This is a genomic window from Lentzea sp. NPDC051208 (assembly GCF_040682435.1).
GTDB classification, from domain to species: Bacteria; Actinomycetota; Actinomycetes; order Mycobacteriales; family Pseudonocardiaceae; genus Lentzea; species Lentzea kristufekii.
Genome location: NZ_JBFBAW010000001.1, coordinates 753,135 through 808,034 on the forward strand (window position 1 = coordinate 753,135; position 54,900 = coordinate 808,034).

The window sequence follows — 54,900 nt, forward strand, 5'->3', positions numbered from 1 at the left end:
GCCATCGCGTACCGCGCCATCTCGAGCATGACGACGGCCTGCAGCGTCACGCCGATGAGGAAGAGCCACCTGATGTCCGGTCCGAAGACCAGCACCAGGCGTGGCCACATGTAGGACTCGCCCATGCCGACGCCGAGGGCCACCAGGAACACCGTGGGACCGAGCAGGTGGATCGACGGTGGTGCGTCGGGGAGTTTCCTGATGGGCATCGCTTCCAGCTTGCCCGCGGCCCAGACACGTTCCTCCGCCGGAGGTGTGCTGGTTTCGGTGCGAGCGGCCAGATTTGGATCATCCACGGTTAACAACCTCCAGAGGACCGGCTGTCTTCGTTGACCTCCCTGGCGGGTTCGCGACCGTGGGCGTGTTCACGGTCGCGGACGGGCCATCTCTCCTTGGTACTGCCGCAAAATGGTCGTGGCCTCTCCCAAGGCCACGACCATTCGCGGCTGACTACAGCAAGCCGGCGGCACGGGCCCACCGGTACTTGGCACCCAGTACTGCGACAGGCTTCTCCGTCGTGTACGGATAAGCAACCACTCCGTGCCGGTACAGGTACTCGCTGGCTTCCTCGACCTCGACGTCACCCGCGAGGGAGGCGACGACGGGCTTGTGGATGCCGTTCGCCCGGTACTCCTCCACGACGTCGACCACGAGCTTCGCGAACACCATCGGCGGCGTGACGATGGTGTGCCAGTAGCCGAGGATCAACGAGTGGATGCGGTCGTCGGCGAGACCGAGCGCGATCGTGTTCCGGTACGTCGAGGGCGGTTCCCCGCCGGTGATGTCGACGGGGTTGCCCGCCGCGCCGAAGGGCGGGATGAACTTCCGGAACGCCGCGTCCAGGTCGTCCGGGATGCTCATGAGGCTGAGTCCGTTGTCCACACAGGCGTCCGAGAGCAGCACGCCCGAGCCGCCCGCGCCGGTGATGATGACGACGTTCTCGCCCTTAGGCGTGGCCAGCAGCGGGATTCCGCGCGCGTACTCCAGCAGGTCGTTCAGGCCGGGTGCGCGGATCACGCCGCTCTGCCTGAGGATGTCGTCGTAGACCCGGTCGTTGCCGGCCAGCGCGCCGGTGTGCGAGCTCGCGGCCTTGGCACCCTGGTCGGTCCGTCCCGCCTTGAGCACCACGACCGGTTTCTTCGCCGAGACGCGTTTCGCGGTCTCGGCGAAGGACCGGCCGTCCTTCAGGTCTTCCAGGTGCATCGCGACGAGCTGGGTGTTCGGGTCGGACTCGAAGAACGTCAGCAGGTCGTCCTCGTCGATGTCGGCCTTGTTGCCCACACCCACGATCGACGAGACGCCCATGCCCGCGGAACGGCTGAATCCGAGGATCGCCATGCCGATTCCGCCGCTTTGCGACGTGAGGGCGACACCGCCCTTGACGTCGTACGGCGTGCAGAACGTCGCCGAGAGGTTCTCCGGCGTGTAGTAGTAGCCGTAGATGTTCGGACCGAGGATGCGTACGCCGTGCTTGCGCGCGATCGCCACGATCTCGTTCTGCAGCTCGATGTTGCCCGTCTCGCCGAAGCCGGACGGGATCATGATCGCGCCGCCGACGCCCTTCTTGCCAGCCTCCTCGAGGGCGGCGGGCACGAACTTCGCCGGGATGGCGAACACCGCGACGTCGATGTCTCCCGGGACGTCGGCGATGCTGGCGAACGCCTTGCGGTCGAGAATCTCGTCCGCCTTGGGGTTGATCGGGTGGATCTCGCCCCGGTAGCCGCCGTTGACGAGGTTCTTCATCACCGAGTTGCCGATCTTGCCCTCTTCGTTCGAGGCGCCGATCACGGCCACGGCGGACGGCTTCATGATCCGGTTCATCGAGGCGAGGATCTCGTCCTGCGTGAACCTGTGCGGCTGTTTGGCCGCGTCGGAGTCCACCAGGATGCGGACGTCGACCGCGGTGGCCCCGGAAGGCGTTGCCAGCACGGGGTTGAGGTCGACCTCCGCGAGCTGCGGGAAGTCCGTGACCAGGTCCGACACCCGGTGGATCAGGTCGGCCAGCTTGCCCGCGTCGACGCCCTGCGCGCCGCGGACACCGCGCAGGATCTCCGCCGCCGCGATTCCGTCGACCATCGACAGGGCCTCGTCGGGGCTGGTCGGCGCCAGCCGGAACGTGACGTCCTTGAGCACTTCGACCAGGATGCCGCCGAGGCCGAACGCGACGATCTTGCCGAACGTCTCGTCGGTGGTGGCGCCCACGATGACCTCGTGGACCTCTTTTCCGGTCGGCAGCTGCTGCTGGACCTGGACGCCGGTGACGTCCGCGTCCGCCTTGTGGTTCCGGGCGTTGTGGATGATCGTGCGGTAGCCCTCGGCGACCTCACCGGCGTTGCGCAGGCCCACCAGCACGCCGCCGGCCTCGGTCTTGTGCAGGATGTCCGGCGAGACGATCTTGAGCACGACCGGGTAGCCGATCTCCTCGGCGAACGCGACGGCGCCCTCCGACGACTTCGCCAGCGCCTCGGCCGGGGTCGCGATCCCGTAGGCGTCGCAGACCCGCTTGCCCTCCGGCGCGGTGAGCGACGACCGTCCCTCCGCCCGCACCTTCGCGAGTACGTTCTCGACCGCGGCGCGGTCGTAGCCGTTGTCCGGCATGGGATCTCGTCTCCTAGAGGTTAGATGACGCCGGCCGCGCGCAGGCCGGCCAGCCGGTCCGCGCTGTAGCCGAGCGCGCCGAGGACCTCGTCGTTGTGCTCACCGAGCAACGGCGGGCGCTGGATCTCGACGACCGAGTCGGAGAGCTTGAGCGGGTTGCCGACCGTCTTGAACGCGCCGCGCTCGGGGTGCTCGACCTCGACCACGGTGCCCAGCTCGGCCAGCGTCTCGTCCTCGATGATCTCCTTCGTGGACAAGATCGGTCCGCACGGGATGTTGTGGGCGTTGAGCTTGTCCATCACCTCCCACTTCGTGTGCTTCTCCGTCCACTCCTCGATCAGCGCGAACGCCTTGTCCAGCTTGGAGAGCCTGACCTCGGGCGTGGCCCACGCCGGGTCCTCGGCGAGCTCGGGCCTGCCGATCAGCTCGGTCAGCGGGGCCCAGCCGACGGGCTGGATGATCACGTAGATGTAGTCGTTCGGGCCGCCGGGGGCACAGCGCACCGCCCAGCCGGGCTGGCCACCACCGGATGCGTTGCCGGAGCGGGGCACCTCGTCGGAGAACTGCTCGTTCGGGTACTCCCCCAGCGGCCCGTGGGCGAGCCGCTGCTGGTCGCGCAGCTTCACCCGGCACAGGTTCAGGACGGCGTCCTGCATCGCGACCTGGACGCGCTGCCCGCGCCCGGTGTTGGTCCGCTGGTACAGCGCGGCCAGGATCGCGGCCACCAGGTGGATGCCGGTACCCGAGTCGCCGATCTGCGCGCCGGTGGCGAGCGGCGGACCGTCCTCGAACCCGGTGGTGCTCATCGAGCCGCCCATCGCCTGCGCGATCACCTCGTACGCCTTGAAGTCGGCGTAGCGGCCGGGCCCGAAGCCCTTGATCGACGCGTAGACGAGCTTCTCGTTGAGCGCGTGCAGCTTCTCCCACGGGTAGCCGAACCGCTCGACGACACCGGGACCGAAGTTCTCGACGAGAACGTCGACGTCGCCGATGAGCCTCTCGAAGACCTCCTTGCCCTCGGGGGCCTTCATGTTGAGGGTGATGCTCCGCTTGTTGCAGTTGAGCATCGTGAAGTAGAGACTGTCCACTTCGGGCAGGTCGCGCAGCTGGCCGCGGGTGATGTCGCCCCGTCCCGGCGTTTCCAGCTTGATGACGTCGGCGCCGAGCCAGGCGAGGAGCTGGGTCGACGACGGTCCGGACTGCACGTGCGTCATGTCGAGGACTTTGACGCCCTCCAAGGCCTTGGCCTGAGTTTTACCCATTTTGGTCAGCTCACCTACTTGTACATCGTCTGGTTCATGGTTCCGGGCGCGTACACGTCGGGGTCGATCCACACGTTGATCAGCGAGGGCTTGCCGGACTCGCGGGCGCGCCGCAACGCCGGCCCGATGTCCTTGGGGTCGCGCACTTCCTCGCCGTAGCCGCCGAGCATCTTGGCGAACTGGTCGTAGCGGACGTCGCCGAGCGTGTTGCCGACGCGCTCGCGCTCCAGCCCGTACTTGGCCGCCTGGCCGTAGCGGATCTGGTTCATCGACGAGTTGTTGCCGACGATGCCGACGAACGGCAGGTCGTAGCGGACCAGCGTCTCGAAGTCCCAGCCGGTGAGGCTGAACGCGCCGTCACCGAACAGGGCCACGACCTCCTTGTCCGGCCTGGCCAGTTTCGCGGCCAGCACGAACGGAATGCCGACGCCGAGCGTCCCGAGTGGACCTGGGTCCATCCAGTGGCCGGGTGACTTCGGCTGCACGACCTGGCCGGAGAACGTCACGACGTCGCCGCCGTCACCGATGTAGATCGAGTCCTCGGTGAGGAAGTCGTTGATCTCGCTCACCAGCCGGTACGGGTGGATCGGCATGTCCTCGGAGAGCAGGTGCTCGGCCCGCTTCCGCCGCGCCTTCTCCTCGACCGCCTGCAGTTCCTCCAGCCACACCTTGCGGCCCATCGCCCCGTTGTCCTCGCGGCCCGACGCGGCCTGCGCGACGCTCGACAGGACCAGGTCGGCGTCGCCGACGATGCCGAGGTCGATGTCGCGGTTCTTGCCGACGGTGCGGTAGTCGAGGTCGATCTGGACGACCGTCGCGTTCGCGGAAAGCCTGCGGCCGTAGCCCATCCGGAAGTCGAACGGGGTTCCGACGATCACGATGACGTCGGCGTTGTCGAAGGCGTAGCGGCGCGACAGCTGGAAGTGGTGCGGGTCGCCGGGCGGCAGGGTGCCGCGGCCCGCGCCGTTCATGTAGGCGGGGATGTTGAGGGTGCGGACGAGGTCGACGGCGGAGTCCGTGGCCCGCGTCGTCCACACCTGGCTGCCCAGCAGGATCGCCGGTTTCTTGGCGTGCACCAGCAGGTCCGCGAGCTTCTCGATGTCCGCCGGGTCACCGACGCTGCGCGTGGAGGCCCGGTAGTGGCCCGCTTCGGGTACTCGGGCGGTGCTCAGCGGCACCTTGGCGTCCAGCACGTCGCGCGGGATCTCCAGGAACGACGGGCCCGGCGCGCCGGCGTTGGCCTCGCGGAACGCCATCGACACCATGTCCGCGATGCGGGCGGTGTGCGGGACGTTCGCCGCGAACTTCGTGATCGGCGTCATCATGTCGACGTGCGGGAGGTCCTGCAGCGAGCCCATCTTGTGCTGGCTCAACGCACCCTGGCCGCCGATCAGCAGCATCGGGCTCTCCGCGCGGAACGCGTTCGCGACGCCCGTGACGGCGTCGGTGGTGCCCGGCCCCGCGGTCACGACGGCGCAACCGGGCTTGCCGGTGATCCGCGCGTACCCGTCGGCCGCGTGCGCCGCGACCTGCTCGTGCCGGACGTCGATGACGGCGATGCCCTCGTCCACGCAGCCGTCGTAGATGTCGATGATGTGCCCGCCGCACAGCGTGAAGATGGTGTCGACGCCCTCGGCTTTGAGGGCCTTCGCCACCAGGTGGCCACCAGAGATGGACTCAGGAATCGACTCCGGCTCCGCGGAACTCGTCATCGGCGATCAGCTCCCCTTGGCGCTTCGACTGTAGATTGCATACCGTATGAGGTAGGCATATCGTTACTCCGCTGCCAACCGGATGTCCATAGATGGCCGCAAGTTTTCGGCGAGAGGACGTAGACGGTGGATCTTTTCGAACACGAGGCGCGGGACCTCTTCGAGCGGTACGGGGTGCCCGTTCCGCGTGGTTTCGTGGCGGACACTCCTGAATCCGCGCGCGAGGCCGCCTTGGAGCTCGGCGGCACCGTCGTCGTGAAGGCTCAGGTGAAGACCGGCGGGCGCGGCAAGGCCGGCGGCATCAGAATCGCTTCGACACCAGACGAAGCAGCGGCGGCGGCCAGTGCCGTCCTGGGGATGGACCTCAAAGGCCACACCGTGCACAAGGTCCTGATCACCGAGGCGAGCGAGATCGCCGAGGAGTACTACCTGTCGTTCCTGCTCGACCGTGCCAACAGGACGTTCATCGGCATGGCGTCGGCCACCGGCGGCATGGAGATCGAGGAGATGGCGGACTCCATCACTCGAATGCCAGCTTCGGCTTTCGACGCATCGGCGGTGTTCTCACCGGAGATCGCCGCGGAGGTGAACGTCGTCGCTTCCGCACTGTGGAAGGTCTTCGTCTCCGAGGACGCCACCTTGGTCGAGGTGAACCCGTTGGCGCGCACCGAAGATGGCCGGATCGTCGCCTTGGACGGGAAAGTGACGCTGGACGACAACGCGTCGTTCCGGCACTCTCGACCTTCGGACAGCGCTGTCGGCGACCCGCTGGAGGTGCGCGCGGCCGAGAAGGGCCTCAACTACGTCAAGCTCGACGGCACCGTCGGTGTCATCGGCAACGGCGCGGGACTCGTCATGTCCACTTTGGACGTCGTGGCGCTGGCCGGTGCCGCGCCGGCGAACTTCCTCGACATCGGCGGCGGCGCCTCGGCCCAGGTGATGGCCGACGGCCTCGACGTCATCCTCTCGGACCCGTCGGTCCGCAGCGTGTTCGTGAACGTGTTCGGCGGCATCACCGCGTGCGACGCGGTGGCCAACGGGATCGTGCAGGCCCTCGGCATGCTCGGCGACCGCGCCGACAAGCCCCTGGTCGTCCGCCTCGACGGCAACAACGCCGAAGCGGGCCACCGCATCCTCGACGAGGCACGACACCCGCTGATCACCGTGGCGCACACGATGGACGATGCGGCGGGCCGTGCCGCCGCTCTCGCTGGCAAGGAGTCCTGATGGCGATCTACCTCGACGAGAACAGCCGTGTGGTCGTGCAGGGCATGACGGGATCGGAGGGCGCCAAGCACACCCGGCGCATGCTCGCGGCCGGCACGAAGGTCGTCGGCGGCGTCAACGCCCGCAAGGCCGGCACGTCCGTGGACTTCGACGACGTGACCCTGCCCGTGTACGGCACGGTCGCGCAGGCGATGGCGGAGACCAGCGCGACCGTGTCGGTGCTCTTCGTCCCGCCCGCCAACACCTGCGATGCGGTGATCGAGGCGATCGACGCCGGCATCGGCCTGGCCGTCGTGATCACCGAGGGCGTCCCGGTCCACGACACGGCACGGTTCTGGGCGCACGCCCAAGGCAGGTCCACGCGGATCATCGGCCCGAACTGCCCCGGCATCATCAGTCCCGGCAAGTCCAACGCGGGCATCATCCCCGCCGACATCACCAAGCCCGGCTCGATCGGCCTGGTGTCGAAGTCGGGAACGCTGACCTACCAGCTGATGCACGAGCTGAAGGACTTCGGCTTCACCACGTGCGTCGGCATCGGCGGCGACCCGATCGTCGGCACCACGCACATCGACGCCATCCGGGCGTTCGAGGCGGACCCGGAGACCGAGCTGATCGTGATGATCGGCGAGATCGGCGGCGACGCGGAGGAACGGGCGGCGGAGTTCGTGCGCGACAACGTGTCCAAGCCCGTGGTCGGCTACGTCGCCGGCTTCACCGCGCCCGAGGGCAAGACGATGGGCCACGCGGGCGCCATCGTCTCGGGATCCTCGGGCACGGCGGAGGCGAAGAAACTGGCCATGGAGGCGGCCGGGATCAAGGTCGGCAGGACGCCGTCCGAGACCGCGGCCCTGGCCAGGGCGATCCTCACCGGCTAACCGGCGCAGATCGCCCTGTCCGCCACGTCGACGGCCGAGGGCTTGCCGGAGCCCTGCCAGTTCGTGTTGGTCACGACCGACGCGAACCGGCCGTCGTCAGTGGTCAGCGTGAACGAGTAGTGCCCGGTGGTCAGGGCACCGTTGTGACCCCAGGCGACCACACCGCACGAAAGCGGCATCTTCACCAGGGCCAGGCCGTAGGCGTCGGCGGGGCCGAACGTGCGCTTCATCTCGGCCAGTGCCGCGGGTGAGACGAGCCTGCCGCCGACCAAGGCGCGGTAGAACTTCCGCAGGTCGTCCAAAGTGGACTCCATGGCACCGGCGGTGCTCCAGGACGACAGCTCGACGGTGGTGGTCGCCTCGGTCCAGAAGAAGAGCTGGCCGAGGCGGCCGCCCAGATAGCCGTTCAGGAACGGCGTCTTCAGCGCACGGTCACCGGGTGCCGGGAAGCGCGTCTCGGTCAAGCCGAGAGGCTGGATGATCCGCTCGGTGATCGCGTCGCCGGCCTGCCTGCCGGTGAGGCGTTCGATCAGCAGGCCCAGCACCAGGAAGCCGACGTTCGAGTAGTTCTGGGCGGCACCGGGGGCGTTCTGGGCGGGCTCGTCCATCGCCGAGCGGACGAGCTCGGCCAGCGCGTAGGTACCGCCCGCGCCCGCCTTCGCGTCGCGGACGTCGCGCACGAGTCCACTGGTGTGCTGCAGCAACTGGCGGACGGTGATCACATCACCGTTGTAGTTTCCGGTGACCACGCCGGGCAGGTACCGGGAGATCGGGGCGTCCAGTTCGGCGCGGCCCTCGTCGACGAGCTGCAGCACCACCACGGCGGTGAACGTCTTGGTCTGACTGCCGATCCGGAAGTGGTCGGCCGCGGTGATCGGGCGCTGCTCGTGGAGCTTCCCGGTGCCGGTCGACCGCGTACCGGACCCGGTGTGCACGGCGGCGCCCGGTCCCGCCTGCATCAGGTACCGGTCGAGCACCGTCTGCACGGCGTCGTCGGCCTTCGCCGGTGCGGCGCCGAGGAGCAGCAGCGCGCAGACGAGCACGGAAAGGCGCTTCACGCGGTCACCTCCTTGGCGGTCGGGAGCTCGGCCGAGCCCGACGCCTTGTCCCCGATCACCGACATCGCCTGCTTCACGATCTTCAGCACCGCCTGCGCGCCCTCGACCAGCTTGATCAGGTTCTCCCCGCTGGTCAGCAGCTCACCGAGCCTGGCCGCGATCTGCCCGCCGCACTCGACGGCGATCTGCACGCACTGCGGGATCGCCACGGCGATGCTCTGCCCGAACGTCACCGCCGCCGCGGCGATCGCCTGGGTCATGATCGGCACGATCTTGCCGACCGCCTCGGTGATCAGCCGCGTCACCTCGGCGACCACCTGGGCGACCACCTCGCCCGCCTTGATCAGCGCGGTGGCGTTGGTCAGCGCCGTCTCGGCCACGGAGAGCACGCCGTCGACGAGTTCCTTGCCCGTCTTGGCGTACTCGGCCGCGCTGTCCCCTGTCCAGCCGTCGGTCTCGCTGCTCGCCTTGCCGCCGTACTCGTCCGCGAGCGTGGTCGCGGCCTTGCTCGCGTTCTGGAACTCGCCCGCGCCCTGCTGCACGCCGTCCGGGTCGCCGCGCAGCTCGTTCAGCGGCTCCTCCAGGAACGAGATCATCGGCGTGAGGAAGCCGACGCCCGCGCTGTCCAGGGCCTGCAGCGGTTTCCCGTCCGACCCCAGTTCGCTCATCGGGGCCTTCGGCGTCTGGGCGAGGCCGGACGACAGCCACTCGTCGCCGGTGATGGCGTTCGTGGTGGTGCGGAGCTCGTTCAGCAGCGCGGCGATCGTGCCCGCGTCCGTCGTGGTGGCGGTCATCGGCCCGCTCCCGTGATGTCGGCGGCGTTGCGCTCGTCGGTGCGCTGGTAGTCCTCGGCGGTCCGCCGGATGCCCTCGCCGACCTTGTCCATCGTGGACGCGATGTGCGCGAACGCTCCCGTCGTCTCCCCCATCGGGCCGCTCAGGCCGGAGCTGAGGAACTGGGCGAACGACCCGAGCGAGGACTGACCGACCCGGCCCGGCAGCCGGGTGCCGGTGTCGGACAGCCGGTCGGCGTACCCGGTCAGGGTCCTGGCGTGGCGGCGCAACTGCTCGTGGTCCGCGGTGAAGCTCATCGCACGGCCTCCGGCAGGTTCTTCGTGATCTGGTGCAGCGCGTCGCTTTCGCCGAGGTAGTCCGCCATGACCTCGGTCATCCGCGCGCTCGCCAGCCGTTGCGCCTCCCGCGCGGTGCTGACGATCAGCATCGCGAGCGTGTCGACGTCGAGCTTGCGCGCCGCCGGCGTCAGCGCGACGTCGCCGAGCACGCCGCCCGCGTTCACCGTCACGGTGACCTCACCGCGCGGCGAGGTCGCCTTCGCCCCCACCTCGGCCAGGCTCGCACTCGCCGACCGCGCGCTGTACGCGACGCGTTCCAGGCGTTCCTGGTAGTCCGCCAGCCACTGTGCTGGATCCACTTCTCCCCCTCTGTCAGGCTCGCGCGACCGCGGCGAGCTCACCGATCGCGCGGACCAGGTCGTGGTGCCGCAGCGGGTTGACGCTCACCCAGCCGTCATCACCCGCGTCGACCCTGACCCGTCCGCTCGCACTGTCCAACCAGGACACTTCTTGCCGTTGCCCGCCCCTGACCACGCCCGCCTGCCCCTGTCCGGTGACCTCCAGGTCGAGTCCGGCACCGGGCGGCAACGTGATCGGCATGAGTTGCGCGGGACGGGCGTGCGGTACCAACGCCACGAGTTCGTCGCCGAGCGTCTCCGCCTCGACCTGCGCCACTCGGACCGTGCTCTCGGACTGCGCACACACGACGGCCTGGTCGCCGTAGACCATCGCGACCGCTCCCGTGCCGGGCACGACGAGATCGACCACGGCGGTGTGCTCGTGCAGCGCCGTGACGAGTGTCGCGGCCATGCCGACAGGTCCGTGCGCCGCGGCGAGCCCCCGCGCCTGCAACCCGTGGCCAGCCTCGGCGAGCAGGCGCGCGCGTTCGTCCGCGAGCTTGCCGAACGACGGCACCCGCAGCGGGAACGGCCAGCGCACCCCCGCGTGCGTGGCGAGCAGGTCCATCTCCACCAGGTCGAAGGCGATCACCGGACCGCCTTCCGCGCCTGTTGCGCGTCCGTCTCGGTGTAGGTGGACCTGATCTCGGCGAGCATCTGCCGGAACTCGCGCACCTCGCGTTCGGCGGCCCCCACCTCGCCCGCGAGCCCCGACCCGGCGTCCTGGAGCCGGCGCGACAGGTCCTGGGCGGGTGGCGCGGTCCCGAGCAGCGGCTGCCGCTCGGCGAGCCTGCTCGCCGTCGCCACCAGGTCGGCGGTCAGCTCGGCGAGCCTGCTCAGGGTCCTCACCCGGTCCTGCAGCTGGTCGGGCGCGACCTCGTAGCCGGTCACTGGTCCTCCCCGATCACGGCCGGAGACACCCGCTCGGTCACCGCGAACAGGTCGTGGTCGAGCGTCGGCATCTGGTTCTCGTGCTCCTCGTCCTCGTCCTTGCGCGCCGCTCCCGGCGGAGGTGCGCCCATCGCGTTGTTCTGGGCGGACGGGCGCGCGTCGGCGGTGAGAGTGCCGGTCGCGGCGATCCCGCCGTGCTGACCGAACATCACCCCGGCCCGCATGCCCGGTGTGAGCTGCTGGCTCACCGGGGTGGCGCCACCGGCCACCGGGGCGGTGCCACCGGCCACCGGGGCGGTGCCGCCGATCACCGGGCCGCCCCGCGTGGCCGCCGCCCCCGAACCGCCCACCAGCCGTTGCCACGGCACGCCACCCGAGCTGGGCGTCTGCACCTGGGCCACGGCCGCGGCACGGGGTGTCGAGGCGGCCTGCGGGACGTTGCCCCTGGCGTCGTCGATGAGGCGGCCGCTGCCGTTGAGGCTCGACTCGTAGGTCTGCATCGCCCGGACCGCCTGGGCCTTCTGCTGGTCGGCCGAGGCGGCGCCGAAGTAGAAGTAGAAGCCCGAGGTCGCTCCGGCGGGCATCGTGGGCGCGCTCGGCAGGGCCATCGGCGCGGGCGCGGTCGGCAGCGCGAAAGCCCCCGGCGCGCCGGGCAGCGCGAACGGTGCAGGCGCCGTGGGCAACGCGAACGGTGCCGGTGCACTCGGCAACGCGAACGGTGCCGGTGCGCCGGGCAACGCGAACGACCCCGGCGCGCTGGGCAGCCCGGCGAACGCCGGCATCGTCGTCCCCGGACCCGGTGGCGGCGGCATCGCGGCCCGGGCCGCGGCCAGCGCGTCCGCCGAGTCCTGCGCGGCCTTCTGCCCCGCCGCGGCCAGTTCGCTGATCTTCCCGATCCGCTCGGCGAGCGCACCGAGCCGCGCGGCGGCCTCCTCCGCCGCGGCCCCGGTCCACCCGTCGAGCAACGCCGCCCGCTGCTCCCGAAGCACCTCGGCGTGCGCGACCAACGCGGCGCGGTGACGCGTCCACTCGTCGGCGACCGTGCTCACGTCCGCGACATCAGCGTCCTGCCACAGCATCCGGTGCAACTCTTCGTGGCTGTACGCCTCCCAGTTGATCTCACCAGGCGACACCCCTCGACCCCCTTCGTCCGTCCCGCCGAAACGATCACAGCGGGACCGGACGAGAGACAGGCCAGACGACCGGCCACTTGTGGCCGGTCCACCTGATCAGCGCAAACGCGCGAAATGATCCTGCAGGCGCGCGTGCCGGAACTGGTAGACCGCACCCGCCCGGCGCAGCACTCCACGCCGGTAGGCGTCGTCGAGGAACGCCGGCAACCCCCACGGCAGCTTCCCGGTCAGCGGCAGCCAGACGCGCGCGAACACCACCCACTGCCCCCACGCGGTCAGGCTCAGCACGTACGCCAGCCCGCCGCCGATCCCGCCGACGAGCCCGAGGGACAGGGCCGTCGTCGGGCTCCACACCACCTCGAACCGCAACACCGTCAGCCCGCTCGCGACGACCCCGGTGGCCCCGGCGACGAACACCGCGAACACCGGCACCATCATCGCGACGAGCCCGAGCACCGCACGGCGGTTCGCCGCCAGCAAGCCGTCGGGACTGCCCGCCGACCGCACGTCGAGCGGCGCCTCCAACGCGGCGGCGACGGCGAACACCATCGCCGCGCCGATCCCGAACACCAGCCCGAACACGCCGATGTCGACCAGCACCCCGGTTGTCATCTCGAAGCCAGGGGTGACCAGCCAGTACGCCATCGCGCGCACCAGCCCGTACGCGGCGCCGACCGCGCCGCCGAACGCCAGCCCGAGCAGTCCGCGCGCCCACACCCGCTTCCCGGCGCGGCCACGCAGCCGCAGCCGCGTCCGCACGGGTTCGATGGGCGTCCTGCTGACCACGTACCGGTGCGCCGCCCCGAACAGCACCCCGGTGACCAGCCCGATCATCACCGCGAACGCCACGCCCCTGGCGATCAGCGCACCTACCAGCACGGCTTCCAGCACCAGGTCCGCGAACCCGACCGCCACCCCGACGGTCAGCCCGGTGACCGCGGACGACGTGCCGAACCGCCACCACGCCAGGTCGTGCGTGCCGAGCCTGGTCAGGTGGTCGGCCAGGTGACCGAGCCAGGGCTGCACACGTTCGGCATCCACGCCGTAGACAGCCGGTATGAAGCTGCTGAGCAGGTGGCGTTCGATCTCGCCGGGCTCGTGGAAGGCCAGCAGCGCGACCGGGTCGTGGTCCGGGGTGTCGCTGTAGATCCTCCGCGCCAGCGCCACCATCAACGGCGTCGTCAACACCTCCGCCAGCGGCCCGCCGTTGCGCACCTCGTCCAGCACGGGCTTCCAGGCGTTGCCGCCCGGCCCGGTCTTGCGGGTGGTGCGCGGCAGGTAGTCCGCCAGGTCGTCGCACGTCAGGTCGGCCAGCACGACCGTGGCGGCCGACGTCAGCACGTCCGTGCCCTCGACCGCGTCGCGGTACTCGTCCACCCGGCTGGTCAGCAGCAACGGCAGAGTGGTGGTGTTCAGCGCGTTGAGCGCCGGCCGGTGCAGTCCGGCGGCGATCTCGTCGAAGCCGTCCAGCACGGGCAGCACCCGCTGCGCGTCGACCAGCGCCGCCGCCAGCGTGCCGCCGCCGGGTCCCGGCGCCGCGAGGAACGGGTGGTCGCGCGTCAGCTGGTCGGCGAGCCAGTCGCGGAGCCCCGAGCGTCCGGGATGCCACGCCCCGAGGTGGAAGATCACCGGCACGGGGTCCGCGGGGTTGCGCGCACCGAGCAGGTCCAGCACGAACCGCGTGGTCAGCACCGTCTTGCCGGACCCGGCCCGTCCCAGCACGACCAGCCGCCGCGACCCGACCCCGCGGTAGACCTCGACGACCTGGTCCAGCCGTCCGCCCAGCGCCGCGTCACCGCCGATGTTGAGCCGGCTGTCCATCCAGGTCGCGGGCGCCTCGTCCCACCGCACCGGCAACGGCACCGGGTCGTGGACCTGCCGCTGCTCCTCCTCACGCCGCCACCGGGCCTCGATCGCGACCTTCAGCGTCTCGGCGGCCTCGTGCAGGGGGTCGAACCGGACCGGCTCCACGACCAGCGGTTCGTCACGCCCGGCAGCGGAGAACAGCTCGGCCCGTTCAGCGCCGGTGAGCTCCAGAGCGTCCGCCAACGCGCGCACGGTCCCCATGCGGGGATCGGTCCGTTCGCCGGTCTCCAGCCCACGCACCGTGCGAATGCCCACGGCAGCGCGCTGGGCGAGCGCTTCCTGGCTCAATCCCGCCCGCTGCCGCCATTGACGCAGCAGTAAGCCGAACTGGCTCGCCACAACCGCCCCCTCGTCCAGATGATCAGCAGAGTACCGAGACGGCCGTGTCTCGTGGCCGATCCCATCCGGTTGGAGGAAGATCACGGACGTGCTGACCGAGTGGCTCCACGTCGTTCCACCGCTGCTGGTCTACGTCGTCGTGGGCGTGGTGGTCGGGGTCGAGAGCATGGGCATCCCGTTGCCGGGCGAGGTCGTGCTCGTCGCGGCGGCGCTCATGGCCTCGCACCACGACGGCGTCTCACCGCTCTGGGTCGGCGTCGCCGCGTCCGCCGGCGCGATCCTCGGCGACAGCGCCGGGTACGCGCTGGGCAAGCGGTTCGGGCCGCGGATCTTCGGCTGGGCGGGCGAGAAGTTCCCCCGCCACTTCAGCCAGGACAGGATCGGCCGCGCCCAGGCGCTGTTCGAACGGTACGGCGCCTGGGCGGTCTTCTTCGGCCGGTTCGTGGCGTTGCTGCGGATCCTGTCCGGGCCGCTCGCCGCCACGATGGGCATGCACTACGGGAAGTTCCTGCTGGCCAACGCCGCCGGCGGCATCCTGTGGGCCGGCGGCACGACAGCCGCGGTCTACCTCGTGGGTGAGGCCGCCGAGCACTACCTCGCAGAGTTCTCCTGGATCGCGCTCGTGGTCGTGCTGCTCGCGGTCATCGCGTTCAGCGTCCGAGCCCGGCTCCGCCGTTCACCCCGATGACCTGGGCGGTGACGTGCCCGGCCTCCGGCGAGGTCAGGAACGCGATCACCGCGGCGACGTCCGCCGGGGTGCCCGCGCGGCCGTTCGCGGGGTTGCCGACGAGCTTCTTGCGCCGCTCCTCGCTCAGGGTGCCGCCGAAGAACTCGGTGTCCTCGACGACCCCCGGCGACACCACGTTGACCGTGATCCCACGCGCCCCCAGGGCGAACGCGAGGTCCGCCGTCCACGCCTCGACCGCGGACTTGGCCGCGCCGTAGGCACCCGACCCCCGCCTGCCCGCGATCGAGCCGAGGGTCACCACCCGTGCGTTGTCCGCGAGCCGCGGTTCCAGCGCGGTCGTCACCAGGACGGCGCTGATCACGTTGGACTCGTAGTTGGCGAGCCACAGGTTCCGCACGTCGGTCAGGTTCCGCGGCGCGGGCAGGCGGCGGGTCATGTTGCCGCCCGCGTTGTTGACGAGAACGTCCACAGAGGACGGCAGGTCGCTCAGCGCCGCCTCCACCGACTCCGGGTCGGCCGCGTCGAACACCACCGCCCGTGCGCCGATCTCCTCGGCCGCCGCCTTGAGCACGTCCTCCCTGCGTCCCGTGATCACTACGTCCAGGCCCTGCTCGACGAGGCGGGCCGCCACTGCCCTGCCGATGCCCGTGCCGCCGCCGGTCACCACTGCTGTTCGCGTCATGCGGACCTTGATAGCAGCGGAATACATGCAGGTCGATCGGCCTGTTAGCCCATCGGGGTTCACGTCTGTGACTAGGCCCTGTCCTGCGGGTCCGTTCGATGAGAGTCACGGTCGAGAGTCCCGGAGGCGGTTCCGCCGCAATGCCCTCATACCGGGCGTATTCGGGCGTTGCGGCGGTGCCGTGTCCGGGGCCCTCGGCCGCGACTATCGCGGACGGGCCCGCAGGACAGGGCCTAGGCTGATCAGACCCGACTCCACTGGGGAGAACAGCATGGAAACTCACGTTCTGGAAACCGACAGAGCCGCCATCACCTACGACGTGAGCGGCTCCGGCGGCCGTCCGTTGATGATGATCGGCCAGCCGATGGACGCCAGCGGGTTCGTCGCGTTGCGCGCGCAGTTCCCCGACCGCACGGTGATCACCTACGACCCGCGCGGCATCGGCCGCAGCACCCGGTCGGACGGTCGGACCGACAACACCCCCGAGATCCAGGCCGCGGACGTCCACGCGGTGATCGAGGCCGTCGGCGGCCCGGTCGACCTGTTCGCGTCGAGCGGGGGCGCGGTCACGGCTCTCGAGCTCGTCGCCGCGTACCCGGACGACGTCGTCACGCTCGTCGCGCACGAGCCGCCGATCATCGACGTGCTGCCCGACGCGGTCGCCGCTCGCCGGGCGCGCGACGGGTTCATGAACGCCTACCAGGCCAAGGGCCAGGGTGCCGGCATGGCGGCGTTCATCCAGATGAGCTCGTGGCAGGGCGAGTACACCGACGAGTACTTCGCGCTGCCCCTGCCGGATCCCGCGCAGTTCGGGATGCCGGCCGAGGACGACGGCAAGCGCGACGACCCGTTGCTGGGGACCTCCTCGCTCGCCATCACCGACTACTTCCCGCGGGTGGAGGCGCTGGCCGCCGCGTCCACGCGCGTCGTGATCGCCGTCGGCGAGGAGACCGGTGACGCGTTCACCGCGCGCACAGCCGTCCACACGGCACGCCTGCTCGGCCAGGAGGCCGTGGTGTTCCCCAGCCACCACGGCGGTTTCATCGGCGGCGAGTTCGGCTACGCGGGCAAGCCCGAGGAGTTCGCCGTCAAGCTCCGTGAAGTGCTCGGCTGAGGATGACGTCGGCCGCTCGCTGAGCGCCACCGGCGTCGGCGATGGCGGCACGCATCCGGTCGAGGTTGCGCCGGATCGTGCCGTCCGCCGCGACCCGGTCGACGGCCGCGCGCAGGTCCGCGTGGTCGTCGACCCGTTCACCCAGCCCGAGTTCTGCGACGCGGCCGGCGTTCCCGGCCTGTTCCGGGGTCTGCGGCACGACCACCAGGGGCACGCCCGCGTGCAGCGCCTCCATGACGGAGTTCATGCCGCCGTGGCTGATGAACGCGGCCGCGTGCCTGAGCACCGCGGGCTGCGGGAACCACGGCCGCACCTCGACGGTGTCCGTTCCGTTCACGTCGCGGGCCGTCATCGCCACCTGCCACCGGCCATCCGCGAACTGGTCGAGACACGCCTGGTAGAAGGCCTTGTCGCTCATGACCGAGCCGAGCGAGACGTAGAGCAGCGGCAGGTCCGCACGGCGGGGCGCCCACTCCTCGTCGAGCCTGCGGCCCAGCACGGGGCCGACGAAGTGGAACGACGCGTCGAAGGTCTCCCCGAACGGCTGGTACTCCCGCGGCAGGAACACCACGCTGCAGGCTTCCGGTGCCTCGACGGTGCTCCACGGGTCGAGCTCGACACCGTGTTCGGCGGCGAACCGCGCGGTGTCGTCGGCGAGGTACCGGTCCAGGTCGACGTCCATGACCTCGTGGTGCTCGTTGGACGCGACGTGCGGCAAGGTGCGCACCGCGGGAACACCGAGCCGGCGCGCGACGAGACGTGCGGGCCAGTTGGTCGCGTCGTAGCAGATCAGGTCGGGCGTGGTGGTCCGGCAGTGGTCGAGCAGGACCGGGTAGGTCGCGGCCATCGCCCTGAAGTAGTGCGGAAACCACTCGTCGATCGGGTTGCCGGTGACGGGCCGGAAGGCGGGCAGCGCGGGGAGTTCCACCCACCGCGCGCCCGCTCCGATCACCGCCCCGGCGTGCTCGGCACCGGTCGCGTACTCGACCTCGGCGCCGCGTCCGGCCAGTTCCTCGACGACCGCGAGGGTCGGCGTGACGTGGCCATGTCCTGCGAGCGTGACGAACAGGATCCCCATTGCTCCGATCCTGCCGGACGCGCGCAAGCGGATTACCGCAGGAAGGCCTCGACCACCTCGGCCACCCGCTGCCCGCTGGCGAAGTCCGCCAGGTCACGCGGGTGCTCGCCCCGCACAGCCTGGACGAACAGCGTGAGCCGCGAGCAGTCGGAGCCGGTCTGCTCCAGCGGCACCGGTTCCCACGCACCACCGTCCGAAGTGGACAGCAGCGCCCACTGGTCGAGGCGCAGCGATCGTTCGGTGCCCCAGGCGGTCCACTCGTAGACCTCGGGCCCGGCCAGGCCGGAGAACGCCGACACGTGCACCGGCACGCCACTGCCCCGCAGCACACCGCGGGCGGCCACCTCGGCCGCGCCGGGCTCGGGGAAGTCCGACGACACCGACTCGACCGCGAGCGGCCCGAGCATCCGGTCGGTCAGGTAGACGAAGTGCGACAACACCTCGCGGACGAACCCGCCCTGCTCGGAACGCGACAGCCAGGCCGCCTCCGCCTGGAACGCCCTGGGCCAGCGCGGGAACTGCAGCCGGATCTCGACGCCCCGCAGCGCGCCCAGCTCGGGCAGCCGCCGTTCGATCTCGACCGTCGCGACCATGTCCGACAGCGCGAAGTTGACCGCGTTCGGGCGGCCCTCCGCGGCTTCGGCCATCGCGCGGGCCTCGTCCAGGTCGACGGCCAGCGGCTTCTCGCAGAACACCGCCTTGCCCGCCTCGAAGGCCTTCAGCACGAGCTCGGCGTGCGAGGCGGGTGGCGTCGAGACGTACACGGCGTCCACATCGGACAGCACGTCGTCAAGCCGCGTGACGACCGGGATGTCGAGCGCGCGGGGTACGACGTCGACGCCGGCGACCACGGTGAAGCCGGGATGCTGCCGCGCCGCCGTCAGCATCCGGGTGCCCATGGCTCCCAGGCCGACGACGGCGAGGCGAATCGGATCAGCGATCATCGCCCTATTCTGCAGGTGCCCAGGCCTTGGACAGCTTCACCCGTGCTCCGGTCTGCAGCAGCGAGTTGGTGTAGAGCCTGGACGCGACCAGCAGGATCACCGTCACGGTCGCCGCGAGGATGCCGAGTGACAGGATCGCCTCCCACGGCTTCGCCTGTTCGGCGAACAACCGCACCGGCATCGCGACGCCGGCCGTGAAGGGCACGAACGACATCCACTTCAGCACCACGGGGTTCTCGAAGAAGAACTGCACGCCGAAGTACGGCCCCATCACCGCGATCATGACCAGGCCCATGGTCGAGCCGAGGTCCTCCTGGCGGCTGACCAGCGCGCCCGCGACCGCCCACATGGACGAGATCAGCACGAACCCGAGCATCAGGAACGGGATGAACCAGCCCAGCGCGGGTGCCACCACCCCCAGCAGTTCGCCGAGTCCCGCGACCCGCAGTGCTATCGGTGCCGTGAGCGCCAGCACCACGACCTGACCCAGGGTGAGGATCGTGTGCCCGAGGATCTTGCCCGCGAGCAGCGCCCGCACCGGCACCGTCGACACGAGGATCTCGACGATCCGCGTCTGCTTCTCGGTCACGGTGCTCTGCGCGATCGCCGCGCCGCCCATGCCGAACATCAGGAACACCAGCCCGAACACGAGAACCGTGACGAACCGCTGGCCGGAGTTCACCGCCGAGGCGTCCAGCAGCTCCACCGGGGGCGACTGGACGAGCTGGCTGACCACGTCGCTCGGCGCGTCGTTGAGCGCGAGGACCTTGATCCCGGCGCCGTCCGGCACGATCGCGGCCTCGACGTCGTCGGCCCTGACCAGGTCGGCTGCCTCCTGGACGCTGCCGACCTCCCGCACGTCGAGTTCCTTGCCCTGCACCACCTGCACGGCCGAGCCGACCGCGGCGACCTTGGGGTCGTCGCCCCCGAACACCGTCGGCAGCACGGTGAGCGCGAACAACCCGACGATCGTGAAGGCGAAACCGATCCAGAAGCCCTTGGTGGTGACCAAGGTCTTCATCTCACGTTCGGCGACGAGCCACGTCGCCTGGCTGAAGGAGGCCCGAGCCATGTCAGATCACTTCCTTGAAGATCTCGTCCAGCGTGGGCACGACGGGCGTGAACGAGCGGACCTCGCCGCGGTCGAGCGCCGCCCTGAGCACCTGCTGGGGTTCCGCCTCGAACACCGCACGCGGCCCGTCGAGCTCCAGGATCGTCACGCCGGGCACGTCGCGGACCCAGCCCGCGTCCTGCTCGACGACGATCTCGTAGCGGCTGCCCGCGTGCCGGGCGCGCAGCTCCTCGCGTGACCCGTTGGCCACGACCCGTCCCTTGGAGATGATCACGACGTCGTCGCAGAGCCGTTCCACGATCGCCAGCTGGTGGCTCGAGAACAACACCGGGACGCCGGCGGCGGCCCGCTTGCGCAGCACGTCCAGCACGGTCTCGACGGCGATCGGGTCGAGCCCGGAGAACGGCTCGTCCAGGATCAGCACGGCCGGCTCGTGCACCAGCGCGGCCGCGATCTGCACGCGCTGCTGGTTGCCGAGCGACAACTCCTCGAGCCGGTCCCCGGCCCGTTTGGTCAGCTCCAGGTCCTCGAGCAGCGCGTCGGTGTTGCGCTGCGCGGTCTCCCGGTCGACGCCGTGCAACCGCGCCAGCCACGTGATCTGGTCGCGCACCTTCATCTTGGGGTAGAGCCCGCGTTCCTCCGGCATGTAACCGAAGTCCGGCCGCGTCTGCGGCGTGACCTCCTGCCCCTGCCAGCTCACCGTTCCCCCGTGCGCGGCGAGCACCCCCAGCACGATCCGCATCGTGGTCGTCTTGCCCGACCCGTTGGCGCCCAGGAAGCCCGTCATCCGGCCGGGCCGGACGTCGAAGCTCACCTCGTCGAGCACCTTGTGATCGCCGAAGCTCCGGCTGATCCCCCTGACAGTCAACATGGGAGGAACGATAGGTCGCCGCGTCGAAGATCGAGTCCGCCGTGCGGCATCATCCTCGCGGAGGACTCCTTACGGGCTAACGTGCCCGCATGACGACCTTCCGGCTGGCCGCCTACGCCGTGAGCATCGAGAACCACCGCGTGCTGCTCGTTCGTTGTGCGTCAGCGTTCGACGAGGGCCACTGGTCGCTGCCCGGTGGTGCGGTGGAGCACGGCGAGGATCCGTTCGACGCCGTGGTCCGGGAGGTCGCCGAGGAGACCGGGTGCGACGGCGAGGTCGAACGCCTGCTCGGCGTGGACTCCCGGTTCATCCCCGCGGCCGAACGCCACCTGCCGGAGAAGGGGCCGCACCAGAACGTCGGCGTCTTCTACCGCGTCCGGATCACCGGCGAACCGCGGCCGGAGCCCAACGGGGCGACCTTCGATCCTGTGTGGACACCGCTGGCCGACGTCGCCGGTCTGCGCCGGTCGTCGCTGGTCGACGTCGGTCTTGCCCTCGCCCTGGAAATGCCGCCGACCGGGCACGTCGCCGCGGTCCCGGTCGGCGGCCTGGTCCTGCACTAACGAGCGCCGGCGGTGACCCCGAGCCGGTGTCCGCCGGTGTAGACGTTCATCGACGTCCCGCGAAGGAACCCGACCAGCGTCACACCCATCTCCTCCGCCAGGTCGGCGGCGAGCGACGACGGTGCGGACACGGCGGTGAGCACGGGAATCCCGGCCATGACCGCCTTCTGCACCAGTTCGAACGACGCCCGCCCGCTCACCATCAGCACGGTGCTCGTCAGCGGCAGTCTGCCGGTGCGCGTCGCCCAGCCGACGACCTTGTCGACCGCGTTGTGCCGGCCGACGTCCTCGCGCAGGCACAGGAGGGTGCCCCGGGCGTCGAACAGCCCGGCCGCGTGCAGGCCGCCGGTGCGGTCGAAGACCCGTTGCGCGGCACGGAGTTTCGTCGGGAACTCGGTGATCGTCCTCGGGTCGAGGCGGATCGGGTCGTACGCCACCTGCCAGGTCGCCACGGTGCGCACGGCGTCGAGGCTGGCCTTGCCGCACAGGCCGCAGGACGAGGTGGTGTAGAAGTTGCGTTCGATCGAGGGGTCGGGTGGCGCGACGCCCTCCGCCAGGCCGACGTCGAGCACGTTGTAGGTGTTGCCTCCGTCGGCCGTGGCGCCCGCGCAGTAGCGGATCGACACGATGTCGGACGGTGCGCGCACCACGCCCTCGCTGACCAGGAAGCCCGCGGCCAGGTCGAAGTCGTCACCCGGCGTGCGCATGGTCACGGCGAGGGACCTGCCCCGCACGCGGATCTCCAGCGGTTCCTCGACCGCCAGCGTGTCCGGTCGCACGGTGGCCGCGTCGTCCACCAACCGCACCACGCGCCGCCTGCTCGTCACTCGTCCCACGCGTTGCCTCCCTGCAGATCGCGACGCACTCGTCGAGCAGCCGCCGCAACACCTCGTCCCCGGACATCGCCCTGACGGCCCTGCTCACGACCCAGTCGCGCGGCCACCACTTCGGCGCGACGATCCCTGCCCTGCGAGCGCAGTGCGCGATCAGGCGTTCGGCGGGCGCCTTCTCCGTGCCGATCACCCTGACCGCGAACGGCAGCAGCCTTCTCCGCCCGTCCTCTGTGGACTGGTCGTTGACGCACCGCGCCACGCACGCCAGCACCGGGTGCACGCAGGCGGGCCGGTCCGACCACACCTCGCCCGCGAGCACGGACGTCAGCTCCATCAGGCAACAGCCGTCCGCCGGCGTCCGGTGCCAGCCTTTCGTGAGCCGCGGCACGCGGCTCACAGGCGCGGCCTTCCCGGTTGCGACAGGTGCGCGGTGAGCACCGCGCCCGCCAGCCCGAGCACACCCGCCGCGACGAACGCGAACGCGGGCCCCTGCGAGGCGAGGACAACGGCGGCCAGCAACGCGCCCGCGGCCTTGGCGGTGTAGAGGACGCCGAAGTTCCGCGCGCCGTTCGTCTCGCCGAAGTACTCCCTCGTCACGCCGACCAGCAGCGAGTAGCAGCACCCGGTGCCGAGGCCCGCGAGCGTGGCGCCGATGAGCAGCCCCGCGACGTTCTGGGAGTACAGCAACACGAACTGCGCCAGCCCGCCCGTCGCCAGCGTCCAGACCAGCGCCTTCCTGCGCCCGGCCCGGTCCGAGATCCAGCCGACCAGCACGCGCCCGGTGCCCGTCGCCGCCGCCAGCGTGGCCAGCGCGACACCACCGAGCACCTTGTCGCCGACGAACAACGGCAGGTACACCAGGTCGTAGAGGGACACCGCCGCCGCGAACGCGACACCGCCGTACAGCCACCAGAACGTGCCGCACCGCATGGCCTCGTGCGTCCGGAACTCCTTGAGCGCGGACCGGTTCGGCACGCGCGCCCGATCGAGCGCCCACTCGCGGGGCGGGATGTGCGGCGGCCACCAGTGCTCGGGCGGGTCCTTCATCACCGCGCCCGCCGCGGCCACGACGACGGCGATCACGATCCCGGCCTGCGGGAGGAACCCGTCGCCGAAGAACAGCCCGGCGGCCAGCACGAATGGCACCGACCCGTACGCGAAAGCCCCGCTGACGAACGCGACCTTCCGCGTGACGCGCTCCGGGTACCACCGCACGACCACACCGAGGCACGTCGCGTAGACCAGCCCCGCGCCGATGCCGCCGAGGATCGCGTAGCCGACCAGCTGGCCCTGCCCCAGCGTCAGCAGCCCGGCACCGCACAGGACCGCCCCGATCCACATGGCACCGGTGGACGAGAGTCTCTTCCGCTCTCTCAACCAGGCCGCCGGAAACGCCGTGCCCGCCTGGCACACGGTCCACAACGCCAGTGCCCAGAACAACTCCGGCACACTCCACCGGTCCTGCAACTGAGGGATCAGCGCCCCGAACCCGTACTGCCCGATGCCGGCCGCGAGCATCGCCGCCCAAGCGGCCCACAGCACCGTGCGACGCGAACGCCCCGACGCCTCGACGTCGGTCTCCCCCACCCGGTAGAGCCTGCCGGCGTGATCACGGACGTAAGTCGCGACTGGCATGCCCTTCACCCCGTCCCGAGGATTGCATACAGTATTCGGTAGGCTATACCACGGGAGCGACGATGAACATGCCCTGGACGCTCGCCCGCCAGACGGCACGCGACGCCGCGAAGCGCTGGACGCGACCGAACTCGCCCTACCCGACGCCCAAGGCCTGGCGCTCGCCGCGGGCGTGCGGGCCCTCACCGGCCAGCCGGCCTGCGACACCTCCGCCATGGACGGCTACGCGGTGACGGGCCCCGGCCCGTGGCGGATCGCCGGCCGGGTGGCGGCCGGAGACCCGGTGCCCGAGCTGGTGCTGCGGTCAGGCGAGGCGTTCGGGGTGGCCACGGGTGCGCCGGTGCCGGACGGCTCGGACTTCGTGGTTCCGGTGGAGCTCTGCTCTGCCGACGGCACAGTGCTCCGGGAGGCGTTCCTCGCCGAACACCGCCCTGCCACGCCGGGCAGACACATCCGCCGCCGAGGTGAGGACTGGCCGGCCGGTGCGGAACTCATGCCCGCCGGCTCCCTCGTCACCCCTGCCGTTCTGGGCCTCGCGGCCGGAGCGGGCCACGACACCCTTCTGGCGCACCGCCGTCCGAGGGTCGCCGTGATCGTCACCGGCGACGAGCTCCTCCACACCGGCCTCCCCCGCCCAGGACGGGTCCGCGATGCCATCGGCCCGATGCTCCCCGGACTGCTCACCAGGGCCGATCTCCTCGGCACCACCCACCTGCGCGACGACCCGTCCGCGCTGACCGACGCCCTCGCGCCCGGCCGGGCCGACGTCCTCGTCACGTGCGGCGCCAGCTCGGTCGGCCCCGCCGACCACCTGCGCGGGGTCCTGCGCAGCCTCGACGCCGAGGTCCTGGTCAGCGGCGTCTCCTGCCGTCCGGGCCACCCGATGCTGCTCGCCGTCCTGCCCGACGGCCGCTGCGTCGTGGGCCTGCCGGGCAACCCCTTCGCCGCCCTGGCCGCGGTCCTGACCCTGCTCCGCCCGCTGCTCGACGCCCTCGGCGGCCACGCCGCCCGCCCGCCGGTCACGGCCTGGCTTCCCGACGTCGGCGCTCACCGCACGGACACCCGCCTGGTCCCGGTCACCCGGTCCGGCGGTCTGCTCGTGCCCGCCGGCCACGACCGTCCCGGCTCGTTGTGGGGCGCCGCGCTCGCCGACGCGCTCGCGGTCGTCCCGCCCGGTCACCGGGGTGGCGAGGTGGAGGTGCTCACTTGCGGGAGCGCCAGCTGACCTTCGACGAACCCGTCTCCGGCGCGTCCTTCACGACCGTCCGCACCGGCAGCCCGAGGAAGTCGCCGAACCGCGCGACGTGCTCGGCGAGCCGGTCGACGTCGAAGCCCGGCAGCGGACGCAGCTCCACGTCCACCGAGGTCTTCTTCATGACCCGCCGCCACAGTCCCGCGATCTGGCCGTCCTCGATGATCGTCGCGTGGAACATGCCGTTGTAGGTGGAGATCGGGATCTCGTCGTACCGGGTGAAGAACGCGCTCCGGTCCTTGTAGCCGATCAGCAGCTCGTCGTAGGCGGGCAGCACGAACGCGCCCGAGCCCGGCGTGAGGTCCGGCGGCAGCCAGTACTCCTTGCCGTCGAACTCCTCGCGCACCAACGAGTGCTTCACCGCCTCCAGGCCGCGGGAGGCCTCGCGCACGCCGATGCCGCACCAGTTCGCGAAGTCCGCGAGGGTCGCCGGGCCGTGGCTGCCGAAGAACCGCGACGCCAGCACGGCCATCGCCTCGTCACCTTCCAGCGCGCGCTGCTTCGGCGCCCATTCGTCCAGCAGCACGAACGTCTGCTCCTTGCCGCGCGGCGGGCCGGGCACCACCAGGCCCTCCTGGGCGAGGTGGATGAACGTGAAGTAGCTCTGCTGCCGGTCGTCCGGGATGCCGACGCCCGCCATGAGGTCGATCATCTCGCGCCGGGTGAGGCAACCACCGCCGGTGAGGGCCTCCACGAACGTCTTGCGCGCCAGCGACATCAGCTCGGGCGTCATGTGGTGGTACTGCCACGCCTTGGGCGTCAGCCGGGCGAGGTCGCGGGCGCCGAACAGCCCGAGCATCCACCGGACGTCCTCGGCCGGGACGTAGTGGATCGTGCCGCGCATCAGCCACGTGCGCACGACGCGTCCGGTCCGCAGCGCCTCCTCGACGTCGGCGATGCGGGCCGCGGCGGTGCGCAGCCCGATCGCCCACAGCGACTGGCCGTAGTCCTGGCCCTGCATCGCTCCGAGCGAGCGGACGACGTCCTCCGCCGACCGGAGCCTCCCGATGTTGCCGAGGCGCAGTGCCGCGATGTCCATCGGGACAGTCTCGGCGACCGCGCTCCAGCCCCGCTCAAGCGGGCCAGCAGCCCGTGTACCCCTCGGCCAGGTACCTCGACCCGGCCTCCGAGCCGACGACCGAGGCCAGCTCACCGAGTTGCCTGCGCACATCGAAGTCCGTCGCGGCGGGCAGGGCGTGCAGCATCGTGGTCATCCAGTAGGAGAAGTGCTGCGCCTTCCACACCCGCTCCAGTGCGCGCGGGCCGTACTCGTCCAGCGCGTCCGGGTCGTTCTTGAGCAGCGCGCGTTCGATCACCTCGCTGAGCACGCTCACGTCGGCCAGCGCCAGGTTCAGGCCCTTGGCGCCGGTCGGCGGCACGGTGTGGGCGGCGTCGCCCGCGAGCAGCAGGTTCCCGTGGCGCATGGGTTCCGCGACGAACGACCGGAAGCGCAACACCGTCTTCTCGGTGATCGGTCCTTCGTTGAGCGTGAACCCGTCCGGGCCGGCGACGCGCGCCTGCAGCTCCTCCCAGATGCGGTCGTCGGACCACGCCGCGGCGTCGGTCTCCGGGTCGCACTGGAAGTACATGCGCTGGTGGGTCTCGGTGCGCTGGCTGATCAGCGCGAACCCGCGCGGCGAGTGCGCGTAGACCAGTTCGGGGGCGCTGCGCGGTGCCTCGGTGATGATGCCGAACCAGGCGAACGGGTACTCGCGGGAACTGTGCCTGCGCAACGCTTCCGGCACCTCGGCGCGGCAGATCGAGCGGGAGCCGTCCGCGCCGACGAGCAGGTCGCAGCGCACCTCCTGCGGTACGCCATCGCTGTCGGTGAACCGGATCGCGGGCCCGGTGATGTCGACCGCCGTGTCGCTGACGCCGAACCGCACGTCGCCGCCGTCGCGTTCGCGCGCGTTCGCGAGGTCCACGAACACGTCGGTCTGCGGGTAGAGCCAGACCGATTCTCCCACCAGGGCGCGGAAGTCGACGCGGTGGCTCTCGCCGCCGAACCGCAGGTCGATGCCCTCGTGCGGATGTCCTTCGCGCAGCACCCGGTCCGACACCCCGGTGCCGGCCAGCAGGCGCGCGCTGTCGGCTTCCAGGATGCCGGCGCGAACCGTGTTCTCGATCTCGGAGCGCGTCCTGTTGTCGATCACGACGCTGTCGATGCCGTTGAGGGACAACAGGTGCGAGAGCATCAGCCCCGCCGGTCCCGCACCGACGATGCCGACCTGGGTGCGCGTCATCAAGACTCCTTCGTGAGCGGGACGGGAGGTGGAGAGATCCATCGGGAGGGCGTTCACCCGCCCTGCTTCAAAACCTGACGTGCCACCGAGAACGCGTGGTTCGCCGCGGGCACCCCGCAGTAGATCGCGCTCTGCAGGATCACCTCGCCGATCTCCGCCTCGCTCAGCCCGTTCCGCACGGCGGCGGCGACGTGCAGCTTCAGCTCGTCCCAGTGCCCGTGCGCGATCAAGGCCGTGAGCGTGATCGCGCTGCGCATCCGGCGGTCGAGCCCGGGCCGCGTCCAGATCTCGCCCCACGCGTACTTGGTGATGAACTCCTGGAAGTCGCGGGTGAACTCGTCCGGCGTGGCTCTGTCCACATGCGCGTCCCCGAGCACCTCACGCCGAACCTTCATGCCGTCGTCGTAGTACACCGCATCTCCCTGAGCACCTCGATCAACGTCCGTGCCACCGCCGCCGGATCCTCCGCGGGCGGCAGATGCCCACATCCCGCGAGCACCACGTCCGCGCCGTCCGGCGACACCACGACGTCGTGCTCCCCCACCAGCACCCGCAGGGGCCTGACGGCCTCACCGGCCTCGAACAACGCCAGCGCCTCACATGCCAGCGCGTACGACTCCCTGTCGGTCTCCGCCAGCGCCGTGAGCAATCCCCCGGCTACCCGTGGCGCCCGCTCGACGAACCCCGGCGCGAACCAGCGCCGCGCGGAGCCGTCCACCATGACCGGTGTCCCGGCCCGCCGCACCAGCGCGGCCCGCTCCCGCCACATCTCCGGCTCGCCGATCCGCGGCGCCGCCCCGATGCACACGACGGCCTCGAACGGCCCTTCACCCCGAGCGGCCAGCTCGAACCCGACGGCCCCGCCGAACGACACCCCGGCGTAGGCACACGGCCGTCCGCCGGCCAAGGCGTCGACGCGTTCCGTCAGCTCGTCCGCGATGCACGGCACGGTGAAGGCCCCCTTCGCCGGCGCACCGTTGCCGTGTCCGGGCAGGTCCCACCCGATCACCTCGAAGCCGTCACCGAGCGCCGCCGCGCAGTCCCGCCACAGCAGGCTCACCGACGTGCCCAGCGAAGGCCCGACCACCAGCAACTGCCCGGCGCCCTCGGCCCCCGCCAGCCGCGTCAGGCTCAGCTCAGTCGTCATTTCCTGTCAGACCCCTCTGAGACGATGGGAGTGGGGGCTTCCGCGCTCCCCCGGAGGGGGTCCAGTCGGGATCGATTCCGACGCAGCGCCTCGTCCACGAACGCCTCCGCCGCCCCGAGGTACGAGGCTGGATCGGTACCGCCGCCCCGCTCGGCCAGCAGGTCCGGGGCGGCCTCGGTGGCCCGGCGCGCCATCACGTCCGCGCGCACCTCGAGCCCCTCCACCAGTTCCGCGGCCTGGGACGCCGCCACCACCGCCAGCTCCAGCAACGCCCGCAACGTCGGCCATTCCGCGTGCCAGGCGCCGTCCGGCCGCTCGTCCACCGCCCGTGCCGCGCACAGGTGCAGCTGCGCACCCAGGCCGGGAGCCCGCAGGGCCGCGCTGTTCACGAGCACTGACAGCACCGGGTTCCGCTTGTGCGGCATGGTCGACGAGCCGCCCCGCCCGGCCACGAACCCCTCGCGGACCTCACCGATCTCCGGCCGTCCCAGCGTCAGCAGATCCGCCGCTATCACCCCGAGCGCGTCACAGCACCGCACCACCGCGTCGCCGAGCCGCGTGATCGGAGCGCGGTAGGTGTGCCAGGGCATCCCCGGCCACACCAGCCCCAGGTGGCCCGCGAACGCCGATGCCGCCGCGCCCGGATCCGGCACCCGCGACAACGTCCCCGCCGCACCCCCGCACTGCACGGGCAGGGTGCGCGCCACGACGTCCAGCTCGTCCACGGCGTCGAGCACGCCCACGAGCCACCGCGCGGCCTTGAGCCCGAACGTGATCGGCACGGCGTGCTGTGTCAGCGTCCGGCCCGCCATCACGCTGGACCGGTGCTCGTCGGCCAGCCCGGCCAGCGCACCGGCGACCCGGTCCAGGTCCGCCGACATCCGCTCCAAAGCCCCGCGCGCCAGCAGCATCAGCGCGGAGTCGAGCACGTCCTGACTGGTGAGTCCGGTGTGGACGGTGCCCGAGACGCGCGCCCGCAAGGCGTTGACCAGTGGCAGCACCGGGTTGCCGGCGGCTTCCACCTCGACCGGGTCCAGCGACGGGACCCAGTCGCCGAGCGAGAGCGACGTCCCGAGCACGCGCGCCCAGGCGACCTCCACCTCCAGCATCGCCCGCACCAGCGCGGCGTCGTCGACGAGGCCGGCGGCGCGATGAGAACCGGGCAGCACGATCACGTCCGCGGGAACTGGAAGAACACCGTCTCGGACGGCCCCTGCAGGTGGATGTCGAACCGGAGCCGCCCGTCCGCCTCCCGCGAGGCGACCAGTCCGTCGACCGCGTCCGCCGCACCGGGCAGGTAGATGCGGGTGAACAGCCGGTCGAGCAGTCCGCGCGCGAACACCGTCACCGCGAAGAACGGCAGTCCGGGCTCGACGGTGCTGAACCAGTAGTGCCCGGCGCCGTCGGTGCAGGACCGGCCCCAGCCCGTGAAGCCGGCACCTCGCCGCCGCAACGACCCGCCGGCCCGCGGCACGACACCCGAGGCGTCGGACTGGCGGATCTCGATCATCGCGTCCGGCACGGGATCACCCGCGCCGTCGTACACGTAGCCGTGCAGCACCACGGATCCGGCCGCGCCGAACGGCACGAGCTCGGAGTCGCCGGGGAACGCGAGCGCGTGGTGGAAGAACGGGCCGACGGTCTGGCCGGGAGTCGCTTCAGTCATCGGACGGCTCCAGGTAGGTCGCGTGACTGCCGGTCAGCACTATGTCCCAGCGGTAGCCGAGCAGCCACTCGTGCTCGGACCGCGAGTGGTCGTACGACGCGATCAGCCGCGCCAGGGCGGCGGGGTCGGTGATCGACTGCGCGATCGGGTCCAGCGCCAGCAGCTGGTCGCCGGGGAAGTACATCTGCGTGATCAGCCGCTGCGTGAAGTCGGTGCCGAACAACGAGAAGTGGATGTGCGCGGGCCGCCAGGCGTTGTGGTGGTTGCGCCACGGGTAGGGGCCCGGCTTGATCGAGGTGAACGAGTACCAGCCGTCGTCGTCGGTCAGGCAACGGCCGACGCCGGTGAAGTTCGGGTCCAGCGGCGCCGGGTGCTGGTCGCCCTGGTGCGAGTAGCGGCCGGCGGCGTTGGCCTGCCAGATCTCGACGAGCTGGCGGCGCACCGGACGCCCGTCGCCGTCGAGCACGCGGCCGTGCACGCGGATGCGTTCGCCGATCGGCTCGCCCCCGCGCTGCACGGTCAGGTCGGCCTCGATCGCGGCGACGTCGGAGTGCCCGAAGACGGGCGCGAGCAGCTCGGCGCCCTCGGGGTCCACGTGCCTCGGTTCCTTGGTCGGGTGGCGCAACGTCGTGCTGCGGTACGGCGCGAAGTCCAGCAGCGGCGCACCTCCCGGTGAGTCGGCCTGGATCTTCGCGATCTCGTCGCTGATCTCTTGCTGGCTGGTCGTCACGCGAAGGAACGCTAGGCAACCGTCGCATCGGAGTCGACCGAACCTTTCCGGTGAACGGAAAGCCACGCGTTAACTTGACGCCTCCGAGACGACCGCTCATATTGGCGGCATGGCCAGGGCAAGTGTGCGAGAGCAGATCGTCGACGCCGCGTTCGAACAGTTCCACCGGCACGGCTACAACGCGTGCGGCGTCAAGCTGATCACCGACAGCGCCAAGGTGCCCAAGGGGTCGTTCTACAACCACTTCGAGAGCAAGGAAGCACTCGCCCTCGTCGTGATGGACCGCTATGGCGAGACGCGGTACCTGGACGAGCTCAAGACCCCGAAGACCGCGCCGCTGACCCGGCTGCGCCACCACTTCGAGGCTCTCGCGCAGGACATCGTGGACCTCGGCTACGAACGCGGCTGCGTCTACGGCAACTTCAGCACCGAGGCGGCCGACCACATCCCCGCGATCCGCGCCGGCGTCGAAGCCGCCTTCGACCACTGGGCGGCCGCGATCACCGCCACGCTCCGGGAGGCCCAGGACGACGGCTCCCTGACGACCACCCAGAGCCCCGAAACCCTGGCCCGGTTCCTCCTCAACTCCTGGGAGGGCGCCATCGTCGGCGAACGCGCCGCCAAGGACGGGTCGTCGTTCGCCGCGTTCTTCACGGTCGTCTTCGAGGTCGTCCTGCACTGAGACCCGTCAGACAAAACCGGTCTTCCCGTTTCCTTGACGAGTTTAAGACGACCGGTCATATTGAAGTCATGAGTGACATCCAGCCCCGGTTCCGCACCATCGACGGCCTGTCGATCCGTTACGCCGCGAGCGCGAGCAGCAAGCCGTCGGCACTGCTGCTCAGCCCGTGGCCCGAGAGCATCTACGCCTACGACCCGACCTGGGCGAAGCTGGCCGCGCACGCGAACCTGATCGCGGTCGACCTGCCCGGCTTCGGGCACTCCGAGCTGCGCGAGGACCTGTTGTCCCCCAGCCGGATGGGCGGTTTCGTCGTGCGCGTCGCCGACGCGTTCGAACTCGACCGGCCCCACGTCGTCGGCCCCGACATCGGCACCAGCGCGGCCCTGTTCGCCGCGGCCCAGGCGCCGGACCGGTTCCGCAGCATCGTGATCGGCAGCGGCGGCTCGATCTCCCCGACCGACCTGGGCTCACCGCTGCACGAGTGGGTCCACGACGAGGACCTCGCGCCGTACCGGGCGATGGGCCCCAAGGACGTGGTGAACGTCGCCATGGACTTCATCGAGGGCTACGAGCTGCCCGACGTGGTGCGGCAGGACTACCTCGCCGCCTACCAGGGCCAGCGGTTCGTCGAACAGATGGCGTACGTGCGCGCGTACCCGGCGGAGCTGCGAACGCTGAGCGAGCTGCTGCCGGGCATCACCACGCCCGTCCAGCTGATCAACGGCAAGCGCGACACGGTGGTGCCGGTCTCGAACGTCGAGTACCTGCACGAGCGGCTGCCGAACAGCAGGCTGGACGTCGTGGACGCCGCGCACTTCGTGTGGGAGGAGAACGCGGACGAGTACGCCCGCATCGTCACCGGCTGGTGGCAGCAGCACTAACCCGCGGTGCAGGCCGTTCCGTTGACGCTGAACGACGTCGGCGCCGAGATCGGCCCGGTGGCGGAGCCGTTGAACCCGAACGTCACCGAGCCGTCCTTGACGATCAGCGCGTTGTAGCCGGCGTTGGTCACGCTCACATCGGCGCCGGACTGGGACACCGTGCCGTTCCACAGCTGGCTCACGGTCTCTCCGTCGGCGAACCGCCAGCGCACCGTCCAGCCCTCGACCAGTGCACCGGTGACGTTGCGGATGGTCACGTCGGCCTGGAACGCGCCGGCCCACTGGTTGGTGATCCGGTAGACCACGATGCACGGCGCGGCGGGCGGCGGCGCCGTGCTGGTCGACGAGGACGGCGGGGCGGTCGACGTGGGACAGTCGCCCTGGGCCCACAGTCCGAGTTTGGCCTTCTCCGCCTTGCTTTCCGCTTCGACCAGCGGGCCACCGTCCACGCCGGTGGTGCGCAGGAAGCCGTACTGCACGGCCAGCAACGCGTAGTCGGTGCCGTCCGGCAGCGCCAGCGAGACCTCGCCCGGAGTGATGCTGCTCACCCGGACTTCCTTGTCCAGCAAGGCCTTCTTGGCGAAGTCGAGGGCAGCGGGGGCGGCGCACGACGTCGGTTCGGCCAGCAGTGAGATGCGGGCGCGCGTGCCGTCGGCCAGCTCGACGGTGCGGCCGTCCACAACGGTGCGCACCTTTGTGGACGGCTCTTTCGCTGCTGTGTCAGGAGAAGAGGCGCGGGGTGCGGGGAAGGGTCTGCCGTCCTGCGGGGCCGTGCACCCGGCCACGAGCAAGGTCAACAGCACCAACAAGTGCTTTCGTGCTGCCATTGGACAAATCTATCGCCGGAGGCAGCATTCGCAATCGGCTGTTCGGCGTTGATCAACTCGGGCGTTCAGAGTCGTGAACCGTCCGAGCCGCCCGTGGGGTCGCCACAGTTGCCCGGATGGTTCCCTGCCGTTCATCGGCTCGTGGTGATCAACAGAAAGGATCACGACGTTCCTCGTTCCCTGCCGATGGAGGTCTGAAGTGCTCACCCTGCAACCGCACCGGACACGTCGCCTGTTCGCCGCCCTCGCCGTCGTCGCGTCCGTCCTCGGCGTGACCACGGCCGTCGCCCCCGCGGCCGACGCCGCCGTCTACAGCTCCTGCACCCAGACGCGCTGCACCGCGGCGCGCAGCGCCAACTCGATCTGGGCGGGCAAGGGCTACCCCAGCACGCGTGGCTGGAACAGCTGGCCCAACGGCCAGTGCAACTTCGCGGGCGGTGTGCACCAGAACCGCGAGGGCCAGCTGCCGGCCGGCCACAGCTACCTGGAGTTCGACGTCTACCCGCGTGCCTGCGGCGCGTCCCGGGACGCGTACCGGATCATCGTCGACCGCACCGCCGGCACCGTCTACTTCTCCCCCGACCACTACGCGAACTTCTACCGCCTCTGAGGGCTCCACCCGGCGCTGCGGTCGATCCACGACCGCAGCGCCCACCAGGTGTGCAGTGTCGTCAGCACGTGCGAACGTCCCGCGTCCGGGTTCTCGCCGAGGTCGGCGCCGGTCAGCTCCACCAGCCGGTCCAGCCGGTACCGCACGGTGTTCGCGTGGATGTGCAGCGCCGCGGCCGTCGCGCTGAGCCGCCCGCCGTTGTCCAGGTAGCACAAGGCCGTCACCACCATCTCGTGGTGGAAGGTGCTCTTCGGGTCGAGCTGGCCGAGCAGCGCATCGGCGAGCGTGTCCGCCAGTCCGGGGAACGCCGCGAGAGCGGTCTCACCAGCGAGATCGGTCAGCAGCCGCACACCCGGCGAGGCTCCCGCGGCCGCGAGTGCCCGCGTGCACATCGAGTACGTGCCCCGCAACGACTTCAGCGGCGTCGCGGGCGACACCACCAGCAGATCGTCCGACCACGACGGCGGCACGTGCGTGAGCCCGGCCAGGCGCCCCTCGACCAGTCCGAACACGCCGCCGAACGCGTGCAGCCGCTGTTCCAGCGTCCGTGCGTGACTCGGGTCGGTCACCCCGGACACCACGCAGTGATAACGCCCGTCGGGACGAAGGCCGGTGCGAGCGAGTTCGGACGCGTCCGGGAAGTCGCCCGAGACCAGCAACCGCCGCAGCACCTGGGCGTGCAGGTCACGGACCGTGCGCGACAGCTGCAGCTCGGCGGTGTGGTAGCCGCTGATGATGTGCCGCTCGACCGCGCCGACGTAGTGGTCCAGGTCGATCATGAAGTTCAGGATCGTGCCGTCGTCGACCCCGAGCGACCGCGCGAGTTCGACACTCGCCCTGATCAACTCGGTCCGACCGGCGTGCACCCCGCGCAACAGACCGCCCATCGACACGCCCTGGGCGGCGCGGTCGGCCCCCAGCGACAACGCGGCGGAGAAGTCGCCGTCGTCGGGTGATCCACCGCGTTCGAGGTGCGCGACCCCTTCGGACAGCAGGAAGGCGATGTGCCGGCGGTTCTCCTCCGCGGGCAGCCGGGCGACCTCGGGCGAGTTGCCGCGCGCCGCGTCGACGACCCGTTCGACCACCTTGTCGTCCGCGGCGACCGCTGCGAGCACCTGGCGGACCATCGCGGACATACCCGGCACATCGCCTCCCAAACACCACGTTGTGTGACGGCCACAACACAGCCATCGCCGTTTGGTGGCGGGACCCTATCCCGCGCTCTCCGGTTACTGGTTAGTTGCTTTACGCGAGAGTAATTCGCGTTGGCTCCACCCTTCAACGAGGAAGGTCCTGGGATGTCAGACCGGAACATCAGCCGCCGCACCCTGCTGGCCGCGAGTGGCGCGATCGGTGCGATCGCCGCGAACGGGACCCTGGGGCAGGCAGTCGCCGGGGCGGCGCCGCGAGTCGACGCGGACGTGATCGTCATCGGACACGGCCTGGCGGGACTCGTGGCGACCTCCGAACTGGCCGCGGCGGGCCGCAAGGTCCTGCTGCTGGACCAGGAACCCGAGGCCAGCCTGGGCGGACAGGCCTTCTGGTCGCTCGGCGGTCTCTTCCTCGTCAACTCGCAGGAGCAGCGGACCGCGGGCATCAAGGACTCCCTGGAGCTGGCCCGCGCCGACTGGTTCAACACCGCCGGGTTCGACCGCGGCGTGAACGACCCCCTGGGCGAGGACCACTGGGCAGCGAAGTGGGCCGAGGCGTACCTGAACTTCGCGGCCGGCGAGAAGCGCGACTGGCTGTACGGGCTCGGCGTGCGCTGGGTGCCGATCGTCGGCTGGGCCGAGCGCGGCGGGCAGCTGGCGGACGGCCCCGGCAACTCGGTGCCGCGCTTCCACATGACGCTGGGCACCGGCCCCGGCGTGATGGAACCGTTCGAGAAGAAGGTGCGCGACGCCGTCCGCGACGGCAAGGTCACCTTCAGGTTCCGGCACCAGGTGGACGGCCTGATCACCAGCAACGGCGCCGTCACCGGCGTGCGCGGCAGCCTGCTGGAACCCAGCAGCGCGGCACGCGGCAAGCCCAGCTCCCGCACCAAGGTGGGCGACTTCGAGCTGTACGCACCGATGGTGATCGTCACCTCCGGCGGCATCGGCGCCAACCACGACCTGGTGCGACGCAACTGGCCCGCCCGCCTGGGCCCCGCACCCCGGCGGCTCGTCACCGGCGTCCCCGCACACGTCGACGGCCGGATGCTCGCGATCACCGAGCTGGCAGGTGGCCGCCTGGTCAACCGCGACCGCATGTGGCACTACACCGAGGGCATGATCAACCACACGCCGATCTGGCCGGACCACGGCATCCGCGTGCTGGCGGCACCGTCGTCGCTGTGGCTGGACGCTCGCGGCAAGCGCTTCCCCAACCCCGGCATCCCGTCCCTGGACACGCTCGGCACGCTGGAGCTGATCGGCAAGTCCGGCTACGACTACTCGTGGTTCGTCCTCAACAAGAAGATCATCGACAAGGAGTTCGTCCTCTCCGGCTCCGAGCAGAATCCGGAGATCACCGCCAAGAACCTCGTCGCCTACCTCGCGATGCGCCTGCTCAACAGCACGCCGCCGCCGGTGAAGGCGTTCATGGACAAGGGCGTCGACTTCGTCATCAAGAACAACCTGCCGGACCTGGTCGCGGGCATGAACGCGCTGACCGGCCAGAACCTGATCAACCTGGACGACCTGCGCCGCCAGATCACCATCCGCGACCAGCAGGTGGACAACCCGTTCTCCAAGGACGTCCAGGTGATGGGCATCCGCAACTCCCTGGCCTACAGCGGCGACAGCCTCGCCCGAACAGCAGGCCTGCACAAACTCCTCGACGCGAGCTCCGGCCCCCTGATCGCGATCAGGATGAACATCCTGACCCGCAAAACCCTGGGCGGCCTGCAAACCGACCTGCAGGGCCGCGTACTGGGAGCAAACGGCCAACCGATCCGAGGCCTCTACGCCGCAGGCGAGGTAGCCGGCTTCGGCGGCGGCGGCGTACACGGCTACCGAGCGCTGGAAGGCACCTTCCTGGGCGGCTGCCTGTTCTCCGGCCGAGCAGCAGGCCGAGCGGCAGCAGCAGAAAGCGCCTAACGCCCCACAAGCCCGGGGTCTGCGGTCTCCCCTGTTGACCGCAGACCCCGCACCACCTCCACCACCCGCAGCACAGCCCCCTCAGCACTCTCACCAGCCGAGTCGATCACCAGATGATCCTCGTCCCACGGCTCCCAAAGCCCCCGCATCCGCTCAACGTGCTGCCACGGAACCGTCGCGTGCCACCCAGGAATCCCCCGATCACGCCCCTCAACACGCTCCCGATGCACCCCGGCGTCCGAACAAACGCACTCAACGCCGACGAACACACCCCCAAGCCGCTCGGTGAGCTCACGCCACCTACCCCGCTCCTCGCGAGTGTGCCCGGTGGCGTCCACGATCACGTCGATCCCCAACTGAACGTGCCGCGCAACAGCAGCCGTGAGCTGAAGGCCGACCACCTCAACCGCATTCTCATCGGTGACCGCACGGGCAAGCACCAGCGAGCCCATCACCCAGTCCATGGAAAAGACAGGCACGCGCAACCGCCGAGCCAGCCCCTCAGCCAGCGTGCTCTTACCCGCACCGGGAACACCCGCAATTAGCACAACCACAGGACTCTCGGTGGTCGGCTCCAGGTTGAGGTAGAGATCAGTCATGCCCCACCCAAACACCAACGAGGGCACGAATGATCACTGTTCGCTCTCAGAGCACACAGATCACCCGCGAAGTGCAGGCAGTCAAAGGTGACCACCCACCAACGCCACTCAACCGTGACCGGCTGACAGGCTCCTAACGACCAGTTTCGTAACCTCAACACATCACTTCCAAGCAAGAAGGAGCGGTCGTGCCGAGGTTTGCGCTGGTCCTGACGCTACTGCTGGCGTTGGGCGCGTGCTCCTCAACGCCACCCACGCCCGTCCCGGCGCCCACGTCCAGCAGCACCCAACCGCCAGACGAGCAAGTCCACATCTCGATCGGCGACTCCTACGCCACAGGCTTCGGCCCGAACGGCACCGGTGAGAGCTTCGCTCAGATCGTCGCCAGGCAGTCGGGCCTCAAGCTGATCAACCTGGCCTGCAACGGCGCCACATCAGCAGACCTGGCCTCCAAACCGGCCTGCGGCCCAGACGCCGGCGGCAAGACCCAACTGGACGCCGCGGTAGACGCTCTACGCACCAAGAAGGCCGGACTGGTCACGCTGGTGATCGGCGGCAACGACCTGGCCCCGTGCGCGCTCTCGCAGCAACCCCTGGAATGCGCCACCAGGACCGTGGCCGACATCCAGACCAACGTCGCAGGCACGCTGACCGAACTGCGAGAAGCCGCACCGGACGTGAAGATAGTCGGCCTGACCTACCCGGACGTGTTCCTGGGCGCCTGGGTGAACCCGTCCTTCCCGAACGGCAAGAACCTGGCCAAGCTGTCGGTCACCATGTTCCAGGACTTCAACACCAGGATCGCGGCCCAGTACGCCAGGTTCGGCGCGAAGTTCGCCGACGTCACGAGCTCGACCGGCGGCTACGGCGCGCTGACCGAGCTGACCCAGGACCCGAAGTACGGCCAGGTCCCGGCCTCGGTCGCCAAGGTCTGCGCGCTCACCTACTTCTGCGACCGCACCGACGTGCACCCGACACCGGCCGGCCATCAGGCGATCGCCGAGGCCGTAACCGCGGCGAGCCGCTGAACTTCCCCTCCCCGCGAGTCCAGGGCGCTCCCCCACGGTTCCAGAGCGTTCCTCCGCGAACCGGCCCGGCCTTTTCCGCGTATTACCCGAAAGACCCTGTTGATCAGCCGCTCGGCCTGACAGTCTCTGGAACCGTTGCCGCACCGAGGAAGTGGTTGATGACCGTGCTCCCGCACAGCACCGACGTCCTGCACCGGCTGAACGACGCCGTCGACGGCTTCCTGCGCAGCGAGAAGGAGTTCGACCTCGCCGATCCGTCGGCGCACATGCTGGTCGGTGGGCGTTTCCGCACGCTCAGCGCGCAGATCGGCGCCAGCGTGCTCGCGGGCGTGCCGGAGGAGGACGTCGCCGCGATCGTCCAGCCCGCGCGGTCGAAGTGCTCGCGCTCCCCGTTCACGCGCGACGAGAACGAGTGGGCGCGCGGTTACCCGAGCGACTTCCAGCTGGTCGAGCACGTGATGGCGCAGGCCAACAAGTCCACGCCGGGCACGCTCGGCTGGCACGTCGAGGCGCACCTGCAGGGCTCCGCGATCACCCAGCAGCAGCGCAACCGGGTGATGCACCAGGCCCGGCTGATCAGCGACGCCCTGACCGCGCCGCGCAACGGCCCGCGTTCGGTGCTGCTGATCGCGTCCGGCGCCGCCCCCGACCTGCGGCTCATCCCGCCCGGCATCGTGCGGCCCGGCGACCGGTTCGTGCTCACCGACGTCGACCCGGACGCGCTGGACCTGGCCGAGAAGCGGCTCGGGCTGCTCAACGAGGTCACGACCGCGGTCCCCGGCAACGTGTTCCGCGCGCTCCCGAAGCTCGCCGAGCTCGGGCCGTTCGACCTGGTGCTCGTCAACGGCCTGTACGACTACCTCAACGACCGCGCGGCCGTGCGGCTGACCGAGGCCGTGCTGACCAGGCTCTGCCGTCCCGGCGGCACGTTCTACTTCTCCAGCAGCACGACCGGCAACCCGTTCCGGTGGTCGCTCGAGTTCCTGATGGACTGGTCGGTGGTCGAACGCGACGAGCGCGCCGTCCGCGCGTTGCTGCCGGGCTGCGACGTGTCGGCGGGTCTCGACCCGACCGGGCTGGCGCTGCTCACACACGTCCGCACCAGGCGGTGACGACGTCCCGGACGCAGGCGGCGCTCAGCGCAGGCCGTGGGCGATCCGGGTCACGAAGGCCACCAGCCGGTCGGGCGTGAACTTCTCCGGGTCGGTGAGGACCAGCCGCCCGGACATCTCGGCGAGGGCGAGCATCGCGTGGCCGAGCAGGGCCGAGTCGAGGTCGTCGAGGCGGCCGAGTTCCTTCAGGCCCAGCGCGGCCAGGTCCTCGATCTGGGCCAGGACGCCGGCGCGGACCAGTTCCACCTGGTCGCGGAACTCGTGCGGGGTGCCCTCCGGCGGCAGGAGCACGAGGCGCCAGCGGTCGGGCGCCTCGACCACGGCCTGCACGAAGACCCGGACGGCGTAGGCGAAGGCGTCGTCCGGGGAACGGGTGGCGAAGTCCGTGGGCAGGGCGGCCAGGACCTGTTCGGTGGCGCGGCCGGCCTCGCGTTCGAGCAGGGCGCTGATGAGCTCGCCGCGGTTCGCGAACAGGTCGTAGAGCACGGGCTTGGTGACTTCGGCCTGCTTCGCGACCGACTCCATCGTCACGGTGTCGAAGCCGGCCGGGATGAGGCTCAGGGCGGCGTCCAGCAGCTGCTCGCGGCGCTGCTCCGGCGGCAGGCGGCGGGCGTACTTGCGACGCGTTGTGTTCACCCGACCATATTGCTACGGTGGCGTAGCTTTCACAAAGCTACGCAGGCGTAGTAATTGGCGGAGGTACTGCGATGGAGCCGGACAACCTCGTTCTGCAGCCACGTGACGTGCGGTTCGACTGGTCGACCCTGCCGATGCACTGGGTTCCGGACGAACCGGTGACCACGCACGTCATGAACGTCCTGCACCTGCTGCTGCCCGAAGGCGAGCGGTGGTTCGTGCGGACGTTCCAGCAGGCCGTGCCGCTGATCTCCGACGACACGCTGCGCGAGGACGTGCTCGGGTTCATCGGGCAGGAGGCGATGCACGCCGAGGCGCACAGCGAGGTGCTGGACCACCTGCTCGCCAACGGGCTCGACCCGCGGCCGTTCACCCGGCAGATGGAGCACGTCTTCCAGCGGATCCTCGGCCCCAAGGCCGGGCTGACCGAGGAGCAGGCGCGCGAGCAGCTGATCGAACGGGTCGCGATCGTCGCCGCCGTCGAGCACTTCACGGCGTACCTGGGCGACTGGATGCTGAACGCCGACGCGCTCGACCGGGCGGGCATCCACCCGGTGATGCTGGACCTGCTGCGCTGGCACGCCGCCGAGGAGGTCGAGCACCGCAGCGTCGCCTACGACCTGATGTGCCACCTCGACCGCCGGTACGTGCGGCGGGCGCGGGCGATGCTGCTGGTCGCGCCGGTGCTGTTCTGGCTGTGGGTGCGCGGCGCGCGGTTCATGGTGCGCGCGGACAGGACCACGAGGGTGCGGCTCACCTGGCGCGAGTCGATGCGGGCCGGGCGGCGCGGGCTGCTGCCGAAGCTGTCGGAGATCTTCCGCGCGTTCCTGCGCTACTTCCACCCCGCCTACCACCCCAGGCAGGAGGGGTCGACGTCGCAGGCGGTCGCGTACCTCGCCTCCTCCCCCGCCGCGCGTGAGGCGCACTGATGTGCCGCGACTCGACCGGGGCGCCGCACGGAGAGGCGGTTCGATGCTGCGGGGCCTGACCCGGTTCGGGAACCTCTACGACGCCGCGGTCACCCGGTTCGGCGGCCGGGCGCGACCAGGTGCCGCACGGGACGCGTTGTGGCTCGACGTCGTCGAACGCTCCCAGGTCGCGGACGGCGTGGTCGCCCTCCGCTTCGGCGGGCCGGCGCTGCCCGCCTGGCAACCCGGCTGCCACCTCGACCTGCACCTGCCGTCCGGGCTGCGCCGCCAGTACTCGTTGTGCGGTGATCCGGGCGAGAGCACCTACCGGATCGCGGTCCGCGAGGTCGGCGCCGGTTCGCGCGAGGTGCAGGCGTTGCGGGTCGGCGACCGGATCCAGGTGCGGGGGCCGCGCAACGCGTTCCCGTTCGCCGGGATCGGGCCGGTCCTGTTCGTGGCGGGCGGCATCGGGATCACCGCGATCCTGCCGATGGTGCACGCGGCCGCGCGGGCCGGCCTCGACTGGCGGCTCGTGTACGCCGGACGGTCGATGGCCGCGATGCCGTTCCTGGACGAACTCCCGGTCGGCCGCGTCGACGTGCGGATCGGACGCGGTCCGGCACTGCTGGAGGACGCGGCGCCGCGTGGCGCGGTGTACTGCTGCGGACCGGCGCCGATGCTCGACCAGGTGCGGGCCGAGTTCGCGTCGCGCTGGCTGCACTTCGAACGCTTCAGCCCGCCGCCGATCGTCGGCGGGCAGCCGTTCACGGTCGAACTGCGGCGCAGCGGGGTAACCCTCGACGTGCCGGCCGACCGGTCGGCGCTCGACGTGATCAGGGACTTCCGGCCGTCGGTCGCCTACTCCTGCCGGCAGGGGTTCTGCGGCACGTGCGACGTCGGCGGCGTGCGGATCTGCGTGGACCGGCCCGCCGGTGACCGACTCGTCTTGGAGGACATGTGAAGGTGCGTTCCGGGGAAGTCGAACTCGCCGTGCAGGTGCGCGGCACGTCCGGGCCGACGGTGGTCTTGGTGCACGGGTATCCGGACACGCACGAGGTGTGGGACCGCGTGGTCGCCCTGCTGGAGAAGGACTTCCGCGTCGTCACGTACGACGTGCGGGGCGCCGGCGAGTCCACCGCGCCATCCACTGAGGACGGTTACCGGCTCGAACGGCTGGCGGCGGACCTGTTCGCGGTGATCGACGCGGTCAGCCCGGACGAGCCGGTGCACCTGGTCGGCCACGACTGGGGCTCGATCCAGTCCTGGGAGGCGGTGACCACGCCCGGCGCGCGGATCGCCACGTTCACCTCGATCTCCGGGCCGTGCCTCGACCACATGGGGCACTGGTCGCGGAAGGGGTTGTCGATCGCCCACCTCCGGCAGTTCCTCCGGTCCTGGTACATCGGCGCGTTCCACCTGCCGGTGCTCGCGCCCCTGTTCTGGCGGCTCTACCTCGGCCCGCGCTGGGGAGGCGTGCTGCGGCGGCTGGAAGGCGTACAGGTCAAGCCCGTGCGCACGATCACCTCCGACGCGGTGCGCGGGATCTCGTTGTACCGGGCCAACATCCGGCAGGTCATGCGCTCGCCGCGGCAGCGTTTCGCGCCCATGCCGGTGCAGGTGGTCCAGCCGGTCCACGACCGCTACATCCGCACCGAACCGCTCGATTTCGAACGCTGGGTGCCGTCGCTCACGCGCCGGAGGATCGCGGCCGGACACTGGGCACCGCTGAGCCACCCGGAGCCGCTCGCCCGGATGATCAGCGAGTTCGTCGCGGACTCCACGCCGAAGCGCGAGCTCGTCGTGATCACGGGTGGTGGCAGCGGCATCGGCCGGGCGACCGCGGTGGCGTTCGCCAGGACCGGCGCTCGCGTCGTGGTGTCCGATGTGGACTTCGCCGCGGCCGAGGAGACCGCGGGCATGGTGGACGGCCACGCCTACGAGGTCGACGTGCGCTCCGAAGAGGCGGTACGGGCCTGGGCACGACAGGTCGCCGACGAGCACGGCGTGCCCGACGTGGTCGTGAACAACGCCGGTGTCGGCCACTCCGGGTCGTTCCTGTCGACCACGACCGAGCAGTGGCAACGGGTGCTGGACGTCAACCTGTGGGGTGTCGTGCACGGCTGCCGGGCGTTCGGCGAGCTGATGGTCGAACGCGCGGAGGGCGGCCACATCGTGAACCTGTCCTCAGCGGCGGCCTACCTGCCGTCGAAGATCCTCTCTGCGTACGCCACCAGCAAGGCAGCCGTGTTCATGTTGTCGGACTGCCTGCGGGCAGAGCTCGCGCCGCACGCCATCGGTGTCAGCGCCATCTGCCCGGGGGTGGTGAACACGAACATCACCGCGACCACGACGTTCTCCGGCGTCAGCGCCGAGGAGGAACGCCGCAAGCAGGACCGCGCGTCCCGGATCTACGCCCGGCGCGGCTTCGGCCCGGAGGGCGTCGCCACCGAGATCGTGCGCGCGGTGCGCCGCAACAAGCCCGTCGTGCCGGTGACCGCGGAGGCCAGGGCGGCCCGGCTCGCCAGCCGGGCCGCACCGGGCCTCCTGCGCTCGTTCGCCAAACTAGATCTCGGCTAGTTCTCCACCGAACGCGGCGGCGAGACGGAGCCAGGGCGCGGCCTCCTCGGGCCGGCCCTGCCGCTCCAGCGTGCGGCCGAGCAGCAGGTGGGCGTAGTGCTCGACCGGGTCGCGGTCCACGATCACGCGGAGCCGCGCCTCGGCCTTGTTCAGCTGCGCCGAGTGGTAGTAGGCGCGGGCCAGCAGCAGGTGGAGGTCCGTCTGGAACGGCACCTCGCCGGCGACAGCGGCCAGCAGTTCCGCGGCCTTGACGTAGTCGCGGGACTCGAACAGCAGCTGCGCGCGCTCCCACTTCTCGGCGGGAGTCTCGACGTGGCCGGCGTCGAACAGGCGCCTCGCCGTCACCCAGCGATCTGCCGCCACCTCACCGTTGGGCTTGTAGGCGTGGAACATCGAGCTGTCGTGCACCGAGAGTTCGTTGTTCATCGAACCTCCCTTCCGGCGCGTACAACGCCTTCCAGGGGTAGGTATTCCCACGTGTGCTCCTGCCAGATCAGCCGCGACCGCTCCTCCGGGTACGCGGTCACCTCGTCCTGGACGTCGAAGACCCGCGTGGTGCGGTCAGCGGAGTAGGCGGGCCAGCCGGGATCGCCGTCCACCGCGAACCCCGTCCACGCCGCCCGCATCCGGTCGGACACCTCCCGCACCTGCGGGGTGATCTCACCGAGCACCGCGGCCGCCTGTCCCCGGTCGAGGTTGCCGAACACCAGCGGCACGTCCACCCCGTGGCACGCGCGGAACACCTCGGTCGGCTCGAAGGCCACCACGTACACGTGCGCCCGGCCACCCGCCGCCACCTGTGCCTCGGCGAGGTGCAGCGACGGCATCCGGAACAGCCAGTCCGAGCAGACCAGCTCGAACAACTCCTCCGGCTCCAGGTCCGGATACACGAGACCGGGCGCGAACACCTCCAGCGCCTCCGACGCCTGCTCCGGCGTCACGCTGCCGACCAGGCCTTCGAGCACCGACAGGAGTCGCTGTTCGTGGCGCGTGTGCCCGGCGATCAGCTCGACGTCGCGCGCCGCACCTGACCTCAACGCCTCCCACGGCGTCGTCGGCAGGACGTCGCCGTCGACCACGGGGGCGAACGGGATCAGCTTCTGCGCGGCCTGCCCCCAGCGGGCGACCTGCCGCATCTCGCCCATGACCTCGTCGCCCGCGGCCGGCAGCAGTTCCGGATCCACAGTGGACAGATCAGCCACGGTGGGACGCAACCCGAGCTCGGCGGCGCACGCGACAGCGATGTCCGCGGCCAGTTCCGGCGCGAAGAACGTGCCCGGCACGCTGCTCGCGATCGCGCGGTGGAACAGCCCCGCGGCACGCGGCATCGCGAGCAACGCCGCCACCGAGCCGCCGCCCGCCGACTGACCGAAGACCGTCACACGGGCCGGATCACCGCCGAACGCGCGGATGTTGTCGCGCACCCACTCCAGCGCCGCGACCTGGTCCAGCAGCCCGCGGTTCGCGGGGGCGCCCTCGATCAGCGCGAACCCCTCGATGCCGACGCGGTAGTTGAACGTCACCACCACGACCCCGCCGGACGCGAGCCGCGCGCCGTCGTACTCGGGCAGGCCGGACATGCCGACCGTGTAGGCGCCGCCCTGGATCCACACCATCACCGGCAGGTCGCCGGTCGTGCCGGGCGACCAGACGTTCACGGTCAGCCATTCGTCACCGGCCGCGCCCATGCCGTCCATGCCGAACACCGCGGCCTGCGGTGGCGGCGGCCCGAACGCCAGCGCCTCCCGCGCGCCGTCCCACGCCTCGACCGGCTGCGGTGCGGCGAACCGGAACTCCCCGACCGGTGGCGCGGCGAACGGGATGGCGCGGAACACCGCCATGCCCTGATCAGCGGTGCCGCGAACCGTGCCGCCGGTGACTCGAACCTCGACCATGGCGGAATCGTCGGCGCACCACCCGCGAAAAAGCCAGGGAATTACCGCTGAACGGTCCGGCGCTCAGGCCGTGACGACGACCTTCGCCCGCGCGTGTTCCGACTCGACGTGCCGGATGGCGTCGGCCACGTCGGTCAGCGGGTAGGTCCGCTCGATCACCGGCACCAGCCGCCCCGACTCCGCGAGCTCCCCCAGCGCGGCCAGGTTCTCCCTGCTGGGCTTCGCTTCCAGCACCACGAGCCGCTGCCGGGAGAACGACGCGAGCAGCTTGCCCTGGATGATCAGCCGGTAAGGCCCGAACAGCGCGCCACCGGTGAAGCTGCCACCGCCGGACAGCACCAGCGTGCCGTCGTCGGTGAGCAGCGCCCGCAACTCGCCCATCGACCTGTTCCCCACCAGGTCGAAGACGAGGTCGTACCGCTGCCCGGAACGGGTGAAGTCAGTGGTCTTGTAGTCGACGACGTGGTCGGCGCCGACCGAGCGGACCTGCTCGACGTTGCGCGTGCTGCACACCCCGGTCACGATCGCCTTGCGCGCCTTGGCGATCTGCACCGCCATCAGCCCGACCCCGCCGGACGCGCCGTTGATCAGCACCTTCTGCCCGGCCCGCAGACCCTTCAGGCCCATCCACGCCGTGTTGCCCGCCAGCGGCAGCGTCGCCGCCTGCTCGAACGTGAGGGTGGACGGCTTGTGCTGCACCAGGTTCGCGGGCACCCGGACGTACTCGGCGAAGGACCCCTCGACCTCCCCGAACACCTCGTCCCCGACCTGCAGCATGCCGCCCACGCCGGGCCCGGTCTCCTCGACCACACCCGCGAAGTCCATCCCCCGGATCCGCGCCTTCGGGCCCTTCCACCCCAGGAACAGCCGCGCGAAGTACGGATCACCGCGCATGATGTGCCAGTCGGCGGCGTTCACCGACGACGCCCGCACCCGCACCAGCACCTCGCCGGCGGCGGGCACCGGCCGTTCGACCTCCCGCAACTCCAACACGTCCGCGGAGCCGTATCTGTCCTGGACGATCGCCTTCATCGCGGCCTCCCTCGCTTGGGGAGGAAGGTAAGCGGCGGCGACGTCCCGGCACATCAGGGACGACCCCTAGGGTCCCTCGGCACGGCAGCACGAAGCGCGCGGAACGCCAGGGCTTGGCGTTCCGCGCTGCGCTCTTGCCTTTTCCAGGTTCACCGGGCCTACAGCGGAAGCTCTTGGCCCGTCTGCTCCTTGACCATGTACTCGGCGTACCAGTCGGGCCAGTTCTCGTCGAACTCGCCACCGTTGCGCTTCTCGTGCTCGCCGTGGGCCGCAGCGGCCCTGCGCAACGCCGCCGCCAGATCGGTGATCGAGCCGTAGGACGTGTCGTCGGCGTCGACGCGGCCGGGCAGGCGGGTCGTGACCTCCTGCAGGATCCACGTGTTGCCGTCCGGGTCGGCGAACTCGGCGCGGGTGAAGTAGCTGCGGCGGCCGGGGTCCGCGCCCTCGACGGGGCCGTCCGGGCCGCCGTGGAACAGCGGGCCGACCTTGATCCCGGCCGCCAGCAGGGCCTCGTGCGTCTCGACGACGTCCGCGACGACCAGGAAGTGCCTGCCGGAGCCGGGTTCCGCGGTCGTGACGCCCTCGCCGAAGTGGATGGACGCATTGGAACCGTGCGGGGTGAACTGCACGACCCACGGCGGGGTGACGTCCTGGCGCCAGCCGAGGCGGGCGTAGAACTCCTTGGCGCGCTCCACGTCCGTGACGGGGACGACGGTGACTTCGAGCTTCATGTCGATCTCTTCGAGGTTCTTCACTTCGCTACTTCCTTCGTGAGGTCGCGGAGTACGTTGAGGAACGCCTCCGAAAAGGTGGGGAACGGCTGGATGACGTCGAGCAGCACCGGCAGCGGGACCTTCGCGCGGATCGCGAGGGTGGCCTGCTGCAACCACTCACCTGCCTCCGGGCCCACGGCGTAAGCGCCGGTGAGGACTTCGCCGTCGGACACGAGGGTCAGGAATCCGGGCCGTGTGGCGTACTCACGGGTGTAGGTGGCCGTGCGCGCGACACCGGACAGGTGGGCGGTCGCGGTGTACTTCCCTTCTGCCGCACCGACTGCGGCGACCTCCGGGGAGGTGAACACGACGCGGGGAACGGCGCTGTAGTCGACCTCGGCCGGTGTGCCGAGGATGTTCGCGGCGGCGACGCGGCCCTGGTACTTGCCGACGTGGGTCAGGTTCCACTGGCCCGTGACGTCGCCGACCGCCCAGATGCCGTCCGCGACGTTCATCCGCCCGTCGGTGGCGATGCCGCGCGGATTCGCCTCGACTCCAACGGTTTCGAGTCCGATGCCGTCGACGCGCGGGCGGCGGCCGGTGGCGACGAGGAGCTTGTCGCCACGCAGCTGAGTGCCGTCCGGGAGGTCGAGCACGTACTCGTCGTTCTCGAACCGCGCCGCGGTGGCGTGTACGCCGAGGTGCAGTTCGACACCGTCCGCGGCCAACGCCTCGGTGAGTGCACGGCCGGCTGCCTCCGGTTCGCGGGGCAGCAGCCGGTCGGCGCCCTCGACCAGGGCGACCTCGGACCCGAGGCTCAGGAACGCCTGCGCCATCTCGACGCCGACGGGTCCGCCGCCCAGGACCAGCAGCCGCCGGGGGATCTCCCGGACGCCGGTGGCCTCGCGGTTCGTCCACACGTCCAGGTCGCTCAGGCCCGGGATCGGCGGGAGGAAGGGCGCCGAGCCGGTGGCGATCACGACGTGGTCGGCGGTGTAGGTCTGGTCGCCGACCGCGACTGTCCGCGGCCCGGCGATCCTGCCGTGTCCGCGCAGCACGTCGATTCCGGCGCTCCCGGCCCACTTCTCGCCACCCGTGTCGTCGTAGGACGACACCATGAAGTCACGCCAGTCGAGCACGGCCTTCACGTCGATCTCGCCGGTGACCGCCTCGCGGGCACCGGGCACCTGCTTCGCGGCCGCCACGGCCTCACCGGCACGCAGCAGGGTCTTGGACGGGATGCACGCCCAGAAGGAGCACTCGCCGCCGAGCAACTCGCGTTCGACCAGCGCCACCCGCAGCCCGCCCTCGGCGACGGCGGCGGCGAAGTGCTCGCCGGGAGATCCGCCGCCGATGACGATCACGTCGTAGTGCGAGGTCATCACACACGACCCGGAAGGCGCGTCGTGACCTCCTGCAGCACCCAGCCGTTGCCGTCCGGGTCGGTGAACGAGGCGAACGAGCCGTAGCTGGTGCGGGCGGGGTCCGGTCCGGCGACACGGCCGGTGGTGCCGGCGTGGTGGAAGACGCCGGTCTTGTCGTGGAAGATCTCGCTGACCTGCACGCCGCGGCCGATCAGGTCCTCGCGGGCGGCCTCGACGTCGTCGACGATCAGGTGCAGGCCCTCGACGCCGCCGGGAGCGGCGTTCGAGACGCCGCTGCCGAAGATGATCGACGCGGGTGAGCCGGTCGGCGTGAACTGGACCAGGCGGTAGCCCTCGTCGTCGGCGAACTCGGCGTCGAAGCGCCAGCCCAGCGCCTTGTAGAAGTGGACGGCCCGGTCGATGTCGCTGACCGGGATGACGGTCACCTCGAGCTTGTAGTCCATCGGGGTTCATCTCCTTCGTTGTCGACTGACTTGAGCCTGCTCCCGCCAGGGGGTCGCTCGAACCCGTGGAACACCCTGGTCACCCCCTGGCCCGTAGGCTCGGACCCGTGTCGGACGAAGGTCTGCTCGGCAGACGCACTGAGGCGGAAGCGCTGGATCGGCTGCTCAGCCAGGCGCGGTCCGGTGCCGGTCAGGTGCTGGTCCTGCGGGGTGAGGCCGGGATCGGCAAGACCGCGCTGCTCGACCAGGTGTCGGCGCGAGCCTCGGGATTCCGGGTGGCACGGGCCGCCGGGGTAGAGTCCGAGACCGCGTTCCCGTACGCCGGACTGCACCAGCTGTGCGCGCCGTTCCTCGACCGGCTGGACCGGCTGCCCGCACCGCAGCGCGAGGCGCTCGGCACGGCGTTCGGGATGGCCTCCGGGCCGCGGCCGACGCGGTTCATGGTCGGCCTGGCGGTGCTGACGCTGCTCGCCGAGGTCGCCGACGAGCAGCCGCTGGCGTGCCTGGTGGACGACGCGCAGTGGCTCGACCCGATGTCGTCGGCGGTGCTCGGGTTCGTCGCCCGCAGGCTGCTCGCCGAACGGATCGCGCTGGTCTTCGTGCTGCGCGAGGGCAACGACTACCTCGGCGGGCTGCCCGAGCTGTTCGTGCGCGGCCTGGACGACGCCGACGCCCGCGCGTTGCTGGAGTCGGTGATCAGGGGACCGGTCGACGGCCGGGTGCGCGATCGGATCGTCGCCGAGGCCCGCGGCAACCCGCTGGCGTTGCTGGAACTGCCGCGCGAGGTGGCCGACGGACTGGACCCCGGGCCGCTGACCAGCCGCATCGAGCAGAGCTTCGTCCGGCAGATCGCGCCGCTGCCCGCCGACACCCGGCTGCTGATGCTGACCGCCGCGGCCGAGCCGCTCGGGGACGCGACCCTGCTGTGGCGGGCGGCGGGCCTGCTCGGGCTGGGTGCCGACCCGGCGGCCGCCGCGCTGGGCACCGGGCTGATCGAGTTCGGCGCCCGCGTCCAGTTCCGGCACCCGCTGGTGCGCTCCGCCGTCTACCGCTCGGCGTCCGCCGCGGACCGGCTGCGCGTGCACCGGGCGCTGGCCGACGTGACGGATCCGGCCATCGACCCGGACCGGCGCGCGTGGCACCGGGCGCAGGGCACCGCCGCGCCGGACGAGGAGGTCGCCGCCGGCCTGGAGAACTCGGCCGGCCGTGCCCAGGCGCGGGGCGGGCTGCTGGCCGCCGCCGCGTTCCTCGAACAGGCTGCGGTGCTGACGCCGGAACCCGGCCGCCGGGCCTCCCGTGAACTCGCCGCCGCGCGGGCCAAGCGCGACGCGGGCGCGCTCGACGCCTCGTTGCGGCTGCTCTCCGCCGTCGAGGCCGGGCCGCCGGACGAGCTGCGCAGCGCCCAGGTCGAGCACCTGCGCGGGCACATCGCGTTCGACCAGCGCCGGGTCGCCGACGCCGCGCCGCTGCTGTTCAGCGCGGCCCGCAGGCTCGCGCCGTTCGACGCCGACCTGGCCCGCGAGACGCACCTGGAAGCCCTCTCGGCCGCGGTCTGGGCCGGCGCGCCGCTGGCCGGCGCCGCCCGCACCGCTTCCCCGGCCCGCATCCCGCCCTGCGCCCTGGACCTGGTCCTCGACGCGCTGACCACCCGCATCACCTCCGGCTACGCGGCGGCCGTCGCGCCCATGACCCGTGCGCTCGACGAACTGCGCGCGTTGAAGGTCGGCGCCGACGACATCAGTCGCGTGCCGTGGCTGTTCGGCAACCGCGCGGGCGGAATCGTCGCGACGGAGATGTGGGACTTCGACACGCGCCGGGCGTTCGCCCAGCAGCAGGTCCGCCTGTCCCGCGACGCCGGTGCGCTCGTGCAGCTGCAGTTCGCGCTGAACTTCCTGGCCGACAACGAACTCCTCGCCGGTGAACCCGCTGCCGCGCAGGCGTTGATCGAGGAGGACCGGCGCATCTCGGAGGTCACCGGCACCCCGCCGGTCGGTTACGCGGTGCTGCTGCAGGCCGCCTACCGCGGTGAGGACGTGGCGACCGCGACCCGTGCGGAGGCGTCGGCCGCGGGCCAGGGACGGCTGGCCGTGATCGCCGACTGGACCCTCGCGATCCTCCACAACGGACTGGGCCGGCACGACCTGGCCCGCGACGCCGCGCTGCGGGTGTGCGCGTCCGACAGCCTGGTCTACAGCTGCCTGATCACGTCCGAACTGGCCGAGGCCGCCTCCCGCACCGGCGACACGGCATTGGTCGCCGAGGCTCTGGAACGTTCCTCGGACTGGGTCGACACGCAGTGGTCGCTGGGCGTCAAGGCCCGTCTGCGCGCGCTGAACGGGGACTCACCGGCGTTCGCCGAGTCGATCGCTTGTTTCGAACGGACGGCGTTGCGCGGCGAACTGGGCCGCGCCCACCTGCTCTACGGCGAGTGGCTGCGGCGCGAGGGGCAGCGGGTCGAGGCCCGCGAGCACCTCCGCACCGCGCACGAAACGTTGACGGCGTGCGGCATGCCGACGTTCGCGGATCGCGCGATGCGGGAGTTGCACGCGACCGGTGAGACGGCGCGCAAGCGGACCGCCGAGCCCACGGACGAGCTGACCGCGCAGGAGTACCAGATCGCCCGGCTGGCGCGGGAGGGGTACTCGAACCCGGAGATCGGCACGCGGCTGTTCCTCAGCCCGCGCACCGTGGAATGGCACCTGCGCAAGGTGTTCGGCAAGGTCGGGGTGACTTCGCGCCGCCAGTTGCGCGACGCGAAGTTCTGAGACGCACGGGGCGGGTGGGCCCGATCCCCACCCGCCGCGAACGCGCGTCAGTTCCCCGCGGCGAGCCAGTCCTGCAGGCTGGTCGCCTGCAGCTGCGCGCCCGCGTTCGGCACGAGCTGCTTGCCGGTCAGGAGCGTGCCGAAGTACTTCGCCTGCGGGTCACCGACGACCTCGCGCGGGTCCTTGCGCTGCTTCAGCACCGTGCGGATCCAACCGTCCATTGTGAACTCTTCCGGCCCGCCGATCTCCAGCACACCGTTGACCGGCTCGGTCGCCGCGGTCCGTGCGACCACGGCGGCGACGTCGGACGCGGCGACCGGCTGGACGCCACCGTGCGGGAGGTGCACGACGCCGTCCACCTCGGCGGAGTTCGCGATGGCACCCACGAACTCGAAGAACTGGGTGGCGCGAATGATCGAGTACGTGAGGCCCGACTCCCTGATGAGCTTCTCCTGCGCCACCTTCGCGCGCAGGTAGCCGGACTCGGGCAGCTCGTCCGTGCCGACGATCGACAGCGCGACGTAGTGGCCGACGCCCGCGCCGGCGGCGGCCTTGGTCAGGTTCGTCGTGGCGGTGGTGAAGAAGTTCATGACGTCGTCGTCGGCGAACGACGGCGAGTTCGACACGTCGACCAGCACGTCGGCGCCCTTCAGCACCTCCTCGACACCCTCTCCGGTCAGCGTGTTCACGCCGCTGTTCGGGGACGCGGGCACGGCGTCGTGGCCGTGCTCACCGAGCCGCTTCACGACCTGGCTGCCGATCAACCCGGTGCCGCCGATGACAACGATCCTCATGGGTCCGTCCCTCTCGTGATCCCCGCCCCGTGCGGGGTGTTCACGAGCTAAGACAGGACAGGCGCCGAAGTTGTGACAGGCCTACTGGAACGCGGCCAGCTTCTCCGGGTTGACCAGCCACAACACCTGGTCGATGCCCTCCGCGGACGCCGTCACGGTGATCACCGCGTAGGTGCCGTCGTCCTTGCGCAGCCGCACGGCGGCAAGCCCGTTCGCCTCGACGAACGACACTTCCGCGCCGGCCCAGAACGACGGCGCCCACCCTGAGATGATCTTCGCCAGGGTGGCCGCGCCGAACAGCGGCCGACCGGCCGCCCGGATCGCGCCGTTGCTGTCGGACCAGCTCACGACGTCCTGCGCGAACAGCTTCTCGAGCGCCGCCAGGTCACCGGCCCGCGCCGCCGCCACGAACGCCTCCAGCAACCTGCGCTGGTCCGCGCGCTCCACGGGCACCCGCCGTTCGTCCGCGAGGTGCTTGCGCGCCCGGCTGACCAGCTGCCGCGTCGCGACCTCGCTGGTCTGCACGATCTCGGCGATCTCCCGGTACGGGTAGCCGAACGCCTCGCGCAGCACGTACGCGGCGCGTTCGGTCGGGGTCAGCTTCTCCAGCAGCATCAGCACCGCGAGTTCGAGCACCGCGCCCTGCTCGGCCCCCACCTGCGGGTCCGCGGAGGTGTCGACGGGTTCGGGCAGCCACGGCCCGACGTAGGTCTCGCGGCGGGCCCGCGCGGTCTGCGACTCGTTGATCGCGAGCCGGGTGATCGCGGTGGCCAGGTACGCCTCGGGGTTCAGCACGGCGGCCCGGTCCGCGAGCTGCCAGCGCACCCACACCTCCTGCACCAGGTCCTCGGCGTCGGCCACGCTGCCGGTCATGCGGTAGGCGATGCCGAACAGCCTCGGCCGGGCCGCCGCGAACACCGACTCGGCCTCGTCGAGCTGCCGCGTCATCAGCCACCCCTCTCCTCACAGCAACCGTAGCGCCGATCGGAGGGGGTGGTGATGTGGCGCCTCACACGGGGTTACGCGCACGTCCAGCGCAGCGGGCCGTAGTCGCTCGCCGAGCTGAACAGGGAGTCGTCGTCCCCCACCACGAACAGCTCGGAGACGGTCGTGACGCCGTCGGGGTAAGGCAGTTCCCCCAGGAAGGCCGTGTCCCGCCAGACCGACGCGCGTCCGACCATTGTGGACCGTTCCCCCGTGATCAGCCCGCCCGCGTTGACGGCGAACGCCGTGCCGCCGTCGTCGATGTGGCGGACCTTCCCGTCGCGGTCCCACAGCAGCGCCTGCGAGTCCGGCCACGCGCCCTCGACCTGGTAGCCGACCGCCTTGCCGCCCCGGATCGCCTCGGTGAACGCGTACTTGCCCTCGTCGGCCAGCAGCGTCACCGCGCCGTCGCGCCACAGGGCTCCCGGCTTGCCCTCGCGGCCGCTCAGCAGCACCGTGCCGTCGTCGTCCAGGTCCTTCGGCGTGCCGGCGTCGATGATCCGCGGCGCGACCGCGATGGTCGACCACAGGATCCCGACCGTCCGGCCGTCCGAGACCCGTTCGCCCTGGCCGAGCACGTCGCCGCGTTCGTTGAGGGCGATCGCGCGGGTGACGCGGTACCCGTCCGGGGCGGTGAACTCCGTGATCGTGCCCGAGGCCGAGTACTGCACGACCGCCCAGCGTCCCTCGGCGACGACCCTGCCGTCGACCAGCACGGTGCCCGACGAGTTCTGGCCGGCCATCGACAACCACTGCAGGTGCCGCAACTCGTGCACGACCTGCGGCTGTCCGCCGGTCCAGACGATCAGGTCCTTGGTGTTCTGCCCCGGTCGCAACGACGTGCCCGCGTAGTTGCCGCGGCTGTCGGTGCCCTTGACGTCGGTGAAGGCCGGGTCGTACCCGTCGGGTACCGCCACCTTGGACACGACCCAGTCGCACGGCGCCGGGTCCGCCGCCGCCACCCCCGGTGCCGCCAGAACCGCGCCCGCCAAGCCGA

General features: G+C 70.9%; 56 protein-coding genes (2 of these 56 running past the window's edge). 16 read left to right on the forward strand and 40 right to left on the reverse strand.

Going from position 1 to position 54,900, the window contains the following annotated elements:
• From AB0M48_RS03080 to AB0M48_RS03095, 4 genes are all read right to left on the reverse strand, one after another.
• Window positions 1–296, reverse strand: partial view of an Nramp family divalent metal transporter gene (locus AB0M48_RS03080; protein WP_363835620.1) — the start only. The gene continues 1,198 nt to the left of window position 1, outside the view; only the first 296 of its 1,494 coding nucleotides appear in the window; it begins with the start codon at window positions 294–296; the stop codon falls past the left edge of the window.
• Between the two features lie 154 nt (window positions 297–450).
• Window positions 451–2,598 (reverse strand): acetate--CoA ligase family protein, encoded by a 2,148-nt coding sequence (locus AB0M48_RS03085; RefSeq protein WP_363835621.1) that lies wholly within the window; start codon window positions 2,596–2,598, stop codon window positions 451–453.
• A gap of 20 nt (window positions 2,599–2,618) precedes the next feature.
• Entirely contained in the window at window positions 2,619–3,860 is a 1,242-nt protein-coding gene (gene frc, locus AB0M48_RS03090) for a formyl-CoA transferase (protein WP_363835622.1), read from the reverse strand.
• Between the two features lie 14 nt (window positions 3,861–3,874).
• Window positions 3,875–5,572 (reverse strand): thiamine pyrophosphate-binding protein, encoded by a 1,698-nt coding sequence (locus tag AB0M48_RS03095; protein WP_363835623.1) that lies wholly within the window; start codon window positions 5,570–5,572, stop codon window positions 3,875–3,877.
• A gap of 126 nt (window positions 5,573–5,698) precedes the next feature.
• Here AB0M48_RS03095 and sucC point away from each other — a divergent pair, with 126 nt between their 5' ends.
• Window positions 5,699–6,799, forward strand: a complete 1,101-nt coding sequence (gene sucC, locus AB0M48_RS03100; protein ID WP_363835624.1) for an ADP-forming succinate--CoA ligase subunit beta — start codon at window positions 5,699–5,701, stop codon at window positions 6,797–6,799.
• Entirely contained in the window at window positions 6,799–7,677 is an 879-nt protein-coding gene (gene sucD, locus AB0M48_RS03105; RefSeq protein WP_363835625.1) for a succinate--CoA ligase subunit alpha, read from the forward strand. Before sucC ends, sucD begins: the two co-directional genes overlap by 1 nt.
• Here sucD and AB0M48_RS03110 read toward each other — a convergent pair.
• From AB0M48_RS03110 to AB0M48_RS03145, 8 genes are all read right to left on the reverse strand, one after another.
• The gene (locus tag AB0M48_RS03110) at window positions 7,674–8,735 is read right to left on the reverse strand and encodes a serine hydrolase domain-containing protein (protein ID WP_363835626.1); all 1,062 of its coding nucleotides are present in this window, start codon (window positions 8,733–8,735) and stop codon (window positions 7,674–7,676) included. The genes sucD and AB0M48_RS03110 overlap by 4 nt on opposite strands.
• Window positions 8,732–9,529 (reverse strand): hypothetical protein, encoded by a 798-nt coding sequence (locus AB0M48_RS03115; protein ID WP_363835627.1) that lies wholly within the window; start codon window positions 9,527–9,529, stop codon window positions 8,732–8,734. The genes AB0M48_RS03110 and AB0M48_RS03115 overlap by 4 nt, the downstream gene beginning before the upstream one ends.
• Window positions 9,526–9,825, reverse strand: coding sequence for a type VII secretion target (locus AB0M48_RS03120; protein ID WP_363835628.1), 300 nt, complete (start codon window positions 9,823–9,825; stop codon window positions 9,526–9,528). Before AB0M48_RS03120 ends, AB0M48_RS03115 begins: the two co-directional genes overlap by 4 nt.
• Window positions 9,822–10,166: a YbaB/EbfC family nucleoid-associated protein gene (locus AB0M48_RS03125; RefSeq protein ID WP_363835629.1), complete on the reverse strand. Its 345-nt coding sequence runs from the start codon at window positions 10,164–10,166 to the stop codon at window positions 9,822–9,824. Before AB0M48_RS03125 ends, AB0M48_RS03120 begins: the two co-directional genes overlap by 4 nt.
• A gap of 13 nt (window positions 10,167–10,179) precedes the next feature.
• Window positions 10,180–10,797 (reverse strand): ESX secretion-associated protein EspG, encoded by a 618-nt coding sequence (locus tag AB0M48_RS03130; RefSeq protein WP_363835630.1) that lies wholly within the window; start codon window positions 10,795–10,797, stop codon window positions 10,180–10,182.
• On the reverse strand, window positions 10,794–11,096 hold the full coding sequence (locus tag AB0M48_RS03135; protein WP_363835631.1) for a hypothetical protein: 303 nt from the start codon (window positions 11,094–11,096) through the stop codon (window positions 10,794–10,796). The genes AB0M48_RS03130 and AB0M48_RS03135 overlap by 4 nt, the downstream gene beginning before the upstream one ends.
• Window positions 11,093–12,229 carry a hypothetical protein gene (locus AB0M48_RS03140; RefSeq protein ID WP_363835632.1) on the reverse strand — a complete coding sequence of 379 codons (1,137 nt, stop codon included), beginning with the start codon at window positions 12,227–12,229 and terminating at the stop codon, window positions 11,093–11,095. The genes AB0M48_RS03135 and AB0M48_RS03140 overlap by 4 nt, the downstream gene beginning before the upstream one ends.
• Window positions 12,230–12,325: 96 nt before the next feature.
• Window positions 12,326–14,434: a helix-turn-helix domain-containing protein gene (locus tag AB0M48_RS03145; protein WP_363835633.1), complete on the reverse strand. Its 2,109-nt coding sequence runs from the start codon at window positions 14,432–14,434 to the stop codon at window positions 12,326–12,328.
• An 88-nt stretch (window positions 14,435–14,522) separates the two neighbouring features.
• Between AB0M48_RS03145 and AB0M48_RS03150 the strand changes: the two genes are divergently transcribed.
• Entirely contained in the window at window positions 14,523–15,122 is a 600-nt protein-coding gene (locus AB0M48_RS03150) for a DedA family protein (protein ID WP_363835634.1), read from the forward strand.
• Here AB0M48_RS03150 and AB0M48_RS03155 read toward each other — a convergent pair.
• The gene (locus tag AB0M48_RS03155) at window positions 15,085–15,804 is read right to left on the reverse strand and encodes an SDR family oxidoreductase (RefSeq protein WP_363835635.1); all 720 of its coding nucleotides are present in this window, start codon (window positions 15,802–15,804) and stop codon (window positions 15,085–15,087) included. The genes AB0M48_RS03150 and AB0M48_RS03155 overlap by 38 nt on opposite strands.
• A 271-nt stretch (window positions 15,805–16,075) precedes the next feature.
• On the opposite strand from AB0M48_RS03155, the gene AB0M48_RS03160 reads away from it, so the two are divergent.
• A complete protein-coding gene (locus AB0M48_RS03160; protein ID WP_363835636.1) occupies window positions 16,076–16,918 on the forward strand; it encodes an alpha/beta hydrolase in 843 nt (280 codons plus the stop codon).
• Here the strand turns inward: AB0M48_RS03160 and AB0M48_RS03165 are convergent.
• From AB0M48_RS03165 to AB0M48_RS03180, 4 genes are read right to left on the reverse strand one after another with little or no spacing between them, the layout of a single operon-like run.
• Window positions 16,893–17,996 (reverse strand): macrolide family glycosyltransferase, encoded by a 1,104-nt coding sequence (locus tag AB0M48_RS03165; protein ID WP_363835637.1) that lies wholly within the window; start codon window positions 17,994–17,996, stop codon window positions 16,893–16,895. The two genes, AB0M48_RS03160 and AB0M48_RS03165, sit on opposite strands and share 26 nt — an antisense overlap.
• A 32-nt stretch (window positions 17,997–18,028) precedes the next feature.
• Window positions 18,029–18,940, reverse strand: coding sequence for a Gfo/Idh/MocA family oxidoreductase (locus tag AB0M48_RS03170; RefSeq protein WP_363835638.1), 912 nt, complete (start codon window positions 18,938–18,940; stop codon window positions 18,029–18,031).
• 4 nt (window positions 18,941–18,944) lie between these two features.
• Window positions 18,945–20,012, reverse strand: coding sequence for an ABC transporter permease (locus AB0M48_RS03175; protein WP_363835639.1), 1,068 nt, complete (start codon window positions 20,010–20,012; stop codon window positions 18,945–18,947).
• Window position 20,013: 1 nt separating this feature from the next.
• Window positions 20,014–20,883: an ATP-binding cassette domain-containing protein gene (locus AB0M48_RS03180; protein ID WP_363835640.1), complete on the reverse strand. Its 870-nt coding sequence runs from the start codon at window positions 20,881–20,883 to the stop codon at window positions 20,014–20,016.
• A gap of 89 nt (window positions 20,884–20,972) precedes the next feature.
• Between AB0M48_RS03180 and AB0M48_RS03185 the strand changes: the two genes are divergently transcribed.
• Window positions 20,973–21,446, forward strand: coding sequence for an NUDIX domain-containing protein (locus AB0M48_RS03185; RefSeq protein ID WP_363835641.1), 474 nt, complete (start codon window positions 20,973–20,975; stop codon window positions 21,444–21,446).
• Here the strand turns inward: AB0M48_RS03185 and fdhD are convergent.
• The 3 genes from fdhD to AB0M48_RS03200 are packed head-to-tail and all read right to left on the reverse strand — an operon-like array spanning window position 21,443 to window position 23,914.
• The gene (fdhD, locus tag AB0M48_RS03190; RefSeq protein ID WP_363835642.1) at window positions 21,443–22,243 is read right to left on the reverse strand and encodes a formate dehydrogenase accessory sulfurtransferase FdhD; all 801 of its coding nucleotides are present in this window, start codon (window positions 22,241–22,243) and stop codon (window positions 21,443–21,445) included. The two genes, AB0M48_RS03185 and fdhD, sit on opposite strands and share 4 nt — an antisense overlap.
• Complete coding sequence (locus AB0M48_RS03195) at window positions 22,137–22,613, reverse strand: hypothetical protein (protein ID WP_363835643.1); 477 nt, start codon at window positions 22,611–22,613, stop codon at window positions 22,137–22,139. The genes fdhD and AB0M48_RS03195 overlap by 107 nt, the downstream gene beginning before the upstream one ends.
• A gap of 59 nt (window positions 22,614–22,672) precedes the next feature.
• The gene (locus AB0M48_RS03200) at window positions 22,673–23,914 is read right to left on the reverse strand and encodes an MFS transporter (RefSeq protein ID WP_363835644.1); all 1,242 of its coding nucleotides are present in this window, start codon (window positions 23,912–23,914) and stop codon (window positions 22,673–22,675) included.
• On the opposite strand from AB0M48_RS03200, the gene AB0M48_RS03205 reads away from it, so the two are divergent.
• Complete coding sequence (locus AB0M48_RS03205; RefSeq protein ID WP_363835645.1) at window positions 23,913–25,139, forward strand: molybdopterin molybdotransferase MoeA; 1,227 nt, start codon at window positions 23,913–23,915, stop codon at window positions 25,137–25,139. The genes AB0M48_RS03200 and AB0M48_RS03205 overlap by 2 nt on opposite strands.
• Here AB0M48_RS03205 and AB0M48_RS03210 read toward each other — a convergent pair.
• The 7 genes from AB0M48_RS03210 to pcaH are packed head-to-tail and all read right to left on the reverse strand — an operon-like array spanning window position 25,117 to window position 30,952.
• Window positions 25,117–26,205: a winged helix DNA-binding domain-containing protein gene (locus AB0M48_RS03210; RefSeq protein ID WP_363835646.1), complete on the reverse strand. Its 1,089-nt coding sequence runs from the start codon at window positions 26,203–26,205 to the stop codon at window positions 25,117–25,119. The genes AB0M48_RS03205 and AB0M48_RS03210 overlap by 23 nt on opposite strands.
• 34 nt (window positions 26,206–26,239) lie before the next feature.
• On the reverse strand, window positions 26,240–27,409 hold the full coding sequence (locus AB0M48_RS03215; protein WP_363835647.1) for a 4-hydroxybenzoate 3-monooxygenase: 1,170 nt from the start codon (window positions 27,407–27,409) through the stop codon (window positions 26,240–26,242).
• 53 nt (window positions 27,410–27,462) lie between these two features.
• Window positions 27,463–27,804, reverse strand: coding sequence for a carboxymuconolactone decarboxylase family protein (locus AB0M48_RS03220; RefSeq protein ID WP_363835904.1), 342 nt, complete (start codon window positions 27,802–27,804; stop codon window positions 27,463–27,465).
• The gene (locus AB0M48_RS03225) at window positions 27,801–28,556 is read right to left on the reverse strand and encodes an alpha/beta fold hydrolase (protein WP_363835648.1); all 756 of its coding nucleotides are present in this window, start codon (window positions 28,554–28,556) and stop codon (window positions 27,801–27,803) included. The genes AB0M48_RS03220 and AB0M48_RS03225 overlap by 4 nt, the downstream gene beginning before the upstream one ends.
• Complete coding sequence (locus AB0M48_RS03230) at window positions 28,553–29,731, reverse strand: lyase family protein (protein ID WP_363835649.1); 1,179 nt, start codon at window positions 29,729–29,731, stop codon at window positions 28,553–28,555. The genes AB0M48_RS03225 and AB0M48_RS03230 overlap by 4 nt, the downstream gene beginning before the upstream one ends.
• Window positions 29,728–30,222, reverse strand: coding sequence for a protocatechuate 3,4-dioxygenase subunit alpha (gene pcaG / locus AB0M48_RS03235; RefSeq protein WP_363835650.1), 495 nt, complete (start codon window positions 30,220–30,222; stop codon window positions 29,728–29,730). The genes AB0M48_RS03230 and pcaG overlap by 4 nt, the downstream gene beginning before the upstream one ends.
• On the reverse strand, window positions 30,215–30,952 hold the full coding sequence (gene pcaH, locus AB0M48_RS03240; protein ID WP_363835651.1) for a protocatechuate 3,4-dioxygenase subunit beta: 738 nt from the start codon (window positions 30,950–30,952) through the stop codon (window positions 30,215–30,217). The genes pcaG and pcaH overlap by 8 nt, the downstream gene beginning before the upstream one ends.
• Before the next feature lie 109 nt (window positions 30,953–31,061).
• On the opposite strand from pcaH, the gene AB0M48_RS03245 reads away from it, so the two are divergent.
• Window positions 31,062–31,634: a TetR family transcriptional regulator C-terminal domain-containing protein gene (locus tag AB0M48_RS03245; protein WP_363835652.1), complete on the forward strand. Its 573-nt coding sequence runs from the start codon at window positions 31,062–31,064 to the stop codon at window positions 31,632–31,634.
• A gap of 68 nt (window positions 31,635–31,702) precedes the next feature.
• Window positions 31,703–32,515, forward strand: coding sequence for an alpha/beta hydrolase (locus AB0M48_RS03250; RefSeq protein WP_363835653.1), 813 nt, complete (start codon window positions 31,703–31,705; stop codon window positions 32,513–32,515).
• On the opposite strand, the gene AB0M48_RS03255 is transcribed toward AB0M48_RS03250, so the two are convergent.
• A complete protein-coding gene (locus AB0M48_RS03255; RefSeq protein WP_363835654.1) occupies window positions 32,512–33,207 on the reverse strand; it encodes a cellulose binding domain-containing protein in 696 nt (231 codons plus the stop codon). The genes AB0M48_RS03250 and AB0M48_RS03255 overlap by 4 nt on opposite strands.
• A gap of 334 nt (window positions 33,208–33,541) precedes the next feature.
• Here AB0M48_RS03255 and AB0M48_RS03260 point away from each other — a divergent pair, with 334 nt between their 5' ends.
• Complete coding sequence (locus tag AB0M48_RS03260; RefSeq protein WP_363835655.1) at window positions 33,542–33,952, forward strand: ribonuclease domain-containing protein; 411 nt, start codon at window positions 33,542–33,544, stop codon at window positions 33,950–33,952.
• On the opposite strand, the gene AB0M48_RS03265 is transcribed toward AB0M48_RS03260, so the two are convergent.
• The gene (locus tag AB0M48_RS03265) at window positions 33,940–35,088 is read right to left on the reverse strand and encodes a helix-turn-helix domain-containing protein (RefSeq protein WP_363835656.1); all 1,149 of its coding nucleotides are present in this window, start codon (window positions 35,086–35,088) and stop codon (window positions 33,940–33,942) included. The two genes, AB0M48_RS03260 and AB0M48_RS03265, sit on opposite strands and share 13 nt — an antisense overlap.
• Window positions 35,089–35,250: 162 nt before the next feature.
• Between AB0M48_RS03265 and AB0M48_RS03270 the strand changes: the two genes are divergently transcribed.
• Window positions 35,251–37,032 (forward strand): FAD-binding dehydrogenase, encoded by a 1,782-nt coding sequence (locus AB0M48_RS03270; protein WP_363835657.1) that lies wholly within the window; start codon window positions 35,251–35,253, stop codon window positions 37,030–37,032.
• Here AB0M48_RS03270 and AB0M48_RS03275 read toward each other — a convergent pair.
• Complete coding sequence (locus tag AB0M48_RS03275) at window positions 37,029–37,631, reverse strand: ATP-binding protein (RefSeq protein ID WP_363835658.1); 603 nt, start codon at window positions 37,629–37,631, stop codon at window positions 37,029–37,031. The genes AB0M48_RS03270 and AB0M48_RS03275 overlap by 4 nt on opposite strands.
• 188 nt (window positions 37,632–37,819) lie before the next feature.
• On the opposite strand from AB0M48_RS03275, the gene AB0M48_RS03280 reads away from it, so the two are divergent.
• Both AB0M48_RS03280 and AB0M48_RS03285 read left to right on the forward strand, forming a co-directional pair.
• Window positions 37,820–38,659, forward strand: a complete 840-nt coding sequence (locus AB0M48_RS03280; protein WP_363835659.1) for a GDSL-type esterase/lipase family protein — start codon at window positions 37,820–37,822, stop codon at window positions 38,657–38,659.
• Window positions 38,660–38,817: 158 nt separating this feature from the next.
• Window positions 38,818–39,771: a class I SAM-dependent methyltransferase gene (locus AB0M48_RS03285; RefSeq protein WP_363835660.1), complete on the forward strand. Its 954-nt coding sequence runs from the start codon at window positions 38,818–38,820 to the stop codon at window positions 39,769–39,771.
• Between the two features lie 24 nt (window positions 39,772–39,795).
• Here AB0M48_RS03285 and AB0M48_RS03290 read toward each other — a convergent pair whose 3' ends face one another.
• Window positions 39,796–40,407, reverse strand: a complete 612-nt coding sequence (locus AB0M48_RS03290) for a TetR/AcrR family transcriptional regulator (protein ID WP_363835661.1) — start codon at window positions 40,405–40,407, stop codon at window positions 39,796–39,798.
• Window positions 40,408–40,478: 71 nt separating this feature from the next.
• On the opposite strand from AB0M48_RS03290, the gene AB0M48_RS03295 reads away from it, so the two are divergent.
• The 3 genes from AB0M48_RS03295 to AB0M48_RS03305 are packed head-to-tail and all read left to right on the forward strand — an operon-like array spanning window position 40,479 to window position 43,892.
• A complete protein-coding gene (locus AB0M48_RS03295) occupies window positions 40,479–41,336 on the forward strand; it encodes a metal-dependent hydrolase (RefSeq protein WP_363835662.1) in 858 nt (285 codons plus the stop codon).
• A 43-nt stretch (window positions 41,337–41,379) separates the two neighbouring features.
• The gene (locus AB0M48_RS03300; protein WP_363835663.1) at window positions 41,380–42,276 is read left to right on the forward strand and encodes a PDR/VanB family oxidoreductase; all 897 of its coding nucleotides are present in this window, start codon (window positions 41,380–41,382) and stop codon (window positions 42,274–42,276) included.
• 2 nt (window positions 42,277–42,278) lie between these two features.
• Window positions 42,279–43,892, forward strand: a complete 1,614-nt coding sequence (locus tag AB0M48_RS03305) for an SDR family oxidoreductase (protein WP_363835664.1) — start codon at window positions 42,279–42,281, stop codon at window positions 43,890–43,892.
• Here the strand turns inward: AB0M48_RS03305 and AB0M48_RS03310 are convergent.
• From AB0M48_RS03310 to AB0M48_RS03335, 6 genes are all read right to left on the reverse strand, one after another.
• Window positions 43,878–44,318, reverse strand: a complete 441-nt coding sequence (locus tag AB0M48_RS03310) for a tetratricopeptide repeat protein (RefSeq protein ID WP_363835665.1) — start codon at window positions 44,316–44,318, stop codon at window positions 43,878–43,880. The genes AB0M48_RS03305 and AB0M48_RS03310 overlap by 15 nt on opposite strands.
• Window positions 44,315–45,787: a carboxylesterase family protein gene (locus AB0M48_RS03315; protein ID WP_363835666.1), complete on the reverse strand. Its 1,473-nt coding sequence runs from the start codon at window positions 45,785–45,787 to the stop codon at window positions 44,315–44,317. The genes AB0M48_RS03310 and AB0M48_RS03315 overlap by 4 nt, the downstream gene beginning before the upstream one ends.
• Before the next feature lie 63 nt (window positions 45,788–45,850).
• Complete coding sequence (locus AB0M48_RS03320) at window positions 45,851–46,819, reverse strand: NAD(P)-dependent alcohol dehydrogenase (protein WP_363835667.1); 969 nt, start codon at window positions 46,817–46,819, stop codon at window positions 45,851–45,853.
• Between the two features lie 158 nt (window positions 46,820–46,977).
• Complete coding sequence (locus tag AB0M48_RS03325; RefSeq protein ID WP_363835668.1) at window positions 46,978–47,574, reverse strand: VOC family protein; 597 nt, start codon at window positions 47,572–47,574, stop codon at window positions 46,978–46,980.
• On the reverse strand, window positions 47,571–48,914 hold the full coding sequence (locus AB0M48_RS03330) for an NAD(P)/FAD-dependent oxidoreductase (RefSeq protein WP_363835669.1): 1,344 nt from the start codon (window positions 48,912–48,914) through the stop codon (window positions 47,571–47,573). The genes AB0M48_RS03325 and AB0M48_RS03330 overlap by 4 nt, the downstream gene beginning before the upstream one ends.
• Entirely contained in the window at window positions 48,914–49,360 is a 447-nt protein-coding gene (locus tag AB0M48_RS03335; protein WP_363835670.1) for a VOC family protein, read from the reverse strand. The genes AB0M48_RS03330 and AB0M48_RS03335 overlap by 1 nt, the downstream gene beginning before the upstream one ends.
• Before the next feature lie 107 nt (window positions 49,361–49,467).
• Here AB0M48_RS03335 and AB0M48_RS03340 point away from each other — a divergent pair, with 107 nt between their 5' ends.
• Window positions 49,468–52,125, forward strand: a complete 2,658-nt coding sequence (locus tag AB0M48_RS03340; RefSeq protein WP_363835671.1) for an AAA family ATPase — start codon at window positions 49,468–49,470, stop codon at window positions 52,123–52,125.
• 47 nt (window positions 52,126–52,172) lie between these two features.
• On the opposite strand, the gene AB0M48_RS03345 is transcribed toward AB0M48_RS03340, so the two are convergent.
• The 3 genes from AB0M48_RS03345 to AB0M48_RS03355 all read right to left on the reverse strand — a co-directional run.
• On the reverse strand, window positions 52,173–52,919 hold the full coding sequence (locus AB0M48_RS03345) for an SDR family oxidoreductase (RefSeq protein ID WP_363835672.1): 747 nt from the start codon (window positions 52,917–52,919) through the stop codon (window positions 52,173–52,175).
• A gap of 81 nt (window positions 52,920–53,000) precedes the next feature.
• Entirely contained in the window at window positions 53,001–53,867 is an 867-nt protein-coding gene (locus AB0M48_RS03350; protein ID WP_363835674.1) for an RNA polymerase sigma-70 factor, read from the reverse strand.
• A 71-nt stretch (window positions 53,868–53,938) separates the two neighbouring features.
• On the reverse strand, window positions 53,939–54,900 hold the 3' portion of the coding sequence (locus tag AB0M48_RS03355; RefSeq protein ID WP_363835676.1) for a hypothetical protein. It continues 28 nt past the right edge of the window; 962 of the gene's 990 nt are visible here — the last part of the coding sequence; its start codon lies off the right edge, out of view — the gene reads right to left on this strand; the stop codon is at window positions 53,939–53,941.

Coding starts and splice junctions, on each gene's coding strand:
- AB0M48_RS03085 (WP_363835621.1), bottom strand. CDS start 2,598: ATGCCGGACAACGGCTACGACCGCGCCGCGGTCGAGAACGTACTCGCG.
- frc (WP_363835622.1), bottom strand. CDS start 3,860: ATGGGTAAAACTCAGGCCAAGGCCTTGGAGGGCGTCAAAGTCCTCGAC.
- AB0M48_RS03095 (WP_363835623.1), bottom strand. CDS start 5,572: ATGACGAGTTCCGCGGAGCCGGAGTCGATTCCTGAGTCCATCTCTGGT.
- sucD (WP_363835625.1), top strand. CDS start 6,799: ATGGCGATCTACCTCGACGAGAACAGCCGTGTGGTCGTGCAGGGCATG.
- AB0M48_RS03115 (WP_363835627.1), bottom strand. CDS start 9,529: ATGACCGCCACCACGACGGACGCGGGCACGATCGCCGCGCTGCTGAAC.
- AB0M48_RS03120 (WP_363835628.1), bottom strand. CDS start 9,825: ATGAGCTTCACCGCGGACCACGAGCAGTTGCGCCGCCACGCCAGGACC.
- AB0M48_RS03155 (WP_363835635.1), bottom strand. CDS start 15,804: ATGACGCGAACAGCAGTGGTGACCGGCGGCGGCACGGGCATCGGCAGG.
- AB0M48_RS03160 (WP_363835636.1), top strand. CDS start 16,076: ATGGAAACTCACGTTCTGGAAACCGACAGAGCCGCCATCACCTACGAC.
- AB0M48_RS03165 (WP_363835637.1), bottom strand. CDS start 17,996: ATGGGGATCCTGTTCGTCACGCTCGCAGGACATGGCCACGTCACGCCG.
- AB0M48_RS03170 (WP_363835638.1), bottom strand. CDS start 18,940: ATGATCGCTGATCCGATTCGCCTCGCCGTCGTCGGCCTGGGAGCCATG.
- AB0M48_RS03175 (WP_363835639.1), bottom strand. CDS start 20,012: ATGGCTCGGGCCTCCTTCAGCCAGGCGACGTGGCTCGTCGCCGAACGT.
- AB0M48_RS03180 (WP_363835640.1), bottom strand. CDS start 20,883: ATGTTGACTGTCAGGGGGATCAGCCGGAGCTTCGGCGATCACAAGGTG.
- AB0M48_RS03185 (WP_363835641.1), top strand. CDS start 20,973: ATGACGACCTTCCGGCTGGCCGCCTACGCCGTGAGCATCGAGAACCAC.
- AB0M48_RS03195 (WP_363835643.1), bottom strand. CDS start 22,613: ATGGAGCTGACGTCCGTGCTCGCGGGCGAGGTGTGGTCGGACCGGCCC.
- AB0M48_RS03205 (WP_363835645.1), top strand. CDS start 23,913: ATGCCCTTCACCCCGTCCCGAGGATTGCATACAGTATTCGGTAGGCTA.
- AB0M48_RS03200 (WP_363835644.1), bottom strand. CDS start 23,914: ATGCCAGTCGCGACTTACGTCCGTGATCACGCCGGCAGGCTCTACCGG.
- AB0M48_RS03210 (WP_363835646.1), bottom strand. CDS start 26,205: ATGGACATCGCGGCACTGCGCCTCGGCAACATCGGGAGGCTCCGGTCG.
- AB0M48_RS03215 (WP_363835647.1), bottom strand. CDS start 27,409: ATGACGCGCACCCAGGTCGGCATCGTCGGTGCGGGACCGGCGGGGCTG.
- AB0M48_RS03220 (WP_363835904.1), bottom strand. CDS start 27,804: ATGAAGGTTCGGCGTGAGGTGCTCGGGGACGCGCATGTGGACAGAGCC.
- AB0M48_RS03225 (WP_363835648.1), bottom strand. CDS start 28,556: ATGACGACTGAGCTGAGCCTGACGCGGCTGGCGGGGGCCGAGGGCGCC.
- pcaG (WP_363835650.1), bottom strand. CDS start 30,222: ATGACTGAAGCGACTCCCGGCCAGACCGTCGGCCCGTTCTTCCACCAC.
- AB0M48_RS03245 (WP_363835652.1), top strand. CDS start 31,062: ATGGCCAGGGCAAGTGTGCGAGAGCAGATCGTCGACGCCGCGTTCGAA.
- AB0M48_RS03250 (WP_363835653.1), top strand. CDS start 31,703: ATGAGTGACATCCAGCCCCGGTTCCGCACCATCGACGGCCTGTCGATC.
- AB0M48_RS03265 (WP_363835656.1), bottom strand. CDS start 35,088: ATGTCCGCGATGGTCCGCCAGGTGCTCGCAGCGGTCGCCGCGGACGAC.
- AB0M48_RS03270 (WP_363835657.1), top strand. CDS start 35,251: ATGTCAGACCGGAACATCAGCCGCCGCACCCTGCTGGCCGCGAGTGGC.
- AB0M48_RS03275 (WP_363835658.1), bottom strand. CDS start 37,631: ATGACTGATCTCTACCTCAACCTGGAGCCGACCACCGAGAGTCCTGTG.
- AB0M48_RS03285 (WP_363835660.1), top strand. CDS start 38,818: ATGACCGTGCTCCCGCACAGCACCGACGTCCTGCACCGGCTGAACGAC.
- AB0M48_RS03295 (WP_363835662.1), top strand. CDS start 40,479: ATGGAGCCGGACAACCTCGTTCTGCAGCCACGTGACGTGCGGTTCGAC.
- AB0M48_RS03300 (WP_363835663.1), top strand. CDS start 41,380: ATGCTGCGGGGCCTGACCCGGTTCGGGAACCTCTACGACGCCGCGGTC.
- AB0M48_RS03310 (WP_363835665.1), bottom strand. CDS start 44,318: ATGAACAACGAACTCTCGGTGCACGACAGCTCGATGTTCCACGCCTAC.
- AB0M48_RS03315 (WP_363835666.1), bottom strand. CDS start 45,787: ATGGTCGAGGTTCGAGTCACCGGCGGCACGGTTCGCGGCACCGCTGAT.
- AB0M48_RS03320 (WP_363835667.1), bottom strand. CDS start 46,819: ATGAAGGCGATCGTCCAGGACAGATACGGCTCCGCGGACGTGTTGGAG.
- AB0M48_RS03330 (WP_363835669.1), bottom strand. CDS start 48,914: ATGACCTCGCACTACGACGTGATCGTCATCGGCGGCGGATCTCCCGGC.
- AB0M48_RS03335 (WP_363835670.1), bottom strand. CDS start 49,360: ATGGACTACAAGCTCGAGGTGACCGTCATCCCGGTCAGCGACATCGAC.
- AB0M48_RS03345 (WP_363835672.1), bottom strand. CDS start 52,919: ATGAGGATCGTTGTCATCGGCGGCACCGGGTTGATCGGCAGCCAGGTC.
- AB0M48_RS03350 (WP_363835674.1), bottom strand. CDS start 53,867: ATGACGCGGCAGCTCGACGAGGCCGAGTCGGTGTTCGCGGCGGCCCGG.